Source organism: Sulfitobacter sp. M22 (assembly GCF_021736025.1).
GTDB classification, from domain to species: Bacteria; Pseudomonadota; Alphaproteobacteria; order Rhodobacterales; family Rhodobacteraceae; genus Sulfitobacter; species Sulfitobacter litoralis.
The window spans coordinates 561,610-618,825 of sequence record NZ_WMEC01000001.1; the positions used below are offsets into that span (position 1 = coordinate 561,610).

Consider the following 57,216-nt stretch of genomic DNA (forward strand, 5'->3'; position numbering starts at 1 on the left):
CAGACAATGCGCGCGCAGCGCGGGCATCTGATCGGCTGGGTGCCCGTATGTCTGGCCGTGGGCATTGGGGCCTATTTCGCGCAGCGCGTAGAACCTTCGGCGTCGGTTTTGCTGTGGGGGGCTGGTGGTGCTGCACTGCTGGTGGCCCTCGCAGTATGGGCGGGCGAGGCTGCGGGGCCTGTTATTCTGGGCGCTGCGCTGGTTTTGATCGGGTTTGATCTCGCGGCGTGGCGGGCGCACGCTGTTGGCGGACCGGTGCTGGCGTGGCGCTACTATGGGCCCATCGCAGGGCGGGTGGTGGCCCTGGACCGGAGCCAGTCTGACGCGCAACGTCTGACGCTGGATCAGGTGGTTTTAGAACGCATCTCGACAAGGCGTACGCCTCTGCATGTCCGCGTGTCCTTGCACGGGGACAGAGCCTTTGATGCAGCGATCACACCGGGGTTGAGGGTGATGACCACGGGGCATCTGTCACCGCCAAGCGGACCTGTTGAGCCGGGGGGATTTGATTTCCAGCGTCACGCTTGGTTCGCACGCCTAGGGGCCGTCGGCTATAGTCGCACGCCCTTGCTGGCGGCGCGCCCTGCCACCGAGGGGCACCGGGGGCTGGCCGTGTTCCGTTTGCGGATGGCGGCGTCGGCACATATCCAAGCCGTGTTGCCCGGTGACATAGGCGGGTTCGCCACAGCGATTACGACCGGTGATCGGAGTGCGATCAGCCAAGACGCGTTGCGCGATCTGCGCGCCAGCAATCTCGCGCATCTTTTGGCAATTTCAGGGCTGCATATGGGGCTGCTGAGCGCCGTGGTGTTCGGGGCACTGCGCGCGATGTTGGCGCTGGTGCCGTGGGTCGCGCTCAGGTGGCCCACGCGCAGCATGGCAGCTGCGGGCGCGCTGATTGCGGCCAGCGGCTATCTGTTGCTGTCGGGCGGCAATGTCGCAACCGAACGTGCGTTTATCATGGTCGCCGTAGCGCTTGGTGCATTGATCATCGGGCGGCGGGCGCTGACCCTGCGCGCCGTTGCAATTGCTGCGACCATCGTCCTCGTCCTGCGCCCCGAAGCGTTGACGGGGCCGGGGTTCCAGATGTCTTTTGCTGCGACCACCGGATTGGTTGCCATCTTTGGCTGGCTGCGCAGCGCCGACGTCTCGCTCGGGCCGAAATGGTTGGCTCCTGCCTTGGCGACGGTGATTTCCTCGGCCGTGGCGGGGGCATTTACCGCGCCCATCGGGGCGGCGCATTTCAATACGATCGCGCATTTTGGGCTGATAGCGAACCTGCTGTCGGTCCCCTTGATGGGGGTCATGGTGATGCCCGCTGCCGTGGCGGCCTTGATCATGGCACCGCTGGGGCTAGAGTGGATCCCCCTTCAGGTCATGGGCGCGGGGTTGCGCTGGATTTTATTGGTCGCGCAAAGCGTTGCAGGGATCGACGGGGCACAGGGGCACGTACCAGCACCCAGCCCCTGGGTGCTGCCACTGCTGGCGTTTGGATTTTTGTGGCTGTTGCTGTGGCAGGGCTGGTTGCGGTTTGCCGGTCTGGGCGCTGTCGTTGCGGCGGGGGTGTTGTGGAACAGTGCACAGCGTCCAGCGGTGTTGATCTCGGACACTGGCAGTCTGGTGGGTGTGATGACCCCCGCAGGCCGAGCGCTCAGCAAGCCAAAAGGCGCGGGGTTCGTGGCGCTCAACTGGCTAGAGAATGACGGAGATGGTGCAGATCAGGCCCAAGCCGCAGCGCGTTGGCGCGCTCGGCCCAAGCTGGGGGGCGCAGAGGTCATTCACCTGTCAGGCAAACGCGCGCGCACTGCCTTCGGGGACTGTCAGGCCAGTCAGATCGTGGTGCTCTCGGTTATGGCTGACCCACCGCTTCGAGGCGGATGTAAGATATTTGACCCCGAAAGGCTGCGCGGCACGGGTTCGGTTGTACTAAAGATCAACAAGGGGCAGGTGACAATGCAAACGGCCCGCCAAAAGGCGGGCGCGCGATTGTGGACAGCATGGCGGTCAAAAGAAGAAAAATAACCGTTAGTAGGTGCGGATCAAACCGACCAGACGTCCCTGCACCTTGACCTTATCCGACGGCAGAACCCGCGTTTCATAGGCGGAGTTGGCGGCTTCCAATGCGACCGAACTACCATGGCGGCGGAATTTTTTGAGCGTCGCCTCGTGATCCTCGACCAACGCAACCACGATGTCGCCATCGTCCGCAACAGAGGTTTCGCGGATGATCACCACGTCACCATCATTGATACCAGCGTCGATCATTGAATCGCCTTGGACTTCAAGCGCGTAATGTTCGCCGCTGCCGCTGATCATGCCGCCTGGGACGGCGACCGATTGGGTCATGGTGCTGATCGCCTCGATCGGGACACCGGCAGCGATCCGGCCCATCATTGGCACATCAAAGGAGGGCGCGCTGACAGGTTGCGCAGCAGAGGGGGGCGGTCCGTCGGGACGGTCGCCGTCAATCACGCGCGGGGTAAAGCCGGCACCAGACATACCACCCAGAGTATCTGGCAGTTTCACAACTTCGATCGCGCGGGCGCGGTGTGCCAAGCGGCGGATGAATCCGCGTTCCTCCAGCGCTGTGATCAGCCGGTGGATGCCGGATTTGGACCGCAGATCAAGCGCTTCTTTCATCTCGTCAAAGCTGGGCGGCACGCCATCGCGTTGGACGCGCTTGTGAATAAAGGCCAGCAGATCGAGTTGTTTCTTGGTCAGCATCCGGACATTCCCCGTTTCTATTTGGGGTTTGTTCTAGAGATGTTCTTGTTTTGTGTCAACAGTCACAGGGGGATACAACCAATGGTTTCTTTGGCTTGACGTGGGCCGTCGTCGGGCGGGCGGACCATCAGCACATCGGCGCGTGACAGGATACCCAGCAACGAACTGTCTTGGTTGCTTTCGGGGTGAACCGCTCCGTCACGCACCATCGCGCGCATGTAATGCTCACGCGGTCCGTTGGCGGGTAAATCGACCCCTAGGGGCATATCAACACGGGTGGCAGGGACGGCCGGTAGCCCCAGCATTTTATGCAAGACAGGTACGACAAAGACGGTGCCGCAGACCATAGCTGATACCGGATTGCCGGGCAGGCCGATCATCGGCACATCGCGCAACCGGCCCGCCATCAGAGGTTTGCCGGGACGCATGGCGACTTTATAGAAAGACTGCTCCATCCCCATCTGCGCAGCGACAGGGGCGACCAGATCGTGATCGCCGACAGAAGCACCGCCAATGGTAATGATCAGATCGGCATCCTGCGCCATCGTAAAGGCTTGGGTCAGCGACGGCACCGTGTCGCGGGCAATCGGGATCATGCGGCACTGCGCGCCATGCTGTTCCAACAAAGCGGCCAGGCCAAAGGTATTGGAGGCGATGATCTGGTCGGGGTTCGGCACCTCACCGGGTTGCACCAGCTCGTCCCCGGTGGCGATAATCGCAACGCGTGGTTTGGCATAGACCGGCAGCGCCGCCACATTCATCGACGCCAGCAGCGCGATATCGGCGGGGCGTAGCTGGCGCGGGGTATCCATCGTGTCGCCTGCATGGAAATCCCCACCGGCGGGGCGAATATTGGTCTTGGGGCCGATGTCATGGCCCAGCATGATCAGATCGCCACGACGGGTCGTATCCTCTTGGATCACAACGAAATCAGCGCCTTCGGGGACAGGGGCACCGGTAAAGATGCGCACGGCCTGACCTGCCTTGACCACACCGTCGAACCTATGGCCCGCCGCCGCTTCGCCGATGACCTTGAACATCGCGTCGGGCTCGACCTCTGTCTGGCGCAGGGCATAGCCATCCATAGAGGAGGCTGCGAAAGGCGGCTGGGTGCGGGTGGCAATAACATCGCGTGCCAGCACTCGGCCCGCGGCCAGACGCAGCGGGACCTCTTCCACCTCGGTGGCGATGACGAGATCAAAGAGATGCGACAGGGCGTCGCTGACGGAGATCATTCTGCCTCGTACCGGCCCGATTTACCGCCGTCTTTCAGCACGACCCGCAGGCCTCCGATTTCCATGCCTTTGTCCACGGCCTTGGCCATGTCATAGACGGTCAGCGCGGTGACAGAGGCGGCGGTCAGCGCTTCCATCTCGACGCCGGTCTGTCCGGTGGTCTTGACGGTCGCTTCGATCTGGAGCCCCGGCAGTTCGGGGTCTGGTGTAAGTTCGACAGAGACTTTGGTGATGGGCAGCGGGTGACACAGAGGGATCAGGTCAGCGGTGCGCTTTGCCGCCATGATGCCAGCCAAACGGGCGACGCCCATGACGTCACCTTTCTTTGCGCGGCCTTCGGTAATGATATCAAAGGTTTCGCGCTGCATCTTAATTTGAGTTTTTGCGGTGGCGACGCGTGATGTGACGGGCTTGTCCGACACGTCGACCATATGCGCGTCGCCCTTGCCGTCAAAATGCGTAAGCGCCATTACATGCCCCCCGGACGCAACGGCGTCGCAAGCAAGTTGCGGGTTGCGAACTCTACGTTGTCTTGGCGCATCAGGCTTTCCCCGATCAGGAACACGCGCGATCCGTATTTCGCCATATCGGCCAGATCGTCGGGCGTGTTCAGCCCGCTTTCAGATACGATCATTTTTTCTACATCTACATGTTTTGAAAGCAGGCGCGTGGTATCCAGCGAAGTCTCGAAGGTTTTGAGGTTGCGGTTGTTGATCCCCATCATCCGGCTTTTGAGCACGGCAGCGCGGTCCAGCTCTGCCTTGTCATGTACCTCTATCAACGCGTCCATGCCCCATTGTGCGGCGGCGTCCTCAAGCTCGATCGCTTGGGCATCGCTGACAGAGGCCATGATGATCAAAATGCAATCGGCCCCAAGCGCGCGGGCTTCGGCGACCTGATAGGGGTCGTACATGAAATCCTTGCGTAGCACGGGCAGGGTGCAGGCCTCGCGGGCGGCGACAAGATATTCCTTGGCCCCCTGAAAGCTGGGCGTATCCGTCAGCACCGACAGGCAAGTCGCACCACCGGCGGCATAGGCAGCGGCCAGTGTAGCGGGGTCGAAATCGGCGCGGATCAACCCTTTTGACGGGCTTGCCTTTTTGACCTCGGCGATCAGCCCGTACCCCTCGCGCGAGGCGTCGAACAACGCGTCGGCAAAGGGGCGTACGGGCGAGGCGGCGCGTGCCTCTGCCTCTACGGCCTCAAGCGGTTTGGCGGCCTTGTCGGCGGCGATCTCTTCCAGCTTGTAGGCTTTGATCTTGTCTAGGATGGTGCCAGTGTTGGTATCGGTCATGATGTCTCCGGGGTTGCCCAGTTTATGGAGCCTTGGCCTTGGGCGTGCAACCAATCATTGCAGCGCGAGAACGGGCGTGACCCGAAAAACCCACGTCGTGCAGACAGCGGCGAAGGGTGCGGGGTTTCCAGCTTAAGGTTCGCTGCGCCGTCCACGTTTCGTGCTGCCTTTTGCGCATGGGCCCCCCACAGAAGATAGGCGCGGGGACGGTCCGACAGGCGGTCCAGAATTTGCTCGGTCAACAGATGCCACCCAAGCTTGGCATGGCCACCTGCATCCCCTGTCGGTACCGTCAACGTCGTGTTCAGCAGCAGCACGCCCTGATCCGCCCAAAACCGCAGGTCGGCAGTGCGCGGACAGGCCCCGAGGTCGTCGGTCATCTCTTTAAAGATGTTGGACAGCGAGCGGGGCAGTGGTTTGGTGTCGGCGTGGGCCGAAAAGGCAAAGCCATGGGCATGGCCGGGGGTGGGATAAGGGTCTTGGCCCAGGATCACCACCCGCACCGCATCGGGTTGTGTGTGTTCAAGCGCGGCAAAAATTTGCGGTTGCGGAGGTAAAATCTGGCGATCTTCAGCAGCAAGCGCAGTGGCGATCCCCGGCAGGGTATCGTCAAAGAACGCAAGATTGCGCCAAGCCCCGAGCCGCGACAGATCGAGGGTGCTCATGCGGTCTGGGTGATCCGCGCGACTTGGGTGATTTTGTCACGGGCCGCACCGCTGTCGATGCTGTGGCGTGCCATCTCAACGCCGGCTTTCAGGTTGGGTGCCGCATCCGCCACCACCAGCGCCGCTGCCGAATTAAGCAAGACCGCATCGCGGTAGGCCGAGGGGGTGCCATCTAGCAGTGCGTTGAAATCGCGAGCATTTTCTTCGGGTGTGCCACCTATGATATCTTCGAACGGATGTACGGGCAGTCCGGCGTCTTCGGGCGTGATCTCGAACTCGGAGATGGTGCCGTCTGGGTTCAGGGCTGCGACCCAGCTGGTACCCGTGATCGTCAGCTCGTCCGTCCCGTCAGAGCCATGCACAAGCCACGCTTTTTCAGAGCCAAGCGCGCCAAGTGTTTCGGCCATCGGGCGGATCAGATCGCGGCGATAAGCCCCGGTCAGCTGCCGTTTGACGCCAGCGGGGTTAGTCAGCGGACCGAGGATGTTGAATATCGTACGGGTTCCCAGCTCGGACCGTGTGGGCATGACATGGGCAATCGCGGGGTGATGCATCGGGGCCATCATGAAACCGATGCCGGCATCGCGCAGGGCAGCTTCGACGACCTTGGGCCCGACCATCACCTTGAGCCCCATCTGCGTCAGTGCATCCGCCGCACCCGATTTCGACGACAGGTTCCGGTTGCCATGTTTCGCGACAACCACGCCCGCACCCGCCACAACAAAAGCCGTCGCGGTAGAGATATTCAGCGTGCCTTTGCCATCGCCGCCGGTGCCCACGATGTCCATCGCTCCAGCAGGGGCGTTGACGGGGTGGCATTTGGCGCGCATCACATAGGCTGCGGCGGCATATTCATCCACCGTCTCGCCGCGGGTGCGCAGGGCCATCAGGAAGCCGCCGATCTGACTTGGGGTCGCTTCGCCCTCGAACAGAATCTGGAACGCGGTTTCGGCCTGATCCCGGCTCAGCGGGCCATTGGCGGCCGCATCGATCAGAGGTTTCAGAGCATCGCTCATGCGGGCACCTTTACGTTGTTCAGGAAGTTTTGCAGCATCTGGTGCCCGTGATCCGACCGGATCGATTCAGGGTGGAACTGCACGCCATGCAGGGGCAGATCGCGGTGCTGCAGCCCCATGATCGTGCCATCTTCAAGCTCTGCGGTGACCTCAAGGCAGTCGGGCAGGGTGGCGCGCTCGACGATCAGCGAATGATAGCGTGTCGCGGCAAAGGGCGACGGCAGCCCCGCAAAAACGCCCTGACCCTTGTGGTGCATCATGCCCATTTTGCCGTGCACGATCTCGCCCGCGCGCACGACCTTGCCACCAAAAGCCTGACCAAGCGTTTGATGCCCAAGGCACACGCCCAACAGCGGCGTGCTTGTTTCGGCAGCTGCAGCGGTCAGCGCCAAACAGATGCCCGCCTGATCAGGGTCGCACGGACCGGGGGACAGGATGATCCCCGACGGGTTCATCGCCATCGCGGCCTGCACGTCGATTTGATCGTTGCGGCGGATTTCAACTTCGGCCCCGAGATCACCCAGATAGTGTACCAGGTTGTAGGTGAAGCTATCGTAGTTATCGATCAAGAGCAGCATACGGTAATTCTTTGTATTGGGGCAGGGTTTAGGGCTAGAGGAACCGCGCAAAAACACGGTATAATGTCCACTAATACATGTTCAGGGTTAAGACCCATCGTCAAGGGCAGCAGGTCGGCAGAGCCGCGCGAACCGGAACAAAAACAGGAGCGATCATAATATGTCACGCGGGTTTATTGGCGGTATCCTTATTGGTGCGGTGTTCAGTGTTGGCGTGGCTGGGGTTGCTTCGTTTATGGTGCCTATCGGGCCAGCGCCGTTGCCAAACGCACCTACGCCAAGCGACGAGAGTGATCTTGATATTGTGCCCCAAGCCCCTGAGACGACGCAATTACCTCGGTCACAGATCGTTGCACCGTCCGAGGATTTGGCCGAAAGCACTGACAATGTTGTGATCGTGACAGAGCCTGATCCTGTCGCAGACCCCATGCCCGAACCGCAGAGTGAAGCGGTGCCCGAGGCGGATGAACCGGACGTTGTGGTGCTCGAGAGCGAGGCTGCCGTTGCCGAGGACGTCCAGGTCGAGACCACGCCAGATGCAGAACCGGCTGAGATCGCAGAACTCGAACGAGAGCAAACGCCTGAACCTGCACCGGCTCCGGCACCGTTGGTCGCGCTGGATATCGATGCAGCCGCGCCCGTCACTGCACCTGACGCCGCCACACCGGACATTGCGCTTGATGATCCGATCCTGCCGAATCCGATGGCGCTTGCGCCGATGGAGCCCACTGCACCGGATACGCTCGCGATTGAAACCCAGACGGCACCGCGCATCGAGGCCGATGCAGACATTGCGGCCCCCGCGACACCCACGCCGGATACCGACATTGCCACCGCGCCAAGTGCCCCAGACGCGCAGCCAACGGAAGCACCGGCTGATGTCGTTTTTGGTGCGCCTGACCAACGCACGGACGGGCGCCCGATGATTGGAACGCCAGCGGCAATTACATCGGAACGCGATACAGGCGTCACGATCAACCGCTTGCCAACCGCGCAGTCAGGTGAACAGGTCGCGCCGCAGGTCCAGGCCGCGGGTCAAGGCCCGGCGATCACCCGTTTCGGTCAGCCTTTTGCCAACCCTGACGACAAACCCCTGATGAGCGTGCTCTTGATGGATGTCGGCAGCGATCTTCAAGGCGGAGAGGTCGGCATCGCTGCGTTGCGCAGCTTTCCTTACCCTCTAAGCTTTGCGGTTGATGTCAGCCTACCGGACGCGGCAGAACGGATGAAGATCTACCGCGACGAAGGCTTCGAGGTGCTGGCGATGGTCGACCTGCCCCAAGGCGCGCAGCCCAGCGATGCCGAAACCACGCTGGCGGTGGCTTTTTCGCGATTGCCAGAGGTGATCGGTGTGCTTGAAGGGTTGGGTGCCGGCCTGCAGCCCGACCGGGCCACGGCCGATCAGGTGACGGCGATCCTCGGGCAGGGCGGCTATGGGCTGGTGACCCAGGATAAAGGGTTGAACACCATGCCGAAACTGGCCGTCAAAGAGGGGGTGCCGGCAGCACCAGTGTTCCGCGACTTTGACAGCAAGGGCCAGACGTCCACCGTGATCCGGCGCTTTCTGGATCAGGCCGCATTCAAGGCGGGCATCGAAGGGTCGGTGATCATGATGGGCCGGATGCGCCCCGAGACGATCTCGGCGTTGTTGGTCTGGGGATTGCAGGACCGTGCAAGCCAAGTGGCACTCGCCCCTGTTTCAGCCGTACTGAAAAACGCCACGCCTGAATGATCTTTCGCTAAAGCCGTCGAAACCTGCGCGGTGCGTGAGCTTCGACGTGGCCGGATGTGGCGAGCCTAGATAATCTCGTCTTCGTCGAACAGCGGGTCGCTTTCCAGTTGGGTGATCATGTCTTCGACTGTATCCGCCACGGCCTTTGGCAGCAGCTTGGCCAGATGAAACACCGCATCGCCCTCGTTCACCACAGGCAGGATCGCGCGGCCGATCAGGATGCCGTCATGGGGGGCGGTAATGTCTTCTTCAGTCTTGCCAAACGGATCAGAGACGGTTGCTAAAGCGTCGCCTTCTTTAACGGTTTCCCCCTCGGCCCTAAAGGTACGCAGCAGCCCACCGACCGGCGCGCGCAGCCAGGTAGAGCTGGAGCAAACATGGGATTGGCGGCGCGAGGGGGCGATGCCCTTGGCCGGCAGCATGTCTTCGACATGCATCACCCGCAGAATGCCCGCAACGCCCGCCCGCACAGCCATCTCGTCAAACCGCAGCCCTTCGCCCGCCTCGTACAGCAGCACGGGCGTGCCCTTGGCGGCAGCGACCGCGCGCAGCGATCCGTCGCGCAGGGGCGAGGTCAGCACCACCGGCGCAGCAAAGCTGGCGGCCATGCGCCGCGTGACGGCGTCTGATGGAGAAATACGCACCTGCGGCAGGTTGGTGCGATGGATCGCGGCAGAGTGTAGATCGATCCCGAAATCACAGCGCAGCACCACATCATTCAAAAAGATATGCGCCAGCCGCGATCCCAATGACCCCGAGGGATGCCCCGGAAAACAGCGGTTCAGATCGCGACGGTCCGGCAGATACCGCGACCGGTTCAAAAAGCCAAAGGAGTTTACCACCGGGATCACCAGCAGCGTGCCCCGCAAAGATTTCAACTGCGGCGCACGCAGCAGACGGCGCACGATCTCGACCCCGATCAGCTCGTCCCCGTGAACAGCGGCGCTGACAAACATGGTAGGGCCGGGGCGTTTGCCGTGGATCACTTCAAGTGAAAGACCGACAGGCGTGTGGTCCGGCAGGATCGAGATCGGCAAGTCGATCTGTGCCCGAGAGCCGGGTGCCACTTGTTGACCCGAAATCTCGAACGGGGCTTGCGTCGGCATCCTCAGCTGTTCCCTTGACCTGCAAACCGCGCCGCGTCGGCCGCCGCGCGGCGGATAGCGTCGGATTTATGCACCGTCTCCATATACTCCGCCTCTGCGTCGCTGTCATAAACAACACCACCACCGGCTTGAATATACAGGGTTTTGTCCTTGATGACGGCAGTGCGCAGCGCGATGCACATGTCCATGTCGCCGCCCGCGCTAAAATAGCCGACACCGCCGCCGTACAGCCCGCGTTTCTCGGGCTCCAGCTCGTCGATGATCTCCATCGCGCGAACCTTCGGTGCGCCCGAAACGGTGCCTGCGGGCATCCCCGCAAAGAACGCATCCAGCGCATCACGATCCTCGCGAAGCTCGCCCACAACGTTGGACACGATGTGCATCACATGGCTGTAGCGCTCGACGATGAACTCCTCGGTCGGACGCACCGTGCCGATCTTGGCAACACGGCCCACGTCATTGCGGCCGAGATCCAGCAGCATCAGATGTTCAGCCAGCTCTTTCTCGTCGGCCAGCAAGTCGGCCTCGAGGGCGCGGTCTTCCTCTGGCGTAGCACCACGACGGCGGGTGCCCGCGACGGGACGGATCGTGATCTCGTCACCGAACACTCGTACGAGGATTTCGGGCGAGGCCCCGACGACGTGAAAGTCACCGAAATTGAAATAGAACATGAAGGGCGACGGATTGGTCCGGCGTAAACTGCGATAGAGCGCGAACGGCGGCTGCGAGAACCCTTGCGCCCACCGTTGCGACGGCACCACCTGAAAGATGTCGCCCGCTACGATATAGTCGCGGGCTTTTTCAACGGCGGATTTATAGCCTTCGCGGGTGAAGTTGCTGACAGGGGCGGATTCCTCATGGGCGTCCCCCAGATCACGGCTGGTGCCGGGCATCGACCGTTCCAGATCGCGCACCGCATCCATCACACGCTCGGCGGCTTGGGCATAGGCGGCCTTGGCCGATTGTCCGTCCGACACCCAAGCGGGGGAGACGATGGTGACCTCGCCCTTGACCCCGTCCAGCACCGCAATCACCGAAGGGCGCACCATCATTGCATCGGGCAGCCCCAAGGGGTCGGGGTTCACATTCGGCAGATGTTCCACCAGCCGGATCATGTCATAGCCCAGATAGCCGAACAGCCCTGCGGCGGCTTGGGGCAGGTCATTGGGCAGGTCGATCTTCGATTCCGCGATCACCGCACGCAATGTATCAAGCGGGTCCCCCTCGACGTCGTCGAAGGCATCAACGTCATAGCGTGCCGCACGGTTGATCGCCGACGTGGTGCCCTGACAGCGCCAGATCAGGTCCGGCTTCATGCCGATGATGGAATAGCGCCCACGCACTTCGCCGCCGGTCACCGATTCCAATACGAAAGCGTTCTGCGCGGCACCGGTGAGTTTCAGCATCAACGAGACTGGCGTGTCCAAATCGGCTGCCAGGCGGGTGTAAACGATCTGGTTGTTGCCCGCCACATAGCCGGCGGCAAAGCTGTCATAATCGGGTGTCAACGACATGGGAGACCTACCTTAGGGGAAGTTCACGTGAACGGCGTCAATCGCCTGCTGGTCGACGCGCGGTGCCGTGCGGCGGATCACATCGTCGGAAAACGCAGCAAACAGCGCCTGAGAAAGCTGATCATCCAGCTGCGCGGCAATCTGGGTTTTGACCTGTGTCATCCGGTCATCCTCGGCTGCATCTTTTATGCGATCAAGGCGCACAAGTGCGACCTCGTCGGTGCCTTCAAGCAGCTTCACATCACCGGGTGCTGCATCAAACACAGCGGCAATGAATCCTTGGGGGGCAGCGCTGACAACCGCGTCACGAGATTGGTCAGACCCGGTCTTGGGCTCAAGCCCCAGCTCCGCGAAATCGCCCCCATCAGCAAGCTCTGCCTGCAGGGTTTCTGCCTTGGCACGCAGGGCGTCGATCAACTGTTCGTTTCGCCATGCCGCTGCCACATCGGCGCGCGCGGCGTCGAATGGGTTGGGGCGTTCTTCTTTCGTGCCGTCCAGACGCATGGCAAAGACGCTGCCGTCATCCAGCTGTTCGATCTGTGGAAAATCGTTCTCGGTCAGGCGCGTCGCAGCTTCGCGGAAACCGGCATAGGCGGCGATGCTTTCGCTGCTGTCCTGCGTCCATTCGATGGTGCTGAGGGTCATTTTGCTGTCTTCTGCGATCTGTTCGAGCGTGGCACCACCGGCCAGTTGATCGTCCAGATCACGGGCGCGGACCTCGACCAGACGTGCAGCGCGGTCGGCGGCCAGGTCTTGTACCAGCGTCGGGCGCGCCTCTTCGAATGTGGTATTCAGCGACGGCAGCACGCCGTTCACACGGAACAAAGCAGGCCCGAGGTTGCTGGGTAGGGGGCCAACAATATCGCCGACCTCAGCATTGAACACCGCGTCGCCCGCCGCGCCAAGCTGCTGCTGGCTCAGGTCCCCCAGATCTACATCTGACAGGGACAAACCACGGTCGGCCACAAGCGCCTCGAAGGTGGTGCCGTCGACCTCTAGTGCGGCGGCGGCCTGATCGGTAGCTTCCTGATCACGAAAGACCAGACGTTCGATCAGACGGCGTTCTGGCTGGATGTACTCGTCGGCGCGGTCGTCATAGGCTGCCTGCAGCTCTTCGTCGGTCAGCTCTACCTCGTCCAAAAGATCCTGCGGACCCATCGTGATGTAGGTGATTGTCTTGCTGGCGGGAAGCATGAAACGATCGGCATTGTCGTCATAAAAGGCTCGTAGCTGGGCGTCAGTCGCGTCGGGCAGGGGCGCATCAAGATCGTCTTGGGTCAGCTTGGCCCATGTAAAACTGCGCTGCTCGCCCACATAGGACACCAACGTGTTCGCATAGGCTTCGGGCATGGAAACACCGCCGGTGATTGCCTGTTGCAACAGCGTCCGGCCCGCTTCTTCGCGCAGCGATTGTTCGAATTCGTTTTCGTTCAGACCGGCCTGTTGCAGCGCGAAACGATAGCCCTCGCGATCAAAATTCCCGTCAACACCTTGGAAAGACGGAATTTCCACAACACGTTCGCGCAGGTTTGTGTCACCGATCGACAGCCCCATCTCGTCGGCCTCATTGTCCAGCGCGCGCAGACGCACCAGACGTTGCAGCACGGCGCGGTCCAGACCGATGGCTTGGGCTTCTTGAAAGCTAAGCTGTTCGCCGGACTGGCTTTCGATGGCGCGGATCTGTTGTTGCAGCTCGCGGGCATAATTATCGACGGATATCGATTTGTCGCCCACTTCGCCAACGGTGCGTGCGCTGCCATTCAGATTGACCGCCCCAAAACCGCCCAGACCCAGGATCAAAAGACCCATGAGCCCCCATACTGCGGTTTTCGTAAAGCTGTTGCCTTTGGCTTTCATGGTCTCATCCCTTAAACGCACATTTTGCCCTGTCTATGCGGTGCGTGGCAGGGGGGCAAGAGGCCCGTTAAACCTGTGTCAGGCGGTCAAACAGCACGTCGATCCCTGCGACATCCAGATTGGCAAAGGCGATCCGCAAATGACGTGCGCCGGTGGGGTCCTCTGTCGGGTGGAACATCGTGCCGGGCAAGGTCAGAACCGCCGCATCCCGTACCAGCCTCGGGGCCAGCAAGGCAGAGCTTTCCTCAAACGGATGGGACATATAGGCAAAATAGCCCCCAAGCCCCAAGAGCTTCCAGCCTTTGGCGTCCAACTGGTGCATGTTGTCCGCTATCGCCTGACGCCGCGCAAGGATTTCGCGCCGCTCGCCGGCAAGCCAGCTGTCAAGGTTCTGCATGCCCCAAAGGGCGGCATGCTGTCCGATCTGCCCGGGGCAAATTGCAACCGTATCAAGGAACTTCTCGACTTCGGTCAGCCGGTCTTCAGATGCGACAATCGCACCCACGCGGTGCCCCGTCAGACGGTACGCTTTGGAAAAGGAATAGAGGTGGATCAGCGTGTCATGCCAGTCGGGGTCTTGAAACAGACGGTGCGGCGGGCCTGAACGGCTGTCGAAATCACGATAGGTTTCATCTACGATCAGCGCGATGCCGCGGGCGCGGGCCAGATCGAAAAACGCCTGCACCAGCTCTTCGGGATATTCGACGCCGCCGGGGTTATTTGGCGTCACCAAGGCAATGGCGCGGGTGCGGTCGGTAATGAGCGAAGCTGCGTGATCGGGATCCGGTAAAAGCGCGTCGCCCACAGCCAGCGGCACGGCTGCCACGCCTGACATATCCAGCCACATCTTATGGTTAAAGTACCACGGCACCGGCAGGATCACCTCGTCGCCCTCGGCACAAAGCGTGGCAATCGCAGCGGCAAATGCCTGATTGCAGCCTGATGTAATTGCCGCCTGCGCAGGTTCCACGGCACCGGCGTAATGAGCGCTGACCTGAGCGGCCAGCTCGTCGCGTAATTCGGGCAGGCCCAGCACAGGGCCATAAAGATGCGCGTCGTCATTATTCAGCGCGACATCCGCCATCGCCTGACGCATTGCCTGCGGGGGCGGGTCGACAGGGGCAGCCTGACTGACGTTGATCAAGGGCCGGTCAGCGTCAAAATGGACGCCCGACAACCACCGGCGCGCCTCCATCACCGGGGGAGAGAAAGTCGCAGCGGTACGCGGGATCATGTCAAAGGTGCTCCAGGCTGGGCGAGGGAGGGGGGATCCGGCGAGCAGACCAGCGCAAAGTCTGACGCGGCGCGTAGCCGCTGCTTCCAAATGGTCCTAAATCCTCGCCGAAGGCATGTATTTTCGGGCGCGCGTTCAGTCCTTGCCGCGGTAGGGTTCGACGTATTGCAAGGCCATGTCCCAAGGAAAGAAAATCCACGTGTCCTGGCTGACCTCGGTGATGAACGTATCCACCTGCGGGCGTCCTTTGGGCTTGGCATAGACCGTCGCCAGATGTGCATTGGGATAAAGTCTGCGGACGACCTCGAGGGTTTTGCCTGAATCCACTAGATCGTCGATGATCAGGATGCCCGTTCCATCGCCCATCAGCTCTGCATCAGGGGCTTTAAGCACGACCGCATCTGATTGATCCTGATGGTCGTAGGACTTGATCGAAATCGTATCGACAGTGCGAATGTCCAGCTCGCGCGCGGCGATCATTGCGGGGGCCATACCACCACGGGTGATGGCGACCACAGCCCGCCAGCCGCCGTCGTCAGGGCCCATACCGTCCAATCGCCACGCCAGCGCCCGGCTGTCACGGTGAATCTGGTCCCAGCTGATGTGAAACCCTTTTTCGTGGGGCAGACGCGAGGCATCCTTGCTCATGTCGTTATTCCTTTGTCATGTCTGGGGCGTCGACGGCTTTCATGCCGACAACATGATAGCCCGCGTCCACATGCAAGTTCTCGCCCGTGGTGCCAGACCCAAGATCGCTGAGCAGGAACAGCGCCGATTTGCCCACATCGTCAATGGTGACATTGCGGCGCAGCGGCGAATTATATTCGTTCCACTTCATGATATAGCGGAAGTCGCCGATGCCCGAGGCGGCCAAAGTCTTGATCGGGCCGGCGCTGATCGCGTTGACGCGGATGCCGTCTTTGCCCAGATCTTCGGCCAAATATTTCACCGAAGCTTCTAGTGCAGCCTTGGCGACGCCCATCACGTTATAATGCGGCATCACTTTTTCCGCACCGTAATAGGTGAGGGTCACGGCACTGCCGCCCGGCTTCATCATCTTTTCCGCGCGCTGCATCACAGCGGTGAAGGAATAGACCGAGATGTCCATCGACATTGCAAAGTTGGCGCGGCTGGTATCCACATAGCGCCCGCGCAATTCGTTTTTGTCCGAGAACCCGATCGCGTGCACGATAAAGTCGATCCCGTCCCAGCGTTCGCCAAGAGAAGTGAACAGCGCATCGATCGACTCTTCCGACCCAACGTCACAGGGCAGAACCAGGTCGCTACCCAACTGTGCTGCCAGCGGGCCAACACGCTTTTTCAGCGCTTCGCCCTGATAGGAAAACGCCAGCTCTGCACCTGCGTCAGCAAGAGTGCGTGCGATTCCCCAGGCAATCGACTTGTCATTGGCAAGGCCCATGATAAGTCCACGTTTGCCTGCCATAAAGTCATTTGCCATTGTTTTTCCTTCGACTATGTCACTGAGCTTTTATCCGGTTTATGCTATTGATAGTTTGGCATCAAGGCTGCACGATGACCGCGGCTCTTTCAGAGCACTCCGTAGTAAGCCGCCTTGGCGGATCCAGGCGCGGGGGTGTCTTTAGTTGTTATTATATGTCATTTGATATACAGCAATGGCGCAAGATTGCGCTGCTGCGCATAGAAGGGGGTCAGGATTATGGAAGCGCGCAAAGGTATATTTGCCGGCGATAACCCTTTCGAGATCGCACGCCGCTGGCTCGATGAAGCCACAAATACCGAGATCAACGACCCGAACGCCATCGCGCTTTCCACTGTGGATGCGGACGGGTTGCCAAATGCTCGGATGGTTCTGCTGAAAGAGATAGAAGACGCGGCCTTTGTCTTTTACACCAATTATACCAGCGCCAAAGCGCAAGAACTGGATCACGCGGGCAAAGCCGCCTTTGTGATGCATTGGAAATCGCTGCGCCGACAAATTCGTGTGCGCGGCACCATTACGAAAGAAGAAGGCCCACAGGCGGACGCTTATTATAAATCACGTTCGCTCAAAAGCCGGTTGGGGGCTTGGGCCTCTGACCAATCGTCCCCTCTTGCCAGCCGCGCGGCCTTGGTCACCGAGGTGGCAAAGGTTACCGCCAAGAAGGGACCAAACCCAGACCGCCCCGCTTTTTGGGGCGGCTACCGGATTACGCCGGTTGAGATAGAGTTCTGGGCTGACGGAGAATATAGATTGCATGACCGTTTTGTCTGGCGACGTGCCGGACCAAGCGACGATTGGAGCGTAACGAGATTAAACCCGTAAGGCGATTTTTGTCGCTGATATTTTGTACGCGGGCACTTAGTTGCCTGACCTAGAGAAGACCAAAGGACATTTGTGTCAGAAGTATCCAGCAATAGCTCTGCCGTTTCCGGCGTGGTGAAATGGTTCGACCCCGCAAAGGGGTTCGGTTTCGTTGTCTCAGACTCAGGCGGGCCCGATATCCTGTTGCACGTCAATGTGTTGCGCAATTACGGTCAAAGCTCGGTTGCGGATGGTGCGCGAATTGATCTTACGGTTCACAAGACCGACCGCGGTGTGCAAGCGACGCAGATCCATGCCGTGCACCCGCCTGCGACAGCCCAGGCCATGGCCCTGTCCGATATTGTGGGCATCGACCCCGCCCTCGTGGCTGCGGCACCACTGGAACCTGCTCGGGTCAAATGGTTCGACAAGTCAAAGGGCTTTGGTTTCGCAAATGTGTTTGGCAAAAGCGAAGACATCTTTCTACATATAGAGGTGTTGCGCCAGTCGGGTTTGTCGGATTTGCAGCCGGGCGAGGCGCTGGCGCTACGCGTGATCCAAGGTGAGCGCGGGCAAATGGCGGCTGAGGTACATGCATGGGAAACGATACGGCTCGATTCATCTGGCACCGCGCGAAGCTGATCCGCACGGGCGTTCTGGCGCTTGCTGCGGTGGCCGTCGCAAGTGGCGCGTCTGCTGCGTGTCGCGCAGACAGCGTGACCTTGCGGGGGGACTGGGGGCAGGCGCGATTCAGCGTCGAGGTCGCCGATGATGACGGTGAGCGCGCCCAAGGGTTGATGCATCGCACATCGCTGCCGGGCAGTGCGGGGATGCTTTTTATCTATGACCGCCCCCAACGCCTTAGCTTTTGGATGCGTAACACATTGATTCCGCTGGACCTGTTATTCATTGATGCGCGGGGTGTGGTTCAGAATATCCACCGCAACGCCATTCCGCTCGACGAATCTCTGCTGGAGGGGGGCAGTGATGCGTTGCTTGCTGTGTTGGAAATCAACGGCGGGTTAAGCGCGCGCATGGGCATTACCACCGGCACACAGCTGCGACATCCTGCCTTTGCAGGGCGTAATCCCGCGTGGCCCTGTTAGTTCTTCAAAAACTATCGTTTTCTGTGCAGTTAGGGCTTTTCAATCCGATTGCTTGGGGCTAAGTAGGCCGCAGTCGGGGCGTGGCGCAGCCTGGTAGCGCACCTGTTTTGGGTACAGGGGGTCGGAAGTTCGAATCTTCTCGCCCCGACCACTTTAAGAACCACCACATATAGTGTTCCTGATCTGCTTCATGCAGATCAGAACGCTGTATTTGTGTGCAATCTTACGTTTTTGCAACAGAACCGCCTTCTAGATGTGGCCAAATGGCCCCGCTTTGCAGCCTAGATCTGGTGACGGCTAAAAAAATAATAGTCCACAGTTCAGCATTTCTTATCCCCAGCCGGCTGTGCGGTGTTTTGTGGATAACTCAGGCGATGCATGAGGCAACTGTGCTAAACTCCAGTGTCTGTTAACTTTATCCGAGATGCCAAATTCGGGTCACCCCGTTTGTGCTCTGTGCATATCATTTTGCTGAATCGCCGCATTCGCCAAAGCTTCAAAAAATGCCGATCCGGTCAAGCCTCTAGTTTCCGAAAGACAATAATAAACCCGTTGACCCGATAGGGCCGCATACGTCAGTTTGTGTGAGTTGATGGGCGCGGCACTATATCTGGTGTCAGATGGGGGCGGCGCTTGGATCAGGTGACTTCAGGTACCGCGGGTTTGCGCCAGTCAAAATGGCACCGATGCGGGGCTGGCCTGACCGGTGTACAGGCGACGGTGCACATCTGCGACAGCGTCGTGCGGCTTCATCATGCCGCGGGTTAAGAGTTTGGAAATTGGGGCGGCACTTATGAAAATCGAAAGAAAATTCACGCAATCCGGTCAGGATGCATATGCTGAACTGGACTTTGTGAGCACCGCCTCCGAAATCCGCAATCCTGACGGGTCAGTGGTTTTTCGCCTCGATAACGTCGAAGTACCCTCAAGCTGGAGCCAGGTCGCCTCTGATGTGATTGCCCAGAAGTATTTCCGCAAAGCGGGCGTGCCCTCCGAGACCAAGAAGGTCAAAGAAAAGGGGGTGCCGGAATTCCTGTGGCGTTCCGTGCCCACCGAAGATGCCACGATGGGCGGAGAGACGTCCTCCAAGCAGGTGTTTGACCGTCTGGCTGGCGCTTGGGCATACTGGGGCTGGAAAGGTGGCTATTTCACCACCGAAGAGGACGCCCAAGCCTATTATGACGAGATGCGCCACATTCTGGCCAGCCAACGCGGTGCGCCCAACAGCCCGCAATGGTTCAACACCGGTCTGCACTGGGCCTATGGCATCGATGGCCCGGCACAGGGGCATTATTACGTCGATTATAAAACCGGCAAGCTGACGCGTTCGACCTCCTCTTACGAACACCCGCAGCCCCATGCGTGTTTCATTCAGTCGGTTGCTGACGATCTGGTCGGCGACGGCGGCATCATGGATCTATGGGTCCGCGAAGCGCGTCTGTTCAAATATGGCTCGGGCACGGGCACCAACTTTTCCAGCCTTCGCGGGGCAGGGGAGAAGCTTTCGGGGGGCGGTAAGTCGTCGGGTCTGATGGGCTTTCTCAAGATCGGGGACCGTGCGGCGGGCGCGATCAAGTCTGGCGGCACAACGCGGCGTGCGGCGAAAATGGTAATCGTCGATGCGGACCACCCCGATATCGAGGATTTTATCAACTGGAAGGTCATCGAAGAGCAGAAGGTCGCGTCTATCGTCGCCGGCTCCAAGATGCATGAACGCGAGCTGAACAAGCTTTTCGCCGCGATCAAGGCGTGGGATGGGACGCAGGCCGATGCCTATGACCCCGTTAAGAACGATCAGCTGAAGGCAGCAATCCGCAGCGCCAAAAAATGCGCGATCCCAGAGACATACGTCAAACGCGTTCTGGATTACGCCAAGCAGGGTCATACCTCGATCGAATTCCCGACCTATGACACCGACTGGGATTCCGAAGCCTATTCGTCCGTTTCGGGCCAGAACTCCAACAACTCGATCCGTGTGACCAACGCGTTCTTGCATGCCGTCGAAAAAGACGCCGATTGGGAACTGCTGGACCGCACCACAGGGCGCGTGTCGAAAACCATCCGCGCCCGTGATCTGTGGGAGCAGGTCGGCCACGCTGCATGGGCCTGCGCGGATCCGGGCATCCAGTACCACGACACGGTCAACGACTGGCACACCTGCCCAAAAGACGGCGCGATCCGCGGATCAAACCCTTGTTCAGAATACATGTTCCTGGACGACACGGCCTGTAACCTCGCGTCGATGAACCTACTGACCTTCCTGCAAGATGGGGAGTTCATGGTCGAAGACTATATGCATGCCTCGCGTCTGTGGACTGTCACGTTGGAAATTTCGGTGATGATGGCGCAGTTCCCGTCCAAGGAAATCGCGCAGCGGTCCTATGACTTCCGCACGCTGGGTCTGGGCTATGCCAACATTGGCGGCTTGCTGATGAACATGGGCTTTAGCTACGACAGTGTTGAAGGCCGTGCGCTATGTGGTGCGCTGACCGCGATCATGACCGGCGTATCTTATGCAGCCTCGGCCGAGATGGCCGGCGAATTGGGGGCCTTCCCGGGCCATGCCAAGAACGCAGACCACATGCTGCGCGTCATCCGCAACCACCGCAACGCGGCATATGGAAATGCAGACGGCTACGAGGCACTTTCGGTCAAGCCCGTACCGCTGGATCATGCGAACTGCCCTCAAGGCAACCTGATCGCCATTGCAACGGCAACATGGGACGAGGCCTTGCGCCTTGGCGAGAAGCACGGGTATCGCAACGCGCAAACGTCTGTGATCGCGCCCACGGGCACCATTGGTCTGGTCATGGATTGCGACACCACCGGGATCGAGCCTGACTTTGCGCTGGTAAAATTCAAGAAACTCGCGGGCGGAGGTTATTTCAAAATTATCAACCAATCCGTACCTGCGGCGCTTGAAAAGCTCGGCTACGGCTCTGCCCAGATCGAAGAGATGGTAAGCTATGCCGTCGGTCACGGCACCATCGGGAACGCACCCGCGATTAACCACACCACGTTGGTTGGCCACGGTTTCGGTCCTAACGAGCTGGCCAAGATTGACGCGGCGCTGGCGCAGGCCTTTGACATCCGCTTTGTCTTTAACCAATGGACCCTGGGCGAGGAGTTCTGCACCCAAGTCCTTGGCATCCCTGCCGAAAAGCTGAATGATCCGACGTTTGACCTGCTGAAATCTTTGGGCTTCTCCAAGAAAGACATCGAAGCAGCCAACGATCACGTTTGCGGCACAATGACCCTGGAAGGCGCGCCGTTCCTCAAGACTGAACATTACAGCATCTTTGACTGTGCCAATCCCTGCGGCAAGAAGGGCAAGCGCTACCTGTCTGTGAATAGCCATATCTACATGATGGCCGCAGCACAGTCGTTTATCTCGGGGGCGATCTCCAAGACGATCAACATGCCAAACGACGCCACCATCGAAGACTGCCAAAGCGCGTACGAGCTTTCCTGGTCCCTCGGGGTAAAAGCCAACGCGCTCTACCGTGACGGATCGAAACTGTCGCAGCCCTTGGCTTCTGCGCTGGTCGAAGATGACGACGAGGCGGCAGAAACACTGGAATCCGGCACCGCCCACGAGAAGGCTGTCGTGCTGGCTGAAAAGATCGTCGAGAAAGTTATTGTCAAAGAGATCATCAAATCGCACCGCGAAAAGATGCCTCAGCGGCGCAAGGGCTATACCCAAAAGGCCAATGTGGGCGGGCACAAAGTCTATCTGCGCACCGGTGAATACGAAGACGGCTCCTTGGGCGAGATCTTTATCGACATGCACAAGGAAGGCGCGGGCTTCCGCGCGATGATGAACAATTTTGCCATCGCCGTGTCCGTGGGCCTGCAATACGGTGTCCCGCTCGAGGAATTCGTTGACGCGTTCACCTTCACCAAGTTCGAACCCGCCGGCATGGTGCAAGGCAATGACAGCATCAAGAACGCGACCTCGATCCTGGACTATGTGTTCCGCGAACTGGCCGTGTCTTATTTGGATCGGACCGATCTGGCCCATGTCCAGCCTGAAGGTGCCAGCTTTGACAGCATCGGACGCGGAGATCAGGAGAGCGTTGCGAACGTCTCAGAACTCTCGGAAACTGCGGCAACGCGGTCACTGGAAGTTCTCAGGCAGATCAGCTCTACCGGTTATCTGCGCAACCGGATGCCGCAAGATTTGGTCTTGCTGCAAGGCGGGCAGGGGCCGGGCGGCACCCAGACCCTGGACCGTGCGATGCCACAGGCTGTGCAGCAATCCGCCTCCACGACCATGGGGTCAACCACTGCGGTCTCGAGCAGCGCAGTCAGCATGGACGCACGGGTAAAGGCAAAGATGCAAGGCTACGAGGGCGAAGCCTGTGGCGAATGCGGAAACTACACTCTGGTCCGCAACGGCACCTGCATGAAGTGCAACACCTGCGGCGGCACATCCGGCTGCAGCTAAGCCAAGTTGAGCGGGTGTGTTAAAAAGCCAAGCATATGAAGCCCATTTCGAGTGTTTCGGCGGCCATTTACAGGGTGATTAACGCCCAGTTCGCGTAAGTTGTTGATTTTATTCACGCGGGCTGGGGGCAGATCCTTTATGGAGTTTGATGGTCTAGTACAGCAATCACGGAGGGGAACGAGACATCTTTTGGGGGCATGAGGGTACAAACGGAATAGCATCGAGCCCTAGTGCGGCTTCAAGATCTTAGCAGTTTCGAAATGAGAAAAGAGATAGTTTCTTCTCTCATTCCATCGAACAGGGGGCCGGTGCGCAAGCCCCTAGCGACGGCCAAGCCGCAGGCATAAAACAAACGAGTGGTAAACGATGTGCTTGGCTATGAGAAACTTAGGGTGCCCTCCGGGCACCTTTTTTCGTTTCTATACCAACAAGCAATAGCGCTATGGAATTCGCAGTGTGGTGATAGATTGAACTTTGATAGCTAATTCTGAGTAATAAGGTCCGCATTGCACTCGAAATCCGCGCTGCTGCTCAGCGAACGTCGGTGTCTACGACTTGATTTTTGGAGCTAGTGCAAGGGTGTAAAGTTTCTTCATTTTGGAAATGGCTGTGAAATACAGAATCATCAAACACTTTTCGTAATTACCTAAAATTTGGTCCTCGGGTTTTGAAGTTCGTTCCATATCTTGCCATAGGTTTGGTATCTTTTGAGTGTAGGATGTTGGTTTAACTATATGATAGTAAATGAGTTTTACCAATATAATGAGTATACTTGATAAATAATCCGTCTCAGTGCATCATTTTTTTGTCAGATATCTGAGTCTGGCGAGGGGAGTGCTTTGGCCCAAGCGGCTAAAGCGAGGAGGAGGAAAGTGATGCAGAAAAATAATCTAATAAAGGTGGCCGCTGCGCTAAGTTTAATGTCAGCCGCTGGGGTTGCTCAGGCCGATACAATGCGGATCGCCCACGGGTTCCCGGCTCAATCAATTGTAGATGATACCTTTAAAACGCTCGCGCAACATGTCGAAGAAAATACTGATCTTGATACCGAAGTTTTCGCGCTAACGGTGCTGGATCTCAAACAAGCTTCACCAGGGCTAACATCTGGCGTGGCGGATTCTACTATGCTGTTAACCGCCTATTTTCCAAGCGAGTTTTCTGAACAGAATTTCGTCGCAGATCTGACAATGGTTGCTAATTTGGGAGAACGGCCAACCAGCATCGGTGCGACGGTGCGACGGTGGGTGGGGCGTTGATGGAATATGTCACAATGCAATGTCCTGAGTGCGTAGAGCAGAATTTGGCTCAGAACCAGATTGGGCTAGCGTTCGCACCAGGTTCTCAATTCTCGTTGCTGTGCAAGGAGCCCATATCATCGGTCGCTGACGTCAGGGGCCGTGCGATACGTGGTCCAGTGAGTGTATTTCGACGTTGGGCTGAAACCATGGGGGCCTCACCGATAACGATTTCTGCGAATGAAGTTTTCGATGGTCTAAATCAGGGCCTTGTCGATTGCACTATCAACGCAGTGGGCGAAATGAGTAACCTAAGCCTTTTTGATGTTGTCGGTGGAATTACTCCGGGCATGCCAGGAGGGACATTTGGCGGCTCGGGTATCGGGCAGTTGAACCTTGATTTTTGGCTGAGCCTTTCGCTCGAGGATCGCAAGGCAGTGGCGCGTGGTATGTCGAAAGCCACCGCTTTCATGGTTACCGGATACATGAAGCAAGAAGTGATAGACCTTCAAACCGCACGTGATCAAGGAATTGCGATAGTTGAGTCTGATCCCGATCTGAAATCTGCAACTGAAGCATTCATCAAGGATGATATCGAGACAATCAAAGCGATCTATCGCGATGATTTCGGCTTGGAAAAAGTTGATGAAAAAGTCGAAACTTTCATAGGATTGTTGGAAAAATGGAAAGCTTTGACCGACCCACTTGATCCGACTGACACTGAAGCTTTAACCGAGCTGTACTGGACCGAAATACATTCGAAGTTGAACCTTGAAACCTACGGCCTGAATTAGGCTGTTGGATAATGGGGTTCCAATCATGATTAAAAACAATCTTCGCCCAGGGTCAATTGGACTTTGGGCGGCGGTCGACAAGATTGTCGATCTACTCATGGTGGCGGCTGTAATTGCTGTCCTGCTTATGATGTCACATGTCACGGCTGACGTTATCAGCCGCTTGATTCTCGGTCGGTCTCTTCCTGGGACAATCGTAATCGTATCTGAATACTATATGGTTGCCTGCGCATTTTTACCTTTGGCGTATACCGAGCGACTGGGACAGCACATATCCATGGACGCAATTTCTGGACTGTTGCCTCGGCGATGGGGGCAGTTTCAAGTTGCTTGCGGGCATTTGGTTACGCTGGTCGTGTTCAGCTTGCTTACCTACAGCGCTTGGTTGACGGCGTTAAAAAAATACAAACTTGGGGCCTTCGACATGGAATCCGGCCTGCGTTTGTACGTATGGCCGTCCTACTGGCTATTGCCGGTAGGGTGCGGTGTTTTGTGCCTATTCGTAGCCATGCGCTTTTTGCAGTTCTTAATTGGTAGATTGCCCGAAAACGAACCGCTACGCGGAGATAGTCAATTATGAGCAATCTTGAAATAGGCCTGATTTGCATAGGTGTCCTTGTTTTTTTGGTGGCGAATAGGGTCCCGATTGGATTTGCTCTTATTGGCGTGTCCTTTGTAGGAATTTACTGGATCAGTGGACCAAGAGCCGCTTGGGGAACCATCAGTCTTGTGCCGCAGACATTTGCAGCCACATGGACACTGAGCTCGATTCCGATGTTTCTTATGATGGGCTATGTCAGCTACCGGGCGGGGCTAACGCGCGGTCTGTTCAAATGCGCTCGTCTATGGCTATCGGCGTTGCCGGGAGGCTTGGCGGTAGCTTCTGTATTTGGGGCCGCTGGTTTCGCAGCCGTCGCAGGCTCCTCCATCGCATGCTCGGCCGCGATGGGTAGGATCGCTTTCCCAGAAATGGTCAAATATAACTATGATCCAAAGCTTGCGGCTGGCACCCTAGCCGTAGCCGGGACGCTTGGGGCTCTTATTCCCCCGTCAATCCTGATGATCCTATACGGTATTATAGCGCAGGTCCCAATTGCGTCACTTTTTGTGGGCGGGATATCTGTCGGTCTGATCACAGCACTTGGTTACATCGGATTGATTATTGTGCGGGTGAAGTTGAAGCCTGAACTTGCGCCGGCGGTAAACGAAGAGATCACTTGGGGAATGCGTTTCAGGGCGCTAAGGGAGACAATACCGATCTTAGTATTGGTCCTGGGGGTGTTCGGAGGTCTTCTCGCTGGGTTCTTTACACCCACAGAGGCGGGAGCGGTGGGATCGGTGCTCTCGATACTTATTTCGATTGCGTCTCGTTCTTTAAGCTTCGAAGACCTCTGGGAAGCAGCGGTCGAAACCTTAACCACCACGTCTGGCCTTTTTATAATCGGTTGTGGCGCAGCTTTACTTATACGTTTCCTCGCGCTCAGCGGTTCAGGAGAATTCATAACAAATCTAGTTATCGGTTTTGGTTCGGATCCGATATTCCTGATCCTCGGGATCGCAGTAATATACCTTGTTTTGGGTATGTTTCTCGAACCCATCGGCGCAATGCTGCTAACACTTCCAATCGTGCTACCTATTGTCGAGACGGCTGGATTTAACCTCATTTGGTTTGGCGTCTTCCTAACCAAACTTCTTGAGATCGGAATGATTTCGCCTCCAATGGGAATGAATGTCTTTGTCATCAAAGGGGTTGTTGGCGACAAGGTATCTCTAGGTGGTATTTTTCAGGGAATTTTGTGGTTTCTGATGATTGACTTGGTCATCGGCAGCATACTTGTCGCCTTCCCAGAGTTGGTATTGATACCGGTCTCATGGTTGAATTAGAGGTTAGGCCGGTAAAATTTTTATTGGCCTAACGCACATACGTTTCTACGCTTAGACAAGCTTGGTGAAAACCAGCTCAGAAGATAACGAGTTTAACCTGAATCGAAAGTTTGATGGACAAAAAATCGTGGGCAAGAATTCGAACGCCGGGGTACCAAATTCGGCGTTTACACCAGTTATCAGTCGCCGTTTTTCTGGATTGCTTGCAGCACGTTAACTTGACGCCAATCCAATATACGATCCTTGTGATAATCGATATGGAGCCCGGAGTTGAGCAAACGAGCATTGCATCTCGAGCTGGATTAGATGCCTCGACTGTCGCCGACGTAGTGAAGCGGCTAGTAAAGCACGGTATGATCAAACGAGAAGTTGGGATCAGAGATAAACGATCTCGTGTAGCGTTTATAACTTCGTCCGGCAAAGCAGCTATCACGGATGCCGCGCCCCTTATTGAAGATGCTATTCAGAGTATGCTCTCGCCGTTGGCCATTGATGAGCAACAGAACTTCCTAAGTATGATAGATCGAATCCTTATACACAATACGTCTGAGAAATTGGTATCGACTGACGGAAGGCCTTGGCAACGTGAATTGAGGTCGTGAAGCAAAGAAGTGATATGCGAAAATGATTTAGTGTTTAGTGCCGCACAGTTTGATCGGTATCCGTGTCAGGATTACTGGGGGTCGTGCCTGGCATTTTAATAAACGGCGTGTGGAGTTTCTCTATCAAGATAACAGTGTAGTACTCGCATACCCGTTAATTATCTGAGTTTATTACCCGTTAATAAATGCAAGAACTTGTAAAAAGGGCGATTTAATATGAAGCTTACTAAAGTTTGCGAGGGTCTAGACTTTCCGGAGGGACCAATAACTATGGCTGACGGCACGGTCATTTTAGTCGAAATCCGTGGTCAGACACTATCTCGCGTAGACCCCGAGGGTAAGATCGATGTTATCGCAAAGCTCGGGGGAGGGCCAAACGGTGCCGCCGTCGGTCCTGATGGTATGATATATGTCTGCAATAACGGCGGCTTTGTTTGGACCGAGGCAGATGGCATCAGGCGTCCGATTGGAACTCCAGATGACTATAAAGGAGGGTCAATCCAACGAGTGGATCCTAGTAACGGCTCTGTCGAAACGATTTATGAAAGCTGTGAAGGTCAGCCGCTCAGAGGGCCAAATGATATCGTCTTCGATACGAATGGAGGCTTCTACTTCACGGATCTTGGCAAGTCGACATCGACCTATGTGCACCACGGTGCATTTTACTATGCCAAGACTGATGGCAGTCATATAGCTCGGGTTCATTCACCGATGATCACACCTAATGGAATCGGGCTTTCCCCAGATAACAGGACGGTTTACGTCGCTGAAACGAAGACCAGTCGAATATGGAGCTTTGACCTTGTCGCGCCAGGAGAAATTGGACCGCTATCATTCGATATGCCCGGTAGACTGGTTGCAACGCTGCCTGACTACCAGCTGCTCGATAGCTTGGCTGTTCAGGCGGATGGTAAGATATGCGTCGCAACGCTGATGCGCGGCGGTATCAGCATAGTGTGCCCCGAAAGCGGCGAAGTCGAGTTCGCCGAGGTGGAGGGGGACCCCTATACCACAAACATTTGCTTTGGCGGAGAGGACATGTGCGATGCATGGATTACGGCTTCAGGAACCGGATGTCTTTATCATGCGAGATGGAAGTCACCAGGCCTCCGTTTGAATTATAACGGGTGAAAGGGAGCTATCTTGATTTCACTGCGAGATGGTATTGTGTCGCAAACGGCCCAAAGCGGACATTCAGACCTGGCTCCGATGCCGCACCGCGGCTTCCCCAGGCCGTCCATTCACGCATCGTGCAGCATTCTCGATTGGTGAAAGTTAGATGCGCGGACGAAGGATTAGTTCGCGGGACAAGCGCAAATGAACATTTTTCGTGCGCCAGCGTCTTGTCAATACCTATTAAGATGGAAACATGACCGGCGGAGGGGAGCCTATGCATGGCTGGGACAGCTCAGGTGAGTAGTTCGTTTCCCGCAACTTTCATGGAAATGAAATGCAAGTTAGTCAATTTCTTCGATTTCGAGTACCTTGAGAGAGAGTGTCCGATCTTCTGTGTAACTGCGATCTGGTCCATGCTTCCTGAGAGGAGCAAGGACGATGACCATATCCAAGGAACTGCTGGACGAACTACTGAAGGGCTGCGAGCGGCCTGAAGACCTGCTTGGCGATGCCGGGCTAATGAAAGAGCTCAAGATTAAGCTGATGGAACGTAACCGCACCATTGATACCGCAGCTTATGCAGCTTGACTGTTCTCGGTATCCGCTGGTGCCCAGTTCCAAGGCAGCAACTCGTCCAGCCGGTTGATCTTGTGATCGTGGATGCGGTCGAGGACATCGGCAAGGTAGGCCTGCGGATCAAGGCCGTTCAGCTTGGCGGTTTCGATGATGGTCAGTATCCGTCCGGTGTGACTGCCATGCCTACGAGATGGAGTGGGTGATAGTGTCCACTATCGGTAGTGGGTAAGCGGTGCGCCGATCCCACCTATTTAGCGTAATTCCATGGTAGCAGATCGTTGATCTGGCTTTGTTTGTGGCCTGCGACGATGGCAGTGAACGTATCGGCCAGATAGGCATGCGGATCGACACTGTTCAATTTGCAGGTCTCGATCAAGGAAGCGATGACGCCCCAGTTTGAGGCTCCGGCGTCGTGGCCAGCGAAGAGTGCGTTCTTGCGGTTCAGAGCGATGGGACGGATCGTGCGTTCCACTGCGTTACTGTCCATTTCGATGCGGCCGTCAGTCAGAAACAGGCACAGTCCATCCCAGTATTTTGCGATGTATTTGAGAGCTTCGCCCAAAGGGGCTTTGGCAGACAGCCGCGCGCGGTTGGTCGTGAGCCACTCCTCAAACGCGACGATCAACGGTGCCGATTGGTCTTGCCGTGCTGCCAATCGCACCTCGGGTGCCAGACCCCGGATATCCTTTTCGATCAGGTAGAGCGCAGCGATCTGTTTCAGCCCGTCTTCGGCGATGGGGGCAGTGCCAGATTGTGCAACTTCGTGCAGTTTGCGGCGTGCGTGGGCCCAGCAGTAGGCCAAGACGACATTGTCATCGGCGCGTTTGAGTAAGCGGTTATACCCGGCATATCCGTCCACTTGGAGGATGCCAGAGAAGCCTTTCAAAATGTCATCTGCATATTGGCCGGAACGCCCGGGCGCATATGTAAAGGCAACGCCCGGTGGTGCCGCTCCACACCAAGCCCTATCATCGCGGGCCAGTGCCCAGAAGTAACCAGTTTTGGTTTTACGTCTACCCGGATCAAGCACTGGTGCTCTTGTTTCATCCATGAAGAGTTTGGTTGAGCATTTGAGGTCAGCCATTAACGCATCGAAGACAGGGCGTAGCTCATAGGCCGCTTTGCCAACCCATCCCGCGAGGGTGGAGCGATCCAGATCGATCCCTTGGCGGCTGTAAATCTGTGCCTGGCGATACAGTGGCAGGTGATCCGCATATTTGCTGACAAGAACATGCGCCACCGTTGCCTCTGTCGGCATGCCGCCTGGGATCAGGCGCGCTGGTGCAGGCGCTTGCACCACACCATTGGTGCAGGATCGGCAAGCATACTTTGGGCGGCGGGTGACGATCACACGGAACTGGGCGGGGATGATGTCGAGGCGCTCAGACGTGTCCTCACCAATTACATGGCGCTCACCACCGCAGCCGCAGGTCATATTATCGGGCGCAATTACCTCTTCAATGCGGGGCAGATGCTTTGGCAGTGACCCACGATTGGTGTTGCGCGGTTTTGCCGAGCGCGATGCAGGCGGATCAAGCGCTTCGTCTTCAGCATGAACCATAGCCATCGAGGTTTCAATGTCTTCAAGTGACAGCTCAAATTGCTCGGGATCGGCCTTCTCAGACTTTGCGCCAAACAGCGCACGTTTGAAGTCAGATACCAGTTTCTCCAACTGATCAATACGATCCTGCTTGCGCAGATTGCGATCCTCTGAGGCGACAAGCAACGCCTTCCAGGGCCTCAACATCATTAGGGAGATCAACTGGTTTTGACATGGGGAATGACTACCATTTCCTGCAGCTCAACACCTCTGCAAAAGACAGCCTGATTCACTCTGCCGCAGTCGGCGGACGCACTGATAAAGCCCTTACTTTGCGCCAGTCTAAACCCGAGAAAAGTGCTTCAAACTGGGCATGGTTTAGCGACATCAGACCATCTTTGATAGCGGGCCACGTGAAGGTTTGTTCCTCCAATCTTTTTGTAAGCCATGACCAAACCAGTGCCGTCCCAATACAGCAACTTCAGCCGATCTGCCCGCTTTGAGCGGAACACAAAAACTATCCCGGTGAACGGGTCCTTGCGCAACTCGTTTTTGACAAGCGCTGCCAGCCCATCATGACCCTTGCGGAAGTCCACCGGCTTGGTCGCGACAACGATCCTCACTCGGTTTGATGGGAACATCATGAGAGCGCATTCAAGGCGCGGGCAATCTCGGCAATGCGCGCCGCCGATGTGCCTGCATCCAATCGCACAGTGACACTCCCACAAATCAGATCCAACGGCGACGGCGGCTCAGGGTCAGGTGTCGCCTCAACATCTTCGCGCACAACCAACGCTGCAAAGCTTGGTTCCTCGGTCACAGCGGGCAGAACCAGTTTGCCCTCGCGCGCCATGCGTCGCCATTCCGATAAATGATTGGCCCGCATGTCATACCGCCGTGCCACAGCGCCAACTGTCGCACCTTCCACCAACGTCTCGGCCACGATCTGTGCCTTCACCGCATCCGGCCAACGGCGGTGACCACGCGGCCCCACCACCAAATCAATGTTACTGAGAAACTCCGTTGAGCGCTCCATGGAGAAACTCCCTGATAATCCATCCGTCAGGGCTGAATCTCAGATCGGGGACTCACAAGGAAGGTGGGGTGGGCGCACCGCTTACGGTAGTGGACATCTTGAGGTTGGTTATGGCGGGAAAGAAGGGCTTGAAGAAGCGTGTCTGGTCGGATGACGAGAAGCGCACGATTTGCGCGCAGACGCTGACAGAGGGCGTTTCCGTTGCACAGGTTGCGCGACGCTATTCCATGAACGCGAACCTGATTTTCAAGTGGCTGAAAGACCCTCGATTTGCTCCTGTAGAGGGCGGCGTATCTACCGCTGATGCCGTGGTTGAGAGCATTTTCCTCCCCATCGAGATTGATGCGCCACCGCTGGAAAGCGCCGATCCTGCGCGTGACATGAGAGATCCGCCTTGTTGCGTCAGCGCGCAGCGCGTGGACATCACGCTGTCGGATGGACGGTAACCGCACCATTGATACCGCAGCTTATGCAGCTTGACTGTTCTCGGTATCCGCTGGTGCCCAGTTCCAAGGCAGCAACTCGTCCAGCCGGTTGATCTTGTGATCGTGGATGCGGTCGAGGACATCGGCAAGGTAGGCCTGCGGATCAAGGCCGTTCAGCTTGGCGGTTTCGATGATGGTCATGGCGCGTGAGAGAGTTTCTGCGCCTGTGTCTGCCCCTGCAAAGAGCCAGTTTTTCCGTCCTACTCCAATTGGGCGCAGGGCACGTTCAGCGGGGTTGTTGTCTATTGCTACACGCCCGTCGGTCAGGAACAGGCTGAAGGCGTCTCGACGGCTCAGACCATAGCGGAACGCTTTAGCCAAATCACTCTTGCCCGGAATGCCCAGGAGTTGCTGTTCTGACCAGACGAAGAAGGCTGTGACCTTTGGCTGGCTCAGCTTTTGGCGCGCGGCATATCGGGCGTCCGCAGCTTTGCCGTTGATGTCGCGCTCGATATCGTAGAGCTTTCCGATCCGGTCGAGCGCCTCGCGGGCGATCTCGGACTTGGTTGATGTCCAGAAGTCATGGAAGTCGCGCCGCAGATGGGCCCAACAGGCCGCTTCTCGTAAACGCGGCACGCCACCCGTATCAGGCAGGTAAAGCTTGGCATAGCCTTTGTAACCGTCCGCCTGAAGGATGCCACGTGCATCCGCCAGATGGCTGAGAACGTGCTCTTCCTTCCAGTTCGGTGCAAATCGATAGACGGCCCCCGGTGGCGATGCCCCCGCCCAAGGACGTTGGTCGCGCACATAGGCCCAGATCCGGCCTTGCTTGACCCCTTTGCCAAGACCCTTGTCGCGCTTTGAGCGGTCCAGCACCCGGATCGGTGTGTCATCTGCGTGCAGCAGGTCGCTGCCCATGATGTCAGCCTCAATCCGTTCAATCAACGGCGACAAGGTCTTCATGGAGCGTCCGCACCAGCCGACCAGCGTGCTTTCGGGGATGTCCGCGCCCATACGCTCGAAGATCTCGTGCTGGCGATAGAGTGGAAGGTGATCGTCAAACTTGGAGACCAGAATATGCGCAAGCAGGTTTGGCCCCGCCATGCTGCCCGGGATCGGGCGGCTCGGTGCGGGTTCCTGCACCATCTTCTCACAGCGACGACAGGACTTCTTGATCCGGGCGATCTGGATGACCTTCATCTGCGCAGCGATCATATCCAGCAGTTCGCTGACATCCTCACCTACCACACGTAGATCGCCGCCACAGTCCGGGCAGCAGCTACCGGGGTCCAGTTCGCGGCGTTCGCGCGTGGTCGCATCTGAGACACGTGGCCGACGGCGCAAAGCGGGCGCATCGGCAGTGTCTGGTGATGGTTCATCATGCCCTTCGTCGATGAGGCCATCGTCCCCTTCGGCAACAGCCACAAGCAGGTCTTCCAGTGCCAGTTCCAGCTGCTCAATTTCGCGTTCGATCTTTTTCCGAAGATTTGCCAAAAGCCAGTTTCTGCAACTTGGCGATCCGCAAGCGCAGCGCCTGAACCAGTTGATCATGGACCCGTAAAGTGGCCGATATCTTGGCATTCTCAGCCTGCAAAGCAGCGATCATTGCCTTCAAAATGGTAGGGTCATCAGGGAGGTTTTGCGTATCAATGGACATGGGTAAACCTACCATACCCAGTGCATAGGCACCATAAAAACAAAGCTATTCAGACGTGTAATTCACCCGACGCGAGCCGGTGGTGCGCCCCAATCCGGCCTGCGCCAATCCATGCCTTCCCACAACATCGCCAGTTGCGCGGAGGTCAGTCGCGCCGCACCCTCTGTCGCGGTAGGCCAAGGAAAGCGGCCCCGTTCAAGCACTTTGTAATAGAGGCAAAAGCCCTGACCATCCCAGAACAAAAGCTTGATCCGGTCACCCCTGCGCCCGCGGAAGGCAAACACTGCGCCACTGGTCGGCTTCTGGCGCAAAACATCCTGCGTCAGCGCCGACAGGCCTGCGATGCCCTTCCTCATATCTGTGACACCACAAGCCAAATACACACGAACGCCAGTCCCGGGACCGATCATGCCGCCTCCACCGCTCGGATCAACTGCACCAGCGCGCCTGGGTCCATTGTGCTGTCAAAGCAGAGGCAGCGTCCACTGCGCAAACGCAGTTCTATTGATGTGGGCTCCGATAGGTTAGGTGCCAGATCAGGTATGACTGGAACGCAAGGATCAGGCGCGACATCCAAAGGGATAAAGAGCGCCCCATCGTCTGGAGACCAAAGCCCCTTCTTCTTCAGATCATGTCGCCAGGCATAAAGCTGCTGGCGAGTTACATCATGGCGCTGCGCAACTTGCGTCACCGAGGCACCATCAACCCCGACCGACATGATGATCCCGATCTTCTCATCATCGCTCCATCGCCGCCGACGCTCAAACCCCAGAACTTCACCCCGCATCACACACCCCGCCTAAGACACGTCGTTAACGACGTCATTAAACACGTCTCTTAGAACAAAAGGCCAGGATCAGGCAGGCGGTGCCAATCGAGCGGTTACGATGGAACGGATGCTCGGGGCTGAGCTGACTGCACATCTGGGCTATGAAGACGGAAAAGATGCCCCGCCTGATCAGGCCAACCGTCGCAACGGCTCATCCGCTAAGAAATTGAAGGGGCAAGACGGCGAACTGCCTATCACTGTGCCGCGGGACCGGGACGGCAGCTTCGAGCCTGAACTGGTGAAGAAGGGACAGACCCGCATTGATGGGATGGATGACAAGATCATTGGCCTCTACGCAGCCGGTCTGACGGTCCGCGATATCCGTGCTCATCTTGAGGACGTCTATGGCCTGCAAGTTTCGCCAGACTTGATCAGCCGCGTGACCGATGCGGTGCTGGATGAGGTTCGGGAATGGCAGTCCCGGGCGCTGGACCGGATGTATCCCATCGTCATTTTTGACGCTCTACGGGTCAAAATCCGTGACGCCCCTCTCGGGACATTGCTTCGCAATGCCCTGCCGTGCAGTGGATAGCCGCATGGTCAAGAACAAAGCCGTCTACGTGGCCCTTGGCGTCAGCAAGGATGGCGTGCGCGAGGTTCTCGGTCTTTGGATCGCTGACAACGAGGGCGCCAAATTTTGGCTCTCCGTGATGACAGAGCTTAAGAACCGTGGGCTGCAAGACATCCTGATTGCGGTCGTGGACGGACTCAAGGGTTTCCCTGACGCCATCACTGCAGCCTTTCCGGACACGGCCGTGCAAACGTGCATTGTCCATCTCGTGCGCCACTCGTTGAACTTCTGTGCCTGGAAAGATCGCAAGGAAGTGGCCGCTGATCTACGGCGGATTTACAGCGCCCCTACAGCCGATCAAGCTGGTTTGGAGTTGGATGCCTTCGAGGAAAAATGGGCCGGAAAATATGCCTCCATCGCACCGGCCTGGCGCAGGGCTTGGCAGGAAGTGATCCCGTTCTTTGCTTTTGATCCCGCCATCCGAAAGATCATCTACACCACCAACGCAATTGAAAGCTTGAACCGTGTAATCCGCAAATCGATTAAGACGCGGGGATCGTTCCCGACCGAAGGCGCAGCCACGAAGCTGATCTACTTGGCGATCCGCAAGTTTGAGAAAGGCGGCCGAAATGTTCGAGAATGGTTTGCGGCCCGCAATCATTTCGCCATAATGTTTGAGGATCGCTTAAATGCGTGACTGTATCTAAAACCCGCATGGGCCAGACCAGATACACAAAGTTCATGACACTCCCGCCTCATTCCCTAAAAGGCACCCAATATAACAATTTGCAGGGATAGCTACTGCACAATGAAAGTCTTAGGCGCCAAACAGCTGACGTCGTAAACTGTTTCGATATCCAATGGAACACCTTCGCATCTCCAAAAGCATTCTCTGCGTCGCCGCTGTCACCTTTCCACCCTCAATCGGACACGTATGGACCCTTGCGATTGATGTGGTTACATATAGCAAAGTTGCTTGATATCTTGACGGCAAAGCCGCTGATGCGCGATCGGAATTGTTTGTGGCACAGCGTTGATAATATTTGCGTCGCATCGACGGTATGGATGAGGATTGGAGCACAGTAATGGTTGATATGACTAAATCCGCAGAGCAGGCGATGGTTGCGGATAGTCGCGCCCGCGCATGCACCGATGCGGCACGCATCCACGAGAACCTCCAGTCAAGCGGGAACGCATAAGATGTGGCCGTCCTATGTGATTAACCTTGCTGACAACACCGCCCGTCTTGACGCGGTTACCAAAATTATGACCGCACAGGATATTGCCTTCGAGCGGGTCGAAGGCGTGAATGGCTGGGCCTTAACCGAGGCCGAGATTGCCCGAACCTACGACGCCAAGCGCAACGCCAAAGAGGGACGCCACCCGTTGGTACCGGCTGAAATCGGGTGTTACCTGTCGCATATCGCCGCGTGGCAGCGCATTGCAGACGGTGACGCTGCAGGGGGATTCATCTTTGAAGATGATTTCGACGCAACAGCGCAGCTTGGCCCCGTTTTAAGGGCGCTGAGCGCCGACGCAGCCGGCGACTGGGACATGACTAAACTGTTCACTTTGGATACAGACGTAGAGCTTTGCGACGCACGGACATTGCTTGATGATGTCCAGATCGGCACGCCCTACCGTGTGCCAACCTGCCTGATAGGGTATGCGCTCACCAAAAGCGCGGCTGCGCGTTTGGTTGCACAGGCCTTGCCTTTTTTCCGCCCCGTAGATGAAGACCAAAAGTTTGTCTGGGAAACCGGGCTGCGCGTTTCTTTGGTTTTGCCGCCGCCTGTGGTACTTGGGGATCAGCAGACCGTGACCGGAACAGTCGGAAGGGCGCGGCGCACGGCGCGGCGCGGCGGTTTCGTTCAATTTCTGCACCGCGCACGTTACGCGCTGAGGTATCGCCTTGCTTTGGCGCGCCATAGACGGCGTGAAGGATGGCGCACGTGACCGCGGCCAAGACCAGGGAGCCACGGGTTCTCCATATTCACTTTGGTAAAGAAGGTGGCGCCGAACGGTTCTTTGTGAACCTTGCCCAGGCCTTTGCCGAACGGGGCGTCGAGCAGCGTTTCATTATCCGGCCTAACCGCAGTTGGGAGCCCGAGATATCCCCGCTTGGTCCGGTGATACGCAATAATTTCAGCCGCATCTCGCCGATGTCTCTTGTCGCGCATTATCAAGCTGACCGTTGGGTGAAAAGCTGGAAGCCAGACGCCGTGATGGCATGGATGCCACGGGCGGGCCGGCTTTTGCACAGCTGGCCTGATACGGTAAAGCTTGCCCGGATGGGGGACTTTCCGCAAAACCTCAAGCATTTTGGCAAGTGCGACCTGCTGGTCGGCAATCTGCCCGGCATCGCAACGCGGTGTCGGGATCTTGGCTGGACCAAGCCTGTGCTGACAATCTCTAACTTTGCGCGGGACATCACCCCAGTCGCGATTGACCGCGCCAGCCTGAACACGCCCGAGGACGCTTTTGTCGTGGCCGCGAGCGGGCGCTTTGTGCCACGCAAGGGGTTTGATGTGCTGATACGGGCTGTGGCAAAGCTGCCTGGGGCTCATCTGTGGTTGTTGGGCGATGGTCGGGAACGCGGCAACCTCGAGGCGTTAGCACGCGAACTTGGCATGGCAGAACGGGTTCATTTTACCGGCTGGGTATCCGAGCCCTTTCACGTCGTGGCCGCCGCCGATGCTTTCGTTATGCCCTCGCGCCATGAACCGCTTGGCAACACTCTTTTGGAGGCTTGGAAAGTCGGCGTGCCGACCGTTGCCACCCGGTCTGAAGGGCCGGATTGGTATATGCGGGATGGCATTGACGGTATTGTAACCGAAATCGACGATCATGATGCGATTGCGGCAGGTTTGGCGCGCATCCGCGATGATAAAACGCTCGCGGCGTCTTTTGTGGCTGGCGCGCGCGCGCGTCTGGACCAGTACTTTAGCAAATCAGCGATTGTGGATGCCTATCTAAAAGTCTTCTCTGGCGACTTCAGCGGTTAGGCTGATGCGCGCGCTTGTCATCAATCTTGCCCGTGAAACGCAACGGTTGGCATTTCAGCGCGGCCAGGCTGAACGGCTGGGTTTAGGGCTGGATGTGGTTCCCGCGATAGGCGTGGCGCAGCTGCCAAGCCTTGCGAATGATCTGGAATGGAGCCGCTGGCAAAGACCTTTACGAGATGTCGAAAAAGCGTGCCTTTTGTCGCATCGGTCTGCGTGGCAGCGGGTTGTCGCAGCGGACGAGCCGATCCTCATACTGGAAGATGACGCGTGGCTTATGCCTTCTGTCGCCCCGTTTCTTGCCCAAGCCATGCAGATTAAGGACATAGAACACCTGAGCCTCGAAACACGTGGCCGTAAAAAGCTGTTGGGGGCGGCGCATCCGCAGATGTCAGACTTGCGGCGGCTGTGGCTCGACCGAAGCGGGGCCGCCGCGTATGTCCTTTGGCCCGAAGGGGCGCGTAAACTTCTTGAGCGGTCGGCGAAAGTGCCGGCGCTCGCAGACGCCGTGATCGTAGAAACCCCCCAGCTCAAGCGCTGGCAGGCCGCCCCTGCACAAGCCATCCAAATCGATATGGCGTCACGGTATGGGCTCACGCCTCCTATTCCGGTGAGCAGCGCAATTTCTAGCGTGGCGCGACCTGTGCAGGGCGGCACCCGTCATCGGGTCAGGCGATATATGCGGCAATTGGCGATGGGAGCGGTCATGCTGCGCCCGGGCACCGAACGTCTTGAACTTTGGCCGCAGCTAGAGGGCTAGACGCTCTGCCAAGCTGCGCAAGGGACAGCGCAATGACATGACGCGGCCGCAGGCCCGAGCGTGCCGATGCGCATAATCGCTACGCGTCATCGGCACCTCTACCTCAGAGCATCTTTGCTGAAGTGCTCAGCTTTGCAAGCCAGGGTGTCAAAGATTGGGTGCTTTGATCTTGAGCTGCGAAAAATTCTGCATTCTTCATGCAGTTCGCAAGCAGCTCTTGGCTTACACCGATGCGATCATACCGTCTGGCGCGATCTGCATCGTACCACCCGAACTTTTGTTGCTGGTCTATGATGAGCAGACATCGCTGTATGGCCTGAAGCGCTGCGAACCTGAAGAAAACGGATCTATTTTGCTGCTTCAATACGCCGGTTTGCTCCAGAAGTTCGACCGATTTATCCGCGGTGAACGGCCAGAATTCGTCGGCGACAAGGAATGCAGTATCCTCCATCCCAATTCTGCGGCCGTAATCCTCCCAGTCGAACCATATGATCCTACCGTCGTCTGAAACGGCTGCGTTTCCTGGTCTGGCGTCCCATTTCACAAATTCTACGGGCAAGTCTAGAATGCTATGTGCGAGCGCGTTTTCATCGATTTCGGGGGCAGGGGCATCTAAGGCGTGTCCAAGACGCCGCGGCCCGGATGCGAAACGCAGTGCCCACGCCGGGCTGGTCGCAATTGAGGGGGTGTCGCGCAAAAAATCCTTTTGAATAGTCTGCTTTATACGCACCAGACTTTCGATCGCCGCAACGGCAAGGTCATCTCTGTGAGCGCCCGACCGGCGCAACAATGCGCTTGTCAAACGTCTGCTGCCCACATCGCTTTGAAATGTCCAGCCATCGTGCACACCGAGCAAAGTTGGAACGTCTGCCTCGGCCTGTGATAGATATTCTAGAATACGAATTTCTCTAAGCCGGCGTTTTGGGTCAGCGCGCCATGATGCGATGATCTGCCGGTCTTGAAAATGTATCCGGACGCTCGCCCGTTCCCGCCCTCCGGGGGCCGTTATTTTTTCTATGGGTTTACCGAAAAACGCCTCTGCGGCCAGTGCGGCGTGATCTGCAGACGGACGTTTCGATTTGGGATTTTTGCTCGGGTGGTCTGGCGTATTCACGTAATTTTCAACCTATACAGGTGGCAGGATGTAATGTATTAAGCTTGGGACAGAAAGTATCGATTGGCGACATTTATCCCTTTTATGGTTACGGCAGATGCATTTCGATGCTATTGTGTGTAAAATGGAAACGTTCCTTTTGGTGCCTCAAAAGTATCATAATTCGGCATGGGCGTTTTTTTTTGATTTAGTATCAGTGCCTTATAATTTAAGATACTTTTTTCGCCTCGTTAGATCTGGTCTGCTCATTTGAACGCTCTTGCGTGCTTTCATTGGCACGCTATAGATTAGTTTAACTCTCTACACCCTAGTTTTTTATTCCGCAGTCATGCTGCACAGTCACACCTAGTGTTTTTTAGGTTCAAAGGATGCTCCTCAAATGTCCGATATCGAAGGTAATAACCAAGACAACGTCATCAACGGCACTTCTAATGGTGACACCATCAACGCCAAAGACGGTGATGATACCGTCTTTGGTATGGCGGGAAATGACGATATCGATGGTGATGATGGCAATGACGTTATCTACGGCGGTGATGGCGATGACACCATCGACGGCGGCAAGGGGCAAGACACTGTTTACGGCGGCGCTGGCAACGATGAGATAACCGGAGGATCCGGTAGCGGGTCTGGGCATGGATCTGGTAGCGGATCCGGCAGCGGTGCTGGCGATAAACTCTATGGCGAAGCGGGCGATGATACCCTTTACGGCAGCAAGGGTGATGACCGTCTAGCAGGCGGTGATGGTGACGATTACATCAAGGCCGGTTCCGGAGATGATGTTGTTCTGGGGGGTAATGGGAACGACACGCTCTACGGTCAAAAGGGCGACGACAGCATTTCTGGCGGTAAAGGCGATGACCTGATCTACGGCGGATCGGGCGATGATGTCATCCGCGGAAACGATGGCGATGACACCATTAGCGGTGGATCCGGCGACGACATTATTTGCGGCGATGACGGTGACGATGTTATCTTCGGCGGCTCTGGTGCCGACAGCCTGTACGGCGGTGCCGGAGAGGATCTCATGTTTGGCGGCAAAGGCGGCTCTGGTTCCGGTTATGGCTCCGGCTCCGGTGGCGGGGGCGACTCCTTTTACGTCAGTCGGCAGGGCGGTGGTACCGACACCGTCTATGGTGGTGCCCCTGGGAGCAAGTATTTAAGCGGTGGTACAGGCGGCAGCGGCGGAAGCAAGAACCCTCCGTACGGGTCTGCGAGCGGACAAGACATAAACGACATCCTTTATGTCGAGGGTCCCGTGACGGTCACGCTCCAAAGCGGAGAGACCTTCACTTTGACGCCCGGTCAAATGCGTCAGATCGTAAACAAGCATGACGACATCGACGATGATCTTCAGGATGGCGGCGTTGTTCTCTTGGATGATGGCACGCGCGTAGTATTTGACGACATCGGTAAAATTGCTTCCGTTGAGGATGCCAGCCCGCCCCCTAAAGTCATCTGCTTTACCCCCGGCACGTTGATCGCAACGGACCGTGGTCAGGTGCGCGTAGAAGACATTCGCGAAGGCGATCGTCTGATTACCCGTGACAGCGGCTTGCAACCCGTTTGTTGGGTCGGATCGAAATCCCTTACTGCGCAGCACCTGCAAGCCCACCCCGAGCTGCGCCCTGTTCTAATTCAGGCTGGGTCGATTGCGCCCAACATCCCAGAAGTCGATATGTTGGTGTCGCCGAACCACAGAATGCTCATGACTGGCAGCTCCGTACAGATGATCATGTCGGAAACCGAAGTTCTGATCGCTGCGAAACATATGGCTGGAAAGGCCGGCATCACGACGGTCGAGTCGTATACTGGCGTGCATTACATTCACATCATGTGCGAACAACACCAAGTGATCCTGGCCGATGGCGCGTGGACTGAAAGCTTCCAGCCCGGAGATTATTCATTAGAAGGGCTGCACGACGCCCAGAGAAATGAAATCTTTACACTGTTCCCCGAGCTGCACTCTGCCGAAGGGCTGCAACAATTCCAATCAGCGCGGACGGTTGTCAAAAAGTTTGAAGCCCGACTTCTCATGTAAGAAGCGAGATAGCTGCTCTGACGGCGGTGACTTTACGGTCCTGCCGTCAGAGCCTTTGACCATGCGATCTATCCCGTGCGGGGTGCGAAAAGGATTAATCCTGCACCAAGAACGCACAAGCCCGCGCCAGCAACGTCCCAAAGATCCGGCCGCTGCTCTTCCACGACCCACATCCACACAAGTGATGCCGCGATATAGATACCGCCATAGGCTGCAAACGCCCGGCCGGCGAAACCGGCCTCTATCATCGCTAGCAAGCCCGCAAATACCACCAGACATAGCAGCCCCGGCATCAGCCATAGCGGCGACGCACCACGCCACCACGCCCAGACCGCAAAACACCCCGCGATCTCGGCCAAGGCCGCAAGCGGATAGAGCAGGGCGGCGGGCATCATGCGGCGGCTCCGTGGTCAGCAAGGCATTCCTCGTGATCGCGCAGCACCTCGAGAATGCGACAGTCGGCGACCCGATCCGCATTGCACGCTCCGATCATCCGCTGCAATTCAACGCGGAGTGCCTGGAGCCGCACAAGCCTTGCCTCGACTTCGCGGAGCTGCCTTTGGGCGATAGCATCGACCTCAGCGCAAGAACGTTCGGGCGAGTCTGACAGGCCCAAGAGCTCGCGGATCGCTTCAAGCGAAAAGCCAAGCTGGCGGGAATGGCGGATGAAGGCGAGGCGGTCTAGCTGGGTAATTCCGTACCGCCGCTGCCCGCCTTCGGTGCGATCGGGTTCAGGCATAAGACCAATCTGTTCGTAGTAGCGGATCGTTTGCACCTTGGTGCCGGTGCGCTTTGCCAATGTTCCGATGGCGAGCATGTCTGTTCTCCTTTATCCTACAGTCGTTGTAGGTTTTGGAGGCGCTCCGCGCAAGCCGGTGGTTCAAAGTGGCCCGTCAGCTGGGCACAAGGTGGGCGTCGCTGAATGGCCTTATGTCCCCAGTATTCCTATACTGGGGCCTGATAAAAAAATCTTAATCAACGCTTGAAGCTACAGTTTCTGTAGGTCGTATGTCTGTTTCTGACAGTGAATCAGATAGGAAGATAAGATGGCGGACGGCAAGGCGGCACGCCGCGAATGGCGGGTTACGGGGATGGACTGCGGCGCCTGCGCGGCCAAGGTGCGCGGCGCGGTGGAGCGCTTGCCGGGGGTCGCGGAGGTCGATGTCGCGCTGATGTCTGAACGGCTGCGCCTGACGCTGAACGAGGGTGAAACCTCGCCCGAGCGGATCGAGAAAGCCGTGCGCGGTATCGGTTTCGGCATTTCTGCGAAGGGGGCGAAGGCAGAAAAGCCGAAGGTCGGTTTCGTTCTGCCTGACGACGCGATGCCTGACGATGACGGGGCGGGGCCTGAGCCACGCAGCGCCACCGATGCGCCACCAGAACCTAATTGGTATCAGACTGCGAAAGCGCGTTTGGTGCTTGGCAGCGGTGCCTTGCTTGCTACGGCATGGGCGTCCCGGTTGGTCCTGCCAGCCGAGGTTTCACACTGGGTGTTCGTTCTGGCCACATTGATTGGGCTCATTCCCGTGGCCCGCCGTGCGGTCGCAATGGCGCGGGTGGGGATGCCGTTTACCATCGAAATGCTGATGACCATCGCTGCAAGTGGTGCGCTTGTGATCGGAGAGCCGGAAGAGGCCGCGCTGGTGGTCTTTCTCTTTGCCGTGGGCGAATTGCTGGAGGGTGTCTCTGCCGGGAAGGCGCGAAATAGCATTCGTGCACTGACCAAGCTGGTACCGAAAACGGCGCGCCTTGAAGTGGGCAGGAGGACACGCGAGGTGGCGGCAGAGACCCTTAGGGTCGGCCAAATTGTGCAGGTGCGCCCCGGTGATCGGGTGCCCTGTGACGGCAAAGTGGTCAGCGGCACCTCGGGCGTCGATGAAAGCCCTGTCACCGGCGAAAGCGTGCCGCGCCTCAAAGAGCCGGACGCGGAGGTGTTTGCCGGATCGATCAATACCGAAGCCCTGCTGCGCGTGCGCGTCATCAAAGCCGCGGCAGACAACACCATCGCCCGCATTGTGCGGCTGGTCGAAGAGGCAGAAAGCGCCCGCGCGCCGACCGAGCGGTTCATCGACCGGTTCAGCCGCATCTATATGCCCGCCGTGGTGGGCTTGGCTGTATTGGTCGCCGTCGTGCCCCCGCTTGCCTTCGGCGGCGCGTGGGACGAATGGGTCTATCGTGCACTGGCCTTGCTGCTGATCGGCTGCCCCTGTGCGCTGGTGATCTCGGTGCCCGCGTCGATCACCTCGGCCCTGTCCACCGGGGCGCGCAACGGGTTGTTGATGAAGGGCGGCGCGGTGATTGAAGCGGCCGCGCGGGTCACGCATGTGGCCTTTGACAAGACCGGAACGTTGACCCACGGCAAGCCGCAAGTGACCGATGTGCAAACCATCGTCGGAGACGAAACCGGTTTTTTGGCCCTTGCCGCCGGAGTAGAGAGTGGCGCCAGCCACCCGCTGGGCCAAGCCATTTGCAGCGCGGTAGAGGCGCGAGGGATCGACCCCGCCACTGCGACACAGTCACGCGCCTTGCCCGGAAAAGGTGCCGAAGCGGTGATCGCAGGCGCAACTATCTGCGTGGGCTCACCGCGTTTGGCGGCAGAACGCGGGGCGCTGTCAGAGACATTGCGCGCCGAGGTCGAGACGCTTGAAGCGCAGGGCAAAACCGTGGTGATCGTGCTGCGCGACAGTGTGGCCCAAGGTCTTATCGCCCTGCGCGATGAACCCCGCGCCGATGCGGCAGAGGCGGTGGCCCAATTGAACGCCTTGGGAATTTCGTCGGTCATGCTTACAGGGGACAACAGCCGCACAGCCTTTGCTATCGCAGAAGGGCTTGGCATCGACCACAGGTCAGAGCTGATGCCTGAGGATAAGGTCGCGGCCATTCAAAGCCTCGCGGCTGAGGCCAAGGTCATGATGATCGGCGACGGCATCAACGACGCGCCTGCATTGGCGGCTGCGCATGTGGGGGTTGCGATGGGGTCCGGCACCGATGTGGCGCTCGAGACAGCTGATGCCGCGATCTTGCGCGACCGGGTGACAGATGTACCCGGCCAAATCCGGCTTGCCCGCGCGACGATGGGTAATATCCGGCAGAACATTGCCATCGCTCTTGGTCTTAAGGGGGCGTTTCTTGTTACGACGATGCTCGGCGTGACGGGCCTTTGGATCGCGATCCTGGCTGATACTGGGGCAACCGTTCTGGTGACATTGAACGCCCTGCGTTTGCTGTTCTTCCGGCCAAACACTGCTGATGGGCTGGCCGAACCTGCCAGCCGCCCTACAATCTCTAGCAACTATAGTCTGAACTCTCGGAAGGACACGATATGACCCTCACACGACGCAGCTTGTTGGCCTGTACCGCGAGCTTTGCCGCCGCCGCACCCTTTGGGGCATGGGCCAAAGAGAAACCTGCGATCCACGTGATGAAAGACCCCAACTGTGGGTGCTGTTCAGCTTGGATCGATATCCTAGAAAAAGAGGGCTTTGCCGTCACGACCGAACGCAGCCTGGGAACGCTCCTGATCCGCTACAAGCAAGACAACGGCATCCCGCAGAACATGGCGTCTTGTCACACTGGAAAGATTGACGGCTATATGATCGAAGGCCATGTGCCGCCCGCGGACATTCGCAAACTGCTGGCCGAGCGTCCAGACGCCATTGGCCTCGCCGTACCGGGGATGCCCTATGGTTCGCCGGGCATGGGCCCCGAGACAAAGCGCGAAGCGTATGACGTGTTTTTGATTGCCCGCGATGGTAGCACCGAAGTGTTCTCGAGCTACGAAGCCGCGTAGCGCACGGCACTTTCTTTCTCATATGAAAAGGTAGCTCCCATGGCCCATGATCACGTTCATATTGACCCGCAAAGCGGTGATCGAAGAGTGTCGGTCGCGATTTGGGCGAATGCGCTGCTCACGGTCGCGCAGATTGTGGGCGGGGTGTTATCGGGGTCGCTCGCGCTCGTCGCCGATGCGCTTCACAACTTTTCTGATATGGCCTCTTTGGTCATTGCGTTTGTCGCCCGCAAAATTGCGCGACGGCCGGCGGACGCGCGTATGACATTCGGCTACGGCCGGATCGAAATCGTGGCCGCCCTTATTAACTATACCACGCTGATTTTGGTCGGCTTTTACCTAATATACGAGGGCGGAATGCGCGTGATCGACCCGCCTCAGGTGGCGGGCTGGACCGTGGTCATTCTGGGTTGTGTTGCCCTTGTGATAGATACGCTGACGGCGCTGCTGACCTATACTATGCAAAAGGACAATGTGAACATCAGGGCGTTGTTCTTACATAACTTGTCAGATGCGTTGGCCTCGGTGGCGGTGATTTTCGGCGGTACGCTTATTATTCTGTATGACCTGCGTTGGGTCGATCCTGCGATCACAATTGGTATCGCTGTTTATATCCTCTATCTCGCGCTGACCGAAATCGGCGGGCCGATCCGCATGCTTATGCTGGGCAGCCCGCCTGATATGGATGCCACCGCAGTCGTCGGGGCGCTGGTCAAATTGGATGGCGTGCGTGACGTGCACCACGTCCACCTATGGCAAATGCAAGAACATGAGGTGGCGCTTGATTGTCATGTGGTGTTGGTGGGGCAGGATTGGAGCGAACTTGACGCCGTAAAACGCGAGATCAAACGAATGCTCGCGGTGGATTTCGGTATTTCCCATTCGAGCCTTGAATTTGAAACCTCTGACAGCGCGCATGAAGGCGCATCGCTGTTTGGTCACGAGGAACCACCCAAGGCGGGTGGCCCCAAGCCGGATCACAGCTGACCCTAATCAGAGACCTTGACCCATGTCCGCATCCCGCCGACGGCGTGGCTTAACATGTGGCAATGGATCAACCAGCGTCCCGGATTGTCGAAGACGCAGATGACATCTCGGCTTTCGCCCGCGGCTACCAGTGACGTATCGCGCAGGTCACCGAGGCTACCATCAGGGGCAACTTCGTAAAAATGGTGGCCGTGCAGGTGAATGCCGTGCGGGAATGCGGTATCGTTCGCAAAGGTGATCCGCACCGTCTCGCCGCGCTCAAACGCTCCAAACGGGTCGTCGTGCAGGTCAGAGATATTGTTGAAGGACCAGATATTAGCCCCCCCGTGTCGTCCGCCCATAGCGCCGCCCATCATGGTCAGCGTCAGATGCTGGCTGGGGTCGCCCGGTGTTGGCAGGTTCGGCGCTACAAGCGGGGCAATTGGCTTGGGAATTCGGTCCGTGTTTGTACCAGAGATTGCCAACTCAGCCAGACGGTAGGACCCCTGCCGCGACTGCATGTCAAAGCCCACGGGACCGGTGATATCAACGATCAGATCCGCCCGCTGCGCGGGGGCCAGCACGAGGTCAGCCAAGTTGCGCGGCGTTTCAAGTGCCATGCCGTCTAGTGCAACGACCGACCCTGTGACGCCGGTAACCGCCAGCGAAAAGATGCGGTTTGTGGCCGCGTTGATCATGCGGAGCCGGACGCGGTCAGCATTTTTCACCGCATCCTGCGAGAGGAAGCCCCGCGCGAAATTGCCCATATAGCCTGCGTGGGCGACGCTGTGCATATCCGAGAATTCGTCGATGAGGCTGCCATCTTCGGCGATGATCCAATCAGACAGGAGTACCGTGATGTCATGGTCCACATCGGGGGGTAGATCATCCTCGACGATCAATGGCCCCATCATGCCGCGTGCGACCTGTTCTTGCGAGATGTAGTGCGAATGATACCAGTAGGTTCCCGCGTCCGGTGGCACGAAGCTATAGGTCTTGTTGTCGCCGGGGTTGATCAGATCCTGTGTCATCATCGGCACTCCGTCCATCCGGTTTTCAAGCCGGATGCCATGCCAATGGACAGCGGTGCCTTCGTCCAGACCGTTTTCGACCTCCACCGTCGTGCGTGCGCCACGTTTGACCCTGATCTCCGGCCCGGGCATCGACCCGTTGAAGCCCAGCATCGCGGTGCTGCCTTCGCCTTCGGGTAGGATCTGCCGCGTGACGGGTTCGGCCCTAAGCGTGAACGGGGCCGCAGCGGCCAAGCCCCGCAAGGGGAGGATTGCTGTGGCTGAAACGCTCGCGAGAAACTGTCGTCTGTTCATATCGTGCCTTACCGAAAATAGTTCAAAGGTGGCGCTAGCTAGGAAAAATGAGCGCGTTCGGGGCCGATCAATGTGACCGGCCCCGAAGTCGGATTTACTTCATCTGTGTGACAGTGAGCTTGCCTTTGACGCGGTCAGCGACGAATTCGATGTCTTGACCTTCTTTCATCTTGGCGATCAGCGCTTCGTCAGCTTTAAACACCATGGTCATGGACGGCATGTCTAGGTTTTCAAGCGGCCCGTGGATGATGGTGACCTTTTTGCCTTTGGCGTCGACTTTCTTGATCTTGCCGGTTGAGTAGACAGCCGGTGCCGCGGGTGCCTCATCAGACTGCGCCACGGTGATCGGGCCATGCATGCCGGATTCGTAGTGACCGGGGATCAGGCAGGCAAACTCAAAGTTGCCCTCATTGGCGAATTTCCAGATCACCTCGCCCTCCATGCCGGGATCCAGACGCACAGAATTCGGGTCGTCGTGCTCCATGTCCATCTTGGCCATAGCTTCTTTGTGCTCGGCGTTGCCGTCCATCGTGTCGATCACGAACTCATGCTCGATCTCACCTTTGTTGGTGACGGCAAAGCGGATGGTCTCGCCTTTCTTGATGTCGAACTCGGCGGGTTCAAAGATCATCTCGCCGTCGTCGGTTTCGCGCATGGTGACGTCGATCGTGCGGTCGACGGCGTCTGCCTTACCGGGCATGCCGATCGCCATTTCTTTATGCATGTCGCCGTGGCCATCATCGTCGTGGCCGCCGTCAGGGCTGCCAGCAGCGAAACCAGGGGCCGAAAGGAGCAACGTCAGAGCGGTTGAGATAAGAAGTTTGTTCATGGTTTTTCCTGTATGTTTTGGTGATTGTGGTTCTTCACGGTGTTCCAAGGGCCGCTTAGCCCTTGGAGGTTGGTTTCGGCGTAATCTGCGTTTTCGGGCTGTGGTTCTGCGCGAACTCTGGCAGCTCTCCCGTCCATTCATACGCCTCTGTGCCCGGAGGGTTTTCGTACCAGCCGGGATCTTCGTAATCGTCCGCATCGATGCCTTGGCGCACCTTCACGACCGAAAACATGCCGCCCATTTCCAGCGGGCCATGTGGCCCCCAGCCGGCCATCATCGGCACGGTATTGTCGGGCAGCGGCATCGACATTTCGCCCATATCCGCCATGCCCGCTGTGCCCATGGGCATGAACTCGGGCTGCACGCGGCGAACCTGACGGGTCATGTTGGAACTGTTGGTGCCAATGAGCGTCGGCACGTCATGGCCCATTGCGTTCATCGTGTGGTGCGACTTGTGGCAATGGATTGCCCAATCCCCCAGATGATCGGCGGTGAACTCATAGGCCCGCATGGCGCCCACGGGAATGTCGATGGAGACCTCGGGCCATTGCGCCGATTCCGGCACCCAGCCGCCATCGGTGCAGGTCACCTTGAAGTCGTAGCCGTGCATGTGGATCGGGTGGTTTGTCATCGTCAGGTTGCCGACGCGTACGCGCACCTTGTCCCCTTGATTGACGACAAGCGGATCAATGTCGGGGAAGATCCGGCTGTTCCAGGTCCAAAGGTTGAAATCCGTCATCGTCATGATGCGGGGTATGTAGGTGCCCGGATCAATATCAAAAGCGTTCAACATGATCAGGAAGTCCCGATCGACGCGCATGAAATCGGGATCCTTTGGGTGGACCACGAACATGCCCATCATGCCCATTGCCATCTGCACCATCTCATCCCCATGGGGGTGATACATGAAGGTGCCGGATTTGGTCAGATCGAACTCATAGACAAAAGTCTTGCCCGGCGGGATGCCGGGGTGGCTGAGGCCGCCGACACCGTCCATGCCCGAGGGCAGGATCAGCCCGTGCCAATGCACCGTCGTATGCTCGGGCAGGCGGTTGGTGACATAGATGCGCACCCGGTCGCCTTCGACCGCCTCAATGGTGGGGCGGGTTGGCGATTGGGTCAGCGCGCTGTCCATGACGGCGGCTTCAGGCAGGCCCATGTTCATGGTCTGGCCCCATGCTTTGGAGGAAACAAGCGTGGCCCCAGCCGCGCCGGCCCCTAGCAGTTGACGTCTGTTCATCATGTGATTGTTTTCCTGTCTCAATGTCCTGCACCGCCACCGGCGGCGATTTGCGTCTCTGCACCTGCACCGCCACCACCGCTGCCACCGCCATAGATCGCGGCGGTCAGACCAGCCGAGGCCAGCCAGAAGTCGCGTTTGGCGTTAGCCGCTTCCAACTCGCTCGACAGCTTCTCGCGCGCGTCATTGAGCAGGTCGAAGGTGCTGGTGATCATGCCGTTGTTGCTCAGCAGCGCCTCTTCGTTGATTGTGCGCCGCAGGGGCATCACCACGTCCGAATAGTGCCGCGCGATCTGGTGGCTTGAGCGATAGGCCGTGGCCGCTGCGCGTGCTTCGGACCGCACATTCACCGCCTGTTCAGCCAACACATTCGCAGCCTGCAGGTAGCTCAGCTCGGCCTTGCGCATCCGCGCCTTACCGCTGTCGAAGATCGGAATGACGAATTCGAACTCGACCTGCGGGGTGATGCTGGTCTCGATCTCGCCGTCTTCTACCTCGCGTTCCATCTCTGCGCCGGCGATCACTTCAAGGTCGGTGAGGGTGCGGGTGGCGTCGGTCAGGCCGTAAGCCTTGGCAGTAGCCGCGAGCCCCAGCCGCGCCACTTCCAGATCGACCCGATTGGCAAGCGCCAGCCGTTCGATCCCGCTGTGGCCGTTCACTGTGTTGGGCACGCGGGGTAGGGCATCGGGCACATAATACGCCACGTCTTGCCCCCAGAGCCCCATCAAACGGGTCAGCTGTTCCTTGGCCAGTTCCGCATCAAGCCGCGCCCGCGCCACCTGACCGGCCATCTCAGCGTTAAACGCCTGCTCGCGCGCTTGTGCGGCTTTGTTGAGGGCACCGGTCTTGCCAAGCTGTTGCGCCAGTTCTGCTGCCGCATCGGTGGTGATGGCGGCGCGTTTCAGATAGCTCACCGTCTCGAACGCCGCGACGGCGTTGACCCAAGCTTCGCGGGTCTCGTTCGCCAGTGCCAATGTGTCACTCACAGCCTGCATTTGCGCCTGTTGAAACTGCGCTTCGGCAGCGGCGATGCGCTGTTTGCGCGTGCGCGCGTCCAGCAAGTTGACGGCGATCATGCTTTCCAGTGCACGGTACAACCCCAACTCAGGCGCGCCGATGCCCAACAGACCGACCGAGACGACAGGGTTTTCAGGCGTGGACTGTTGCCATGCTTCTGCCGCTGACAGACCGATCTGCGCGTAAGACGCCTGCAGTCCCTTGTTATTCAGCAAAGCGGCTTGCACGGCAGTTTCCGCATTGATCGTCTTGCCCTGCACCATGGCGCGGACCTGTTTCGAAGTGGCCACCGTTTCGGACTGTGACTGCGCCCAAACGGTGCGCTTGCCAATCGCTTTGGAGGTACGCGTCTCGACGGCGGCAAAGCCCGCATCGCGTGCGGAATAGCTGATGGGCAAGGTCGGGGCTGTGCAGGCACCAAGAATAAGCGGTGTGATGACGGCAGCTGTTTTCAATGTCCAACGCATCAGTGGTTCATCCCCTGCATCGTCATTCCTTGCTTAGGCGCCTGCTCAGTGTTCAGCCGTCGCCAGTCGAGCGGTTCCACCACGCCACGTCGGCGGTAGCCTGCAAAGGGCTGTTCAGCGGCGGTTGTAGCGCTGCCACGCGCGCTGCTGTCAGCAGCGGTCATCGCGGCGACGTCGGGCAGGGGGGTGGGCAGCTGCACATAGGCAGTCGTAACATCGGGAAAGGGCGGTAGCGTGGTTGCGCAAGCCCCAAGGGTCAGGACATCGCCCCTGCAATCAATACTGTTTTCATGGATATTTGACCTGAAATTTAGGTGATCTTGCCCGCGAACGCAAAAGGATCGCAGGCGCAAAGGCCGCTATACCGCGGCGATCAGGTCAGGCTCGTGGGGGGCGCAGCTGGCTGGTTGCTTCGGCCGACGCCATGGTCCGGTAGCTGAGCGCGAAACGGGCGGCTTGAACGGCAGTCACTTCAGCGTGCTGCGATGCGCAAAGCGCTGCAGTCAGGCATATGCCACCGCAGCATGCGTCACCCTCAAAGCTGTCAGCTGTGTCGTCGGGCGCAGTCTGGGCGACCGCATTTTGCGGCGCGTGATGCAAGGCCATCGCAGAAGCATCCGCAGTGTGATGCGCCGCGTGTGCACCCTCGTGCATCCCGCTGTTCGCGTGCGCCGACGAGGGGGGCAGTAACAAAAAGCCGCATATCAATACCGCCCCCAAAACGAGGCGAAAGAGGTTTGATAGGGATTTAAGACAACGCATGGGCAAATCTCTGCCCTACACAAAGCAAGCTGTCAACGCGTCCAGCGCTGGAAGCTTTGGCGATTTGTGGCGACATCCCGCCACAGGTCCGCGACTGAGCAGGTGAATATCGCTTTTGCCAGATATCGGTATCCGCGTGAACTGTATTAGCTGTTTGGCTGCACCCTCGCTGGGTGTCGCCTAGCCAAGCACTTTTTTCACGAACTGCGATTTCAGGCCCATTTGGCCGACACCCGGAACCTTGCAGTCAATGTCGTGATCGCCGTCGACCAACCGAATGCCGCGAACCTTGGTTCCGACCTTAACCACAGACGAAGACCCCTTGATCTTCAGGTCCTTGATGACAGTCACGGTGTCACCATTCTCTAGCACGTTCCCGACACTGTCGCGGGTGGCCGGCGCGATGTCGTCTGCGTCTTGCGCGACCCATTCGTGTCCACACTCAGGGCAATTCAATAGGGCATCAACCTGATAGACATAGATAGAGGCGCATTCGGGGCATGGCGGAAGTGTGTCATTCATAGAACCGTTCGATATCCCGAAACCAAACCGAAGCACAGAGGAAACTCTGCGCCATCATGTTTCAAGGTTCTTACTTGAACCTGCGCGTTGTATATCGTCTGGGTCGAACATTTAGTCGCGTGGGTCCGGAGGCGTTGATCCATTGCTTGACCAAAGCAACATCGACCGAGGGTTAGGTGCCTTCATCATCCGTATTTAGTGTGCTTTCAAGGTGCCAGATTTTGGAAACGATCTGCCACCCATCCTCGCCCTTCACAAATCCAAGATGGTCGACAAAGATGCTTTGATGCGCGCGAATACGGATTTTGACCGTTGCACTGATCGGCGACAGGTGGTCGATCATCAATACCTCGGCTTCACGCGGTTGGCCTTTGGACGCCGGTGACACACGCCCCGCAACGTCGCGACTAAAGCTGTCTATGGGCTCTACAAAGATCGATCCGTTGTCGGCATCGAACAAGCTGGATTGCGGGTGGAACACGGCGCTCAGCTTTTGGATATCACAGTCATGGATCGCGTCGAAATAGGTTTCGATTGCGACAAGAAGATCGGGGTCAAGTGTCATGGGATCAGGTCCATCGGAGGTTGCTGCAAACACCTTGCCACCAAAGTGAAAGTCGCGAAACTGGTAAAAGTGACAATATCCGGTCGGATGCCGCACATACGGGAGAACGTCCTTTGCTGGCAGCGCGCGCGTGTCTGTAAGGGTGCCCGCACGGTTCGCACCGAGGTGAATTTCAGGGACCTTCAGATATTCTTTATTCTACTTTTGCGATAAATAATACCCTCAGGGGTAGACGAGTCGAGAGGGGTATCGCAACACTTTTCCATCGATCGCGGGTCAGCCCCGCGTGAGAGTATAAAAGAGGTATTTTGGCAAATTATTTTGTTATCGAATCAATTGCGTATTATATTTGAATAGGTAAATGATTGGGTGTCATGTAGATTTGCGGAATCTATATTTCTTGAGTTTATGCTTTCCACGTCGTTTGTATTGCGACGACGCTAGATCATGGGTGCAAAAATATATTTCATTATCAACTGGGGTGCCGTATTTTGCGGTGCCCTCAATTTATGATTTAACACAGTAAACTTACGATGAGTGTTATTTCTACAACAAATACATACGTGCGTTCAAAATATTGTGAACTGTGGGTTGCGTGCTCCACGCCTCTGGGGAAAACAAGAGGTTTTCAATTTGGGCGTGTGTAAACGTAAGTATAGAAAGTGGATATTTCATGAACTTCTCAACATTCAAACTTGCCTTGGCTACCCCTGTCATCGCAGTAGCCTTGAGCGCATGCGGCAGCAGCAGCATTTCTGGCTTTGAAGATCTGGGCAACAAAGCGGACGCGGTAACCAAACGTGTTGACGAAATCGGCGGGTACGATCCTGAAAGCGGTATTTATACAAACAAGACAGAAGCCCAAGAGATGCCTACTGAGGGAACGGCCAGCTACGCAGGGTTCGCGGGCTTTTGGCTTAACGATGATCAGCAGCAGGTTCGCACAGACATGGCGGAAAACGACACGCCCGTACTTGCGGCGGAGTTGAATTTGGTTGCCGACTTCGCAACGTCTAAAATCTCTGGCTCCATGACCAACTTCCAAATTTCCGAAGAAGGTAATTCCGTGAACGGTACCATTGATGTTTCGGACGGCTCAATTTCAGGGGGTAACCTTTTGGCGGACCTGTCTGGGAACCTCAACGGAAACGTCGATGGCCAAGAGGAAGAGCACACCTTCACAGGAACTATGGACGGTACTTTCCTTGGTGACGGCGCTGAGGCCGTAGTTGGTGGTATCGAAGGCTCTCTCTCTGATGGAACCTTCGTCGCTGGCGAATGGGAAGCAGTAGTACAAGACTAAATTCCTTCAAAGAGCTTCAGCAGGGGCGGCATATGTCGCCCCTTAACCTAATAAAAATGTTGAGTATTAAATTGTTTAACCTTTTCAGAGCTGGCACCGCTATTCTATTGTGCGGCTTGGCGACCGCGCCATTGGCTGACCCTCTGCCAGTGTGGAAATCCGCGATAATATCGGGATCTCAGCATCTGAGCTTTTTTAGCATGCTCAAGACAAAGCCGCCTGGGCACGAGGCTTACCTGAAGCGGCTTATGCGGTATGATGGTCTGATGCACCGCCCCGGACAGGGGCCGCAGAAGCTGCTGTCTTACGTGGGGCTCAAGCCGTTGATCGGCTACGATTCCAACATCAACAACGGACTGCCAGGCGACGAATTCAATATCGGAAAATTTACCTTCCGCACCGATGAGGAAGATCAGGCCAAGGCGGGGATGACCGTGGGCGCGAGGGCGACAGGTACGCTGTTGTACAGCGTTGCACCGGCGCATGTTCTCAAGTTTTCTGCCTACGGCTCATACGAATTCGCCCCCGAACACAGCCTGTCAAAACACGCTGTCGGGGCGTCGGCGTGCCTTGGCAGCCATGTCGCGTCTTATACCTGGATCGACAGTTGCGCGGGCGTGCGCGTTGCCGAAAAGAAGAACGCCAGCGTCGAAGAAGTGTACGCGTCGCTTGGCGGATCGCAGGCCTTCGCGACTGGCTGGGGGCACCACGAGGCAAAATGGGCGTTCAAGAGATCGTTTCGGGATGACTATCCAAAGAGCTATATTAACCTTGGTTTACTAAGCGCCGTGCCAGATGTGGGTGCACTCTATACGGGTGTGAGTTGGGGCGAGGAAATCGCGGGAAAACACACATCACGATGGGGGGCTACAGCGTCAATCACACGACCCGTGTTCAAACGTAAGACAACATTGTCCATTTCATATGGGAATTTCGGGGGAGGCTCACACTTCGGAGAACCGAGAGAAGATAATCAATACAATGTCAATTTAAAAAGTCAGGTACACAAGAATGTGGCTGTGAGTATTGGCTATTCTTGGAATAACTCGAACGTCGCGTTTTATGATGAGAACAGTGTGCTGTTCGGGGTGGATATAAAATCTATTTCGTTTTGAACGCTCCTTCGTTTTGTATTTCGATTAGGAATTAAATATATTGCACATTAAATAGCGAAAGTTCTTAAACTTCTATTTTTTTATTGGATTAATGGGGGACTGTTATTCGGCTCAGGGTTGCATCTCTTTGGTTGCATCGGGACCTCGCGTCGGCAGCGCTCAAGCGCGGATGCAACTGAGCGAGATATCGGCGTTCACTTCCGCCGCATCCGCTCACATCGGGATGCTGGTGTTCCTCTTGATCTCGCGCAGCACGACGTTGGTCTGGGCGCTTTCGACCGCCGGCAGACGGAACAGAAAATCTTCTAGGAAACGATTGTAGGCGGCGATGTCACGACATAGGACTCGCATCTGGTAATCAGCTTGCCCGGTCGTGGCATAACATTCCAGCACCTCCGCGCGATGCGCGATCGCGTTGATGAACTCGGCTAGTTTCTCTTGGTTATGGCGGGCCAATTGCACCTGTACCAAGGCCTGAAAGCTATTGCCCGCCTTGGTCGGGGATACGTCCGCCCGATACCGCTCGATGACGCCCGCGTCTTCAAAGGCCTTGACCCGTCGCCAGCAGGCAGAAGCCGACATGCCTGCCTTGTCGGCTAATTCGGCGTTCGAGATACGGCAATCGCGCTGCAAAAGCTCAAGCAGCCGACGGTCGCGGTCGTCAAAGATCATCTGGTCAGACATTTCGATTTCCTCATTCCATGCGAATAGAATTTTCGATCAATCCGCAATCAGGCGCAAGTGAGGACAGATATTTCACGGAGATGTGGTTTGATGGTCATAACAGCCAAGGATCGCCATCATGACCAAAGAGACCCACGACTTTTACCCCTACGCCCTGTCGGACCGCTATACGCGGACCGAAGGAACTGTGTTTTTGACTGGTACGCAAGCGCTGGTGCGGATCATGCTTGATCAGGCGCGGCGCGATAAGCAGCAGGGGCTAAACACCGCGGGGTTTATCTCGGGGTATCGCGGGTCGCCTTTGGGCGCGGTCGATCTTGAGCTCTGGCGCGCGCGCGATGTGACCAAGGACAACCACATCACCTTCATGCCTGCGGTGAACGAAGACCTTGGGGCCACGGCGGTTCTAGGGGCGCAGCAGGCCGTGCTTGATCCGCATTGTGAGGTGGAGGGCGTGTTCTCCATGTGGTATGGCAAGGGGCCGGGAGTGGACCGGTCGGGCGATGCACTGCGCCACGGCAACGCCTACGGGTCGTCGCCCAAGGGCGGCGTTCTGGTTGTTGCGGGGGACGACCACGGGTGCGTGTCGTCGTCGATGCCGCATCAGTCCGATGTGGCGTTCATGACGTGGATGATGCCCACGCTTAACCCCGCAAACGTGGGGGAGTTTCTTGAATTCGGGGCCTACGGGCTCGCGCTGAGCCGTTTTTCCGGCACATGGGTCGGCTTCAAGGCGAT

The 57,216-nt window shown here is 57.5% G+C and carries 53 protein-coding genes, 1 tRNA gene and 4 pseudogenes (2 of these 58 cut by a window edge); 26 read left to right on the plus strand and 32 right to left on the minus strand.

Features of this window, described 5'->3' with window-relative positions; translation table 11 throughout:
• Positions 1-2,022: the 3' portion of a ComEC/Rec2 family competence protein gene (locus GLP52_RS02750; protein WP_093732555.1), read on the plus strand. It extends 24 nt beyond the left edge of the window; only the last 2,022 of its 2,046 coding nucleotides appear in the window; its start codon lies beyond the left edge, outside the window; the stop codon is at positions 2,020-2,022.
• A gap of 3 nt (positions 2,023-2,025) precedes the next feature.
• On the opposite strand, the gene lexA is transcribed toward GLP52_RS02750, so the two are convergent.
• The 7 genes from lexA to GLP52_RS02785 form a co-directional block, all read right to left on the minus strand.
• Entirely contained in the window at positions 2,026-2,724 is a 699-nt protein-coding gene (lexA, locus tag GLP52_RS02755) for a transcriptional repressor LexA (protein WP_093732554.1), read from the minus strand.
• A gap of 62 nt (positions 2,725-2,786) precedes the next feature.
• Entirely contained in the window at positions 2,787-3,959 is a 1,173-nt protein-coding gene (locus tag GLP52_RS02760) for a molybdopterin molybdotransferase MoeA (protein WP_093732553.1), read from the minus strand.
• Positions 3,956-4,429, minus strand: a complete 474-nt coding sequence (gene moaC / locus GLP52_RS02765) for a cyclic pyranopterin monophosphate synthase MoaC (RefSeq protein WP_093732552.1) — start codon at positions 4,427-4,429, stop codon at positions 3,956-3,958. Before moaC ends, GLP52_RS02760 begins: the two co-directional genes overlap by 4 nt.
• Positions 4,429-5,253, minus strand: a complete 825-nt coding sequence (trpC, locus tag GLP52_RS02770) for an indole-3-glycerol phosphate synthase TrpC (protein ID WP_237271507.1) — start codon at positions 5,251-5,253, stop codon at positions 4,429-4,431. Before trpC ends, moaC begins: the two co-directional genes overlap by 1 nt.
• Positions 5,250-5,918: a uracil-DNA glycosylase gene (locus GLP52_RS02775; protein ID WP_237271508.1), complete on the minus strand. Its 669-nt coding sequence runs from the start codon at positions 5,916-5,918 to the stop codon at positions 5,250-5,252. The genes trpC and GLP52_RS02775 overlap by 4 nt, the downstream gene beginning before the upstream one ends.
• Positions 5,915-6,934: an anthranilate phosphoribosyltransferase gene (gene trpD, locus GLP52_RS02780; protein WP_237271509.1), complete on the minus strand. Its 1,020-nt coding sequence runs from the start codon at positions 6,932-6,934 to the stop codon at positions 5,915-5,917. Before trpD ends, GLP52_RS02775 begins: the two co-directional genes overlap by 4 nt.
• A complete protein-coding gene (locus GLP52_RS02785; RefSeq protein ID WP_093732548.1) occupies positions 6,931-7,512 on the minus strand; it encodes an anthranilate synthase component II in 582 nt (193 codons plus the stop codon). The genes trpD and GLP52_RS02785 overlap by 4 nt, the downstream gene beginning before the upstream one ends.
• Positions 7,513-7,672: 160 nt before the next feature.
• Here GLP52_RS02785 and GLP52_RS02790 point away from each other — a divergent pair, with 160 nt between their 5' ends.
• On the plus strand, positions 7,673-9,244 hold the full coding sequence (locus GLP52_RS02790; RefSeq protein ID WP_237271510.1) for a divergent polysaccharide deacetylase family protein: 1,572 nt from the start codon (positions 7,673-7,675) through the stop codon (positions 9,242-9,244).
• Positions 9,245-9,309: 65 nt separating this feature from the next.
• Here the strand turns inward: GLP52_RS02790 and GLP52_RS02795 are convergent, their stop codons facing one another.
• The 6 genes from GLP52_RS02795 to fabI form a co-directional block, all read right to left on the minus strand.
• On the minus strand, positions 9,310-10,350 hold the full coding sequence (locus GLP52_RS02795; protein WP_093732546.1) for a succinylglutamate desuccinylase/aspartoacylase family protein: 1,041 nt from the start codon (positions 10,348-10,350) through the stop codon (positions 9,310-9,312).
• Between the two features lie 2 nt (positions 10,351-10,352).
• Positions 10,353-11,864, minus strand: a complete 1,512-nt coding sequence (gene trpE, locus GLP52_RS02800) for an anthranilate synthase component I (RefSeq protein ID WP_093732545.1) — start codon at positions 11,862-11,864, stop codon at positions 10,353-10,355.
• Positions 11,865-11,876: 12 nt separating this feature from the next.
• Positions 11,877-13,721, minus strand: a complete 1,845-nt coding sequence (locus GLP52_RS02805; RefSeq protein WP_237271511.1) for a peptidylprolyl isomerase — start codon at positions 13,719-13,721, stop codon at positions 11,877-11,879.
• Between the two features lie 67 nt (positions 13,722-13,788).
• Positions 13,789-14,916, minus strand: coding sequence for an aminotransferase (locus GLP52_RS02810; RefSeq protein WP_414718558.1), 1,128 nt, complete (start codon positions 14,914-14,916; stop codon positions 13,789-13,791).
• A 174-nt stretch (positions 14,917-15,090) separates the two neighbouring features.
• Positions 15,091-15,603, minus strand: coding sequence for a xanthine phosphoribosyltransferase (gpt, locus tag GLP52_RS02815; protein WP_093732542.1), 513 nt, complete (start codon positions 15,601-15,603; stop codon positions 15,091-15,093).
• A gap of 4 nt (positions 15,604-15,607) precedes the next feature.
• Entirely contained in the window at positions 15,608-16,414 is an 807-nt protein-coding gene (fabI, locus tag GLP52_RS02820) for an enoyl-ACP reductase FabI (RefSeq protein WP_093732541.1), read from the minus strand.
• Positions 16,415-16,633: 219 nt separating this feature from the next.
• Between fabI and pdxH the strand changes: the two genes are divergently transcribed.
• The 12 genes from pdxH (at position 16,634) to GLP52_RS02875 (ending at position 28,990) form a co-directional block, all read left to right on the plus strand.
• The gene (pdxH, locus tag GLP52_RS02825) at positions 16,634-17,239 is read left to right on the plus strand and encodes a pyridoxamine 5'-phosphate oxidase (RefSeq protein WP_237271512.1); all 606 of its coding nucleotides are present in this window, start codon (positions 16,634-16,636) and stop codon (positions 17,237-17,239) included.
• A 72-nt stretch (positions 17,240-17,311) separates the two neighbouring features.
• Complete coding sequence (locus tag GLP52_RS02830) at positions 17,312-17,860, plus strand: cold-shock protein (RefSeq protein ID WP_237271513.1); 549 nt, start codon at positions 17,312-17,314, stop codon at positions 17,858-17,860.
• On the plus strand, positions 17,815-18,324 hold the full coding sequence (locus tag GLP52_RS02835) for a DUF192 domain-containing protein (RefSeq protein ID WP_237271514.1): 510 nt from the start codon (positions 17,815-17,817) through the stop codon (positions 18,322-18,324). Before GLP52_RS02830 ends, GLP52_RS02835 begins: the two co-directional genes overlap by 46 nt.
• Before the next feature lie 74 nt (positions 18,325-18,398).
• Positions 18,399-18,475 (plus strand) — tRNA-Pro (locus GLP52_RS02840).
• Positions 18,476-19,117: 642 nt separating this feature from the next.
• Positions 19,118-22,771, plus strand: a complete 3,654-nt coding sequence (locus GLP52_RS02845) for a vitamin B12-dependent ribonucleotide reductase (RefSeq protein ID WP_237271515.1) — start codon at positions 19,118-19,120, stop codon at positions 22,769-22,771.
• 872 nt (positions 22,772-23,643) lie between these two features.
• The gene (locus GLP52_RS02850) at positions 23,644-24,027 is read left to right on the plus strand and encodes a hypothetical protein (RefSeq protein WP_237273353.1); all 384 of its coding nucleotides are present in this window, start codon (positions 23,644-23,646) and stop codon (positions 24,025-24,027) included.
• Positions 24,028-24,041: 14 nt separating this feature from the next.
• Entirely contained in the window at positions 24,042-24,800 is a 759-nt protein-coding gene (locus GLP52_RS02855; RefSeq protein WP_237273586.1) for a hypothetical protein, read from the plus strand.
• A gap of 25 nt (positions 24,801-24,825) precedes the next feature.
• Complete coding sequence (locus GLP52_RS02860) at positions 24,826-25,380, plus strand: TRAP transporter small permease (RefSeq protein WP_138923106.1); 555 nt, start codon at positions 24,826-24,828, stop codon at positions 25,378-25,380.
• Positions 25,377-26,684: a TRAP transporter large permease gene (locus tag GLP52_RS02865; protein WP_138923107.1), complete on the plus strand. Its 1,308-nt coding sequence runs from the start codon at positions 25,377-25,379 to the stop codon at positions 26,682-26,684. Before GLP52_RS02860 ends, GLP52_RS02865 begins: the two co-directional genes overlap by 4 nt.
• A gap of 113 nt (positions 26,685-26,797) precedes the next feature.
• A complete protein-coding gene (locus GLP52_RS19640; RefSeq protein WP_423837020.1) occupies positions 26,798-27,286 on the plus strand; it encodes a MarR family winged helix-turn-helix transcriptional regulator in 489 nt (162 codons plus the stop codon).
• A gap of 216 nt (positions 27,287-27,502) precedes the next feature.
• Positions 27,503-28,417 (plus strand): SMP-30/gluconolactonase/LRE family protein, encoded by a 915-nt coding sequence (locus GLP52_RS02870; protein WP_272903341.1) that lies wholly within the window; start codon positions 27,503-27,505, stop codon positions 28,415-28,417.
• 423 nt (positions 28,418-28,840) lie between these two features.
• Positions 28,841-28,990 carry a hypothetical protein gene (locus GLP52_RS02875; RefSeq protein ID WP_237271517.1) on the plus strand — a complete coding sequence of 50 codons (150 nt, stop codon included), beginning with the start codon at positions 28,841-28,843 and terminating at the stop codon, positions 28,988-28,990.
• Here the strand turns inward: GLP52_RS02875 and GLP52_RS02880 are convergent.
• From GLP52_RS02880 to GLP52_RS02895, 5 genes and pseudogenes are all read right to left on the minus strand, one after another.
• Positions 28,978-29,139 (minus strand): annotated as a pseudogene (locus GLP52_RS02880) (transposase domain-containing protein); the annotation flags it as partial. The gene GLP52_RS02875 and the pseudogene GLP52_RS02880 sit on opposite strands and share 13 nt — an antisense overlap.
• 86 nt (positions 29,140-29,225) lie before the next feature.
• A pseudogene (gene tnpC, locus GLP52_RS02885) lies at positions 29,226-30,753 on the minus strand (IS66 family transposase).
• Positions 30,754-30,807: 54 nt separating this feature from the next.
• A complete protein-coding gene (locus tag GLP52_RS19645; RefSeq protein ID WP_443069442.1) occupies positions 30,808-30,906 on the minus strand; it encodes a hypothetical protein in 99 nt (32 codons plus the stop codon).
• Complete coding sequence (gene tnpB, locus GLP52_RS02890; protein ID WP_237271234.1) at positions 30,881-31,162, minus strand: IS66 family insertion sequence element accessory protein TnpB; 282 nt, start codon at positions 31,160-31,162, stop codon at positions 30,881-30,883. Before tnpB (GLP52_RS02890) ends, GLP52_RS19645 begins: the two co-directional genes overlap by 26 nt.
• On the minus strand, positions 31,159-31,554 hold the full coding sequence (locus tag GLP52_RS02895) for a transposase (protein ID WP_237271144.1): 396 nt from the start codon (positions 31,552-31,554) through the stop codon (positions 31,159-31,161). The genes tnpB (GLP52_RS02890) and GLP52_RS02895 overlap by 4 nt, the downstream gene beginning before the upstream one ends.
• A gap of 110 nt (positions 31,555-31,664) precedes the next feature.
• Between GLP52_RS02895 and GLP52_RS02900 the strand changes: the two genes are divergently transcribed.
• Positions 31,665-32,000 carry a transposase gene (locus GLP52_RS02900; RefSeq protein WP_237273354.1) on the plus strand — a complete coding sequence of 112 codons (336 nt, stop codon included), beginning with the start codon at positions 31,665-31,667 and terminating at the stop codon, positions 31,998-32,000.
• Positions 32,001-32,021: 21 nt separating this feature from the next.
• Here the strand turns inward: GLP52_RS02900 and tnpC (GLP52_RS02905) are convergent.
• From tnpC (GLP52_RS02905) to tnpA, 3 genes and pseudogenes are all read right to left on the minus strand, one after another.
• Positions 32,022-33,636: pseudogene (gene tnpC / locus GLP52_RS02905) on the minus strand (IS66 family transposase).
• 62 nt (positions 33,637-33,698) lie between these two features.
• A complete protein-coding gene (gene tnpB, locus GLP52_RS02910) occupies positions 33,699-34,046 on the minus strand; it encodes an IS66 family insertion sequence element accessory protein TnpB (RefSeq protein ID WP_219436718.1) in 348 nt (115 codons plus the stop codon).
• On the minus strand, positions 34,043-34,423 hold the full coding sequence (gene tnpA / locus GLP52_RS02915; RefSeq protein ID WP_219436719.1) for an IS66-like element accessory protein TnpA: 381 nt from the start codon (positions 34,421-34,423) through the stop codon (positions 34,043-34,045). Before tnpA ends, tnpB (GLP52_RS02910) begins: the two co-directional genes overlap by 4 nt.
• A gap of 22 nt (positions 34,424-34,445) precedes the next feature.
• On the opposite strand from tnpA, the pseudogene GLP52_RS19650 reads away from it, so the two are divergent.
• From GLP52_RS19650 to GLP52_RS02935, 4 genes and pseudogenes are all read left to right on the plus strand, one after another.
• A pseudogene (locus tag GLP52_RS19650) lies at positions 34,446-35,673 on the plus strand (IS256 family transposase); the annotation flags it as partial.
• Positions 35,674-36,176: 503 nt separating this feature from the next.
• Positions 36,177-36,932, plus strand: coding sequence for a glycosyltransferase family 25 protein (locus tag GLP52_RS02925; protein WP_237271519.1), 756 nt, complete (start codon positions 36,177-36,179; stop codon positions 36,930-36,932).
• Positions 36,920-37,981, plus strand: a complete 1,062-nt coding sequence (locus tag GLP52_RS02930) for a glycosyltransferase (protein ID WP_237271520.1) — start codon at positions 36,920-36,922, stop codon at positions 37,979-37,981. Before GLP52_RS02925 ends, GLP52_RS02930 begins: the two co-directional genes overlap by 13 nt.
• 4 nt (positions 37,982-37,985) lie before the next feature.
• Positions 37,986-38,738 (plus strand): glycosyltransferase family 25 protein, encoded by a 753-nt coding sequence (locus GLP52_RS02935; RefSeq protein WP_237271521.1) that lies wholly within the window; start codon positions 37,986-37,988, stop codon positions 38,736-38,738.
• 103 nt (positions 38,739-38,841) lie between these two features.
• Here the strand turns inward: GLP52_RS02935 and GLP52_RS02940 are convergent, their stop codons facing one another.
• A complete protein-coding gene (locus GLP52_RS02940) occupies positions 38,842-39,852 on the minus strand; it encodes a phosphotransferase (RefSeq protein WP_237271522.1) in 1,011 nt (336 codons plus the stop codon).
• Positions 39,853-40,231: 379 nt separating this feature from the next.
• Between GLP52_RS02940 and GLP52_RS02945 the strand changes: the two genes are divergently transcribed.
• A complete protein-coding gene (locus GLP52_RS02945; RefSeq protein WP_237271523.1) occupies positions 40,232-41,893 on the plus strand; it encodes a Hint domain-containing protein in 1,662 nt (553 codons plus the stop codon).
• Positions 41,894-41,961: 68 nt separating this feature from the next.
• On the opposite strand, the gene GLP52_RS02950 is transcribed toward GLP52_RS02945, so the two are convergent.
• Together GLP52_RS02950 and GLP52_RS02955 are read right to left on the minus strand one after the other, a co-directional pair.
• Entirely contained in the window at positions 41,962-42,285 is a 324-nt protein-coding gene (locus GLP52_RS02950; protein WP_093733673.1) for a YnfA family protein, read from the minus strand.
• Complete coding sequence (locus tag GLP52_RS02955) at positions 42,285-42,710, minus strand: MerR family transcriptional regulator (RefSeq protein ID WP_237271524.1); 426 nt, start codon at positions 42,708-42,710, stop codon at positions 42,285-42,287. Before GLP52_RS02955 ends, GLP52_RS02950 begins: the two co-directional genes overlap by 1 nt.
• Positions 42,711-42,939: 229 nt before the next feature.
• Here GLP52_RS02955 and GLP52_RS02960 point away from each other — a divergent pair, with 229 nt between their 5' ends.
• Genes GLP52_RS02960 through GLP52_RS02970 form a run of 3 tightly spaced genes read left to right on the plus strand, consistent with a single transcriptional unit; the run spans position 42,940 to position 46,670 of the window.
• Positions 42,940-45,219, plus strand: a complete 2,280-nt coding sequence (locus tag GLP52_RS02960; protein WP_237271525.1) for a heavy metal translocating P-type ATPase — start codon at positions 42,940-42,942, stop codon at positions 45,217-45,219.
• Positions 45,216-45,683, plus strand: a complete 468-nt coding sequence (locus tag GLP52_RS02965; RefSeq protein ID WP_237271526.1) for a DUF411 domain-containing protein — start codon at positions 45,216-45,218, stop codon at positions 45,681-45,683. The genes GLP52_RS02960 and GLP52_RS02965 overlap by 4 nt, the downstream gene beginning before the upstream one ends.
• A 39-nt stretch (positions 45,684-45,722) precedes the next feature.
• Positions 45,723-46,670: a cation diffusion facilitator family transporter gene (locus tag GLP52_RS02970; RefSeq protein WP_237271527.1), complete on the plus strand. Its 948-nt coding sequence runs from the start codon at positions 45,723-45,725 to the stop codon at positions 46,668-46,670.
• A 2-nt stretch (positions 46,671-46,672) separates the two neighbouring features.
• Here GLP52_RS02970 and GLP52_RS02975 read toward each other — a convergent pair whose 3' ends face one another.
• The 7 genes from GLP52_RS02975 to GLP52_RS03005 form a co-directional block, all read right to left on the minus strand.
• On the minus strand, positions 46,673-47,974 hold the full coding sequence (locus GLP52_RS02975; RefSeq protein ID WP_237271528.1) for a multicopper oxidase family protein: 1,302 nt from the start codon (positions 47,972-47,974) through the stop codon (positions 46,673-46,675).
• Positions 47,975-48,068: 94 nt separating this feature from the next.
• Positions 48,069-48,803 carry a copper-binding protein gene (locus GLP52_RS02980; RefSeq protein WP_237273355.1) on the minus strand — a complete coding sequence of 245 codons (735 nt, stop codon included), beginning with the start codon at positions 48,801-48,803 and terminating at the stop codon, positions 48,069-48,071.
• Positions 48,804-48,858: 55 nt separating this feature from the next.
• On the minus strand, positions 48,859-50,046 hold the full coding sequence (locus GLP52_RS02985; RefSeq protein WP_237271530.1) for a multicopper oxidase family protein: 1,188 nt from the start codon (positions 50,044-50,046) through the stop codon (positions 48,859-48,861).
• A 17-nt stretch (positions 50,047-50,063) separates the two neighbouring features.
• Positions 50,064-51,527: a TolC family protein gene (locus GLP52_RS02990; protein WP_237271531.1), complete on the minus strand. Its 1,464-nt coding sequence runs from the start codon at positions 51,525-51,527 to the stop codon at positions 50,064-50,066.
• A 378-nt stretch (positions 51,528-51,905) separates the two neighbouring features.
• Positions 51,906-52,220, minus strand: coding sequence for a hypothetical protein (locus tag GLP52_RS02995; protein ID WP_141135330.1), 315 nt, complete (start codon positions 52,218-52,220; stop codon positions 51,906-51,908).
• A 249-nt stretch (positions 52,221-52,469) separates the two neighbouring features.
• A complete protein-coding gene (locus tag GLP52_RS03000) occupies positions 52,470-52,811 on the minus strand; it encodes a zinc ribbon domain-containing protein YjdM (protein ID WP_093733612.1) in 342 nt (113 codons plus the stop codon).
• Positions 52,812-52,983: 172 nt separating this feature from the next.
• The gene (locus tag GLP52_RS03005; protein WP_237271532.1) at positions 52,984-53,376 is read right to left on the minus strand and encodes a nuclear transport factor 2 family protein; all 393 of its coding nucleotides are present in this window, start codon (positions 53,374-53,376) and stop codon (positions 52,984-52,986) included.
• Between the two features lie 673 nt (positions 53,377-54,049).
• On the opposite strand from GLP52_RS03005, the gene GLP52_RS03010 reads away from it, so the two are divergent.
• The gene (locus GLP52_RS03010) at positions 54,050-54,679 is read left to right on the plus strand and encodes a transferrin-binding protein-like solute binding protein (RefSeq protein WP_093733613.1); all 630 of its coding nucleotides are present in this window, start codon (positions 54,050-54,052) and stop codon (positions 54,677-54,679) included.
• A 248-nt stretch (positions 54,680-54,927) separates the two neighbouring features.
• Positions 54,928-55,794 carry a hypothetical protein gene (locus GLP52_RS03015; protein ID WP_237273356.1) on the plus strand — a complete coding sequence of 289 codons (867 nt, stop codon included), beginning with the start codon at positions 54,928-54,930 and terminating at the stop codon, positions 55,792-55,794.
• Positions 55,795-56,007: 213 nt separating this feature from the next.
• On the opposite strand, the gene GLP52_RS03020 is transcribed toward GLP52_RS03015, so the two are convergent.
• Positions 56,008-56,478: an Lrp/AsnC family transcriptional regulator gene (locus GLP52_RS03020; protein ID WP_093733615.1), complete on the minus strand. Its 471-nt coding sequence runs from the start codon at positions 56,476-56,478 to the stop codon at positions 56,008-56,010.
• A 118-nt stretch (positions 56,479-56,596) separates the two neighbouring features.
• Here GLP52_RS03020 and GLP52_RS03025 point away from each other — a divergent pair, with 118 nt between their 5' ends.
• Positions 56,597-57,216: the 5' end (the start) of an indolepyruvate ferredoxin oxidoreductase family protein gene (locus tag GLP52_RS03025; protein ID WP_237271534.1), read on the plus strand. It continues 2,800 nt past the right edge of the window; the window shows 620 of its 3,420 coding nt (coding positions 1-620); its start codon is at positions 56,597-56,599; the stop codon falls past the right edge of the window.

Bases quoted from the DNA above. Each gene is read 5' to 3' on its own strand.
- lexA (WP_093732554.1), bottom strand. From the start codon at position 2,724: ATGCTGACCAAGAAACAACTCGATCTGCTGGCCTTTATTCACAAGCGC.
- GLP52_RS02760 (WP_093732553.1), bottom strand. From the start codon at position 3,959: ATGATCTCCGTCAGCGACGCCCTGTCGCATCTCTTTGATCTCGTCATC.
- moaC (WP_093732552.1), bottom strand. From the start codon at position 4,429: ATGGCGCTTACGCATTTTGACGGCAAGGGCGACGCGCATATGGTCGAC.
- trpC (WP_237271507.1), bottom strand. From the start codon at position 5,253: ATGACCGATACCAACACTGGCACCATCCTAGACAAGATCAAAGCCTAC.
- GLP52_RS02775 (WP_237271508.1), bottom strand. From the start codon at position 5,918: ATGAGCACCCTCGATCTGTCGCGGCTCGGGGCTTGGCGCAATCTTGCG.
- trpD (WP_237271509.1), bottom strand. From the start codon at position 6,934: ATGAGCGATGCTCTGAAACCTCTGATCGATGCGGCCGCCAATGGCCCG.
- GLP52_RS02785 (WP_093732548.1), bottom strand. From the start codon at position 7,512: ATGCTGCTCTTGATCGATAACTACGATAGCTTCACCTACAACCTGGTA.
- GLP52_RS02790 (WP_237271510.1), top strand. From the start codon at position 7,673: ATGTCACGCGGGTTTATTGGCGGTATCCTTATTGGTGCGGTGTTCAGT.
- GLP52_RS02795 (WP_093732546.1), bottom strand. From the start codon at position 10,350: ATGCCGACGCAAGCCCCGTTCGAGATTTCGGGTCAACAAGTGGCACCC.
- trpE (WP_093732545.1), bottom strand. From the start codon at position 11,864: ATGTCGTTGACACCCGATTATGACAGCTTTGCCGCCGGCTATGTGGCG.
- GLP52_RS02805 (WP_237271511.1), bottom strand. From the start codon at position 13,721: ATGAAAGCCAAAGGCAACAGCTTTACGAAAACCGCAGTATGGGGGCTC.
- GLP52_RS02810 (WP_414718558.1), bottom strand. From the start codon at position 14,916: ATGGAGGCGCGCCGGTGGTTGTCGGGCGTCCATTTTGACGCTGACCGG.
- gpt (WP_093732542.1), bottom strand. From the start codon at position 15,603: ATGAGCAAGGATGCCTCGCGTCTGCCCCACGAAAAAGGGTTTCACATC.
- fabI (WP_093732541.1), bottom strand. From the start codon at position 16,414: ATGGCAAATGACTTTATGGCAGGCAAACGTGGACTTATCATGGGCCTT.
- pdxH (WP_237271512.1), top strand. From the start codon at position 16,634: ATGGAAGCGCGCAAAGGTATATTTGCCGGCGATAACCCTTTCGAGATC.
- GLP52_RS02835 (WP_237271514.1), top strand. From the start codon at position 17,815: ATGGGAAACGATACGGCTCGATTCATCTGGCACCGCGCGAAGCTGATC.
- GLP52_RS02845 (WP_237271515.1), top strand. From the start codon at position 19,118: ATGAAAATCGAAAGAAAATTCACGCAATCCGGTCAGGATGCATATGCT.
- GLP52_RS02855 (WP_237273586.1), top strand. From the start codon at position 24,042: ATGCAATGTCCTGAGTGCGTAGAGCAGAATTTGGCTCAGAACCAGATT.
- GLP52_RS02860 (WP_138923106.1), top strand. From the start codon at position 24,826: ATGATTAAAAACAATCTTCGCCCAGGGTCAATTGGACTTTGGGCGGCG.
- GLP52_RS02865 (WP_138923107.1), top strand. From the start codon at position 25,377: ATGAGCAATCTTGAAATAGGCCTGATTTGCATAGGTGTCCTTGTTTTT.
- GLP52_RS19640 (WP_423837020.1), top strand. From the start codon at position 26,798: ATGGACAAAAAATCGTGGGCAAGAATTCGAACGCCGGGGTACCAAATT.
- GLP52_RS02870 (WP_272903341.1), top strand. From the start codon at position 27,503: ATGAAGCTTACTAAAGTTTGCGAGGGTCTAGACTTTCCGGAGGGACCA.
- GLP52_RS02875 (WP_237271517.1), top strand. From the start codon at position 28,841: ATGACCATATCCAAGGAACTGCTGGACGAACTACTGAAGGGCTGCGAG.
- GLP52_RS19645 (WP_443069442.1), bottom strand. From the start codon at position 30,906: ATGTCGCTAAACCATGCCCAGTTTGAAGCACTTTTCTCGGGTTTAGAC.
- tnpB (WP_237271234.1), bottom strand. From the start codon at position 31,162: ATGATGTTCCCATCAAACCGAGTGAGGATCGTTGTCGCGACCAAGCCG.
- GLP52_RS02895 (WP_237271144.1), bottom strand. From the start codon at position 31,554: ATGGAGCGCTCAACGGAGTTTCTCAGTAACATTGATTTGGTGGTGGGG.
- GLP52_RS02900 (WP_237273354.1), top strand. From the start codon at position 31,665: ATGGCGGGAAAGAAGGGCTTGAAGAAGCGTGTCTGGTCGGATGACGAG.
- tnpB (WP_219436718.1), bottom strand. From the start codon at position 34,046: ATGATCGGTCCCGGGACTGGCGTTCGTGTGTATTTGGCTTGTGGTGTC.
- tnpA (WP_219436719.1), bottom strand. From the start codon at position 34,423: ATGCGGGGTGAAGTTCTGGGGTTTGAGCGTCGGCGGCGATGGAGCGAT.
- GLP52_RS02925 (WP_237271519.1), top strand. From the start codon at position 36,177: ATGTGGCCGTCCTATGTGATTAACCTTGCTGACAACACCGCCCGTCTT.
- GLP52_RS02930 (WP_237271520.1), top strand. From the start codon at position 36,920: ATGGCGCACGTGACCGCGGCCAAGACCAGGGAGCCACGGGTTCTCCAT.
- GLP52_RS02935 (WP_237271521.1), top strand. From the start codon at position 37,986: ATGCGCGCGCTTGTCATCAATCTTGCCCGTGAAACGCAACGGTTGGCA.
- GLP52_RS02945 (WP_237271523.1), top strand. From the start codon at position 40,232: ATGTCCGATATCGAAGGTAATAACCAAGACAACGTCATCAACGGCACT.
- GLP52_RS02950 (WP_093733673.1), bottom strand. From the start codon at position 42,285: ATGCCCGCCGCCCTGCTCTATCCGCTTGCGGCCTTGGCCGAGATCGCG.
- GLP52_RS02955 (WP_237271524.1), bottom strand. From the start codon at position 42,710: ATGCTCGCCATCGGAACATTGGCAAAGCGCACCGGCACCAAGGTGCAA.
- GLP52_RS02960 (WP_237271525.1), top strand. From the start codon at position 42,940: ATGGCGGACGGCAAGGCGGCACGCCGCGAATGGCGGGTTACGGGGATG.
- GLP52_RS02965 (WP_237271526.1), top strand. From the start codon at position 45,216: ATGACCCTCACACGACGCAGCTTGTTGGCCTGTACCGCGAGCTTTGCC.
- GLP52_RS02970 (WP_237271527.1), top strand. From the start codon at position 45,723: ATGGCCCATGATCACGTTCATATTGACCCGCAAAGCGGTGATCGAAGA.
- GLP52_RS02975 (WP_237271528.1), bottom strand. From the start codon at position 47,974: ATGAACAGACGACAGTTTCTCGCGAGCGTTTCAGCCACAGCAATCCTC.
- GLP52_RS02980 (WP_237273355.1), bottom strand. From the start codon at position 48,803: ATGAACAAACTTCTTATCTCAACCGCTCTGACGTTGCTCCTTTCGGCC.
- GLP52_RS02985 (WP_237271530.1), bottom strand. From the start codon at position 50,046: ATGATGAACAGACGTCAACTGCTAGGGGCCGGCGCGGCTGGGGCCACG.
- GLP52_RS02990 (WP_237271531.1), bottom strand. From the start codon at position 51,527: ATGCGTTGGACATTGAAAACAGCTGCCGTCATCACACCGCTTATTCTT.
- GLP52_RS03000 (WP_093733612.1), bottom strand. From the start codon at position 52,811: ATGAATGACACACTTCCGCCATGCCCCGAATGCGCCTCTATCTATGTC.
- GLP52_RS03005 (WP_237271532.1), bottom strand. From the start codon at position 53,376: ATGACACTTGACCCCGATCTTCTTGTCGCAATCGAAACCTATTTCGAC.
- GLP52_RS03010 (WP_093733613.1), top strand. From the start codon at position 54,050: ATGAACTTCTCAACATTCAAACTTGCCTTGGCTACCCCTGTCATCGCA.
- GLP52_RS03015 (WP_237273356.1), top strand. From the start codon at position 54,928: ATGCGGTATGATGGTCTGATGCACCGCCCCGGACAGGGGCCGCAGAAG.
- GLP52_RS03020 (WP_093733615.1), bottom strand. From the start codon at position 56,478: ATGTCTGACCAGATGATCTTTGACGACCGCGACCGTCGGCTGCTTGAG.